Annotated in this window: 48 protein-coding genes (1 of these 48 running past the window's edge); 27 read left to right on the top strand and 21 right to left on the bottom strand. The window is 62.1% G+C overall.

The features are described from left to right. Nucleotides 1-1,241 carry the 5' portion of a sensor histidine kinase gene (locus VGL22_RS00730; protein ID WP_465264953.1) on the bottom strand. 1,057 nt of this gene lie to the left of the window's left edge, so the window shows 1,241 of its 2,298 coding nt (coding positions 1-1,241); its start codon is at nt 1,239-1,241; its stop codon lies off the left edge, out of view. An 84-nt stretch (nt 1,242-1,325) separates the two neighbouring features. Beyond that, nucleotides 1,326-2,441, bottom strand: a complete 1,116-nt coding sequence (gene ald / locus VGL22_RS00725) for an alanine dehydrogenase (protein ID WP_465264996.1) — start codon at nt 2,439-2,441, stop codon at nt 1,326-1,328. Nucleotides 2,442-2,589: 148 nt separating this feature from the next. On the opposite strand from ald, the gene VGL22_RS00720 reads away from it, so the two are divergent. Continuing rightward, complete coding sequence (locus tag VGL22_RS00720; protein WP_465264952.1) at nt 2,590-3,099, top strand: Lrp/AsnC family transcriptional regulator; 510 nt, start codon at nt 2,590-2,592, stop codon at nt 3,097-3,099. 195 nt (nt 3,100-3,294) lie between these two features. After that, on the top strand, nt 3,295-5,970 hold the full coding sequence (locus VGL22_RS00715) for a M14 family metallopeptidase (protein WP_465264951.1): 2,676 nt from the start codon (nt 3,295-3,297) through the stop codon (nt 5,968-5,970). Nucleotides 5,971-6,164: 194 nt separating this feature from the next. On the opposite strand, the gene mgrA is transcribed toward VGL22_RS00715, so the two are convergent. Both mgrA and VGL22_RS00705 read right to left on the bottom strand, forming a co-directional pair. Beyond that, the gene (mgrA, locus tag VGL22_RS00710) at nt 6,165-7,205 is read right to left on the bottom strand and encodes an L-glyceraldehyde 3-phosphate reductase (RefSeq protein ID WP_465264950.1); all 1,041 of its coding nucleotides are present in this window, start codon (nt 7,203-7,205) and stop codon (nt 6,165-6,167) included. A gap of 158 nt (nt 7,206-7,363) precedes the next feature. Beyond that, nucleotides 7,364-7,792: a response regulator gene (locus VGL22_RS00705; RefSeq protein WP_465264949.1), complete on the bottom strand. Its 429-nt coding sequence runs from the start codon at nt 7,790-7,792 to the stop codon at nt 7,364-7,366. A gap of 305 nt (nt 7,793-8,097) precedes the next feature. Between VGL22_RS00705 and VGL22_RS00700 the strand changes: the two genes are divergently transcribed. Continuing rightward, nucleotides 8,098-8,976, top strand: a complete 879-nt coding sequence (locus VGL22_RS00700; protein ID WP_465264948.1) for a hypothetical protein — start codon at nt 8,098-8,100, stop codon at nt 8,974-8,976. A 117-nt stretch (nt 8,977-9,093) separates the two neighbouring features. On the opposite strand, the gene VGL22_RS00695 is transcribed toward VGL22_RS00700, so the two are convergent. Further along, a complete protein-coding gene (locus tag VGL22_RS00695; protein ID WP_465264947.1) occupies nt 9,094-10,251 on the bottom strand; it encodes an ATP-dependent DNA ligase in 1,158 nt (385 codons plus the stop codon). 98 nt (nt 10,252-10,349) lie between these two features. Here VGL22_RS00695 and VGL22_RS00690 point away from each other — a divergent pair, with 98 nt between their 5' ends. The 4 genes from VGL22_RS00690 to VGL22_RS00675 all read left to right on the top strand — a co-directional run bounded on the left by VGL22_RS00690 (nt 10,350) and on the right by VGL22_RS00675 (nt 13,512). After that, nucleotides 10,350-11,333, top strand: coding sequence for a D-hexose-6-phosphate mutarotase (locus VGL22_RS00690; RefSeq protein WP_465264946.1), 984 nt, complete (start codon nt 10,350-10,352; stop codon nt 11,331-11,333). Between the two features lie 58 nt (nt 11,334-11,391). Next, a complete protein-coding gene (locus tag VGL22_RS00685) occupies nt 11,392-11,751 on the top strand; it encodes a response regulator (protein WP_465264945.1) in 360 nt (119 codons plus the stop codon). A gap of 23 nt (nt 11,752-11,774) precedes the next feature. Beyond that, complete coding sequence (gene xth / locus VGL22_RS00680) at nt 11,775-12,539, top strand: exodeoxyribonuclease III (protein ID WP_465264944.1); 765 nt, start codon at nt 11,775-11,777, stop codon at nt 12,537-12,539. A 133-nt stretch (nt 12,540-12,672) separates the two neighbouring features. Further along, complete coding sequence (locus VGL22_RS00675; RefSeq protein WP_465264943.1) at nt 12,673-13,512, top strand: sugar transferase; 840 nt, start codon at nt 12,673-12,675, stop codon at nt 13,510-13,512. 34 nt (nt 13,513-13,546) lie between these two features. Here the strand turns inward: VGL22_RS00675 and VGL22_RS00670 are convergent, their stop codons facing one another. Further along, nucleotides 13,547-13,924 carry a DUF7009 family protein gene (locus tag VGL22_RS00670; protein WP_465264942.1) on the bottom strand — a complete coding sequence of 126 codons (378 nt, stop codon included), beginning with the start codon at nt 13,922-13,924 and terminating at the stop codon, nt 13,547-13,549. Nucleotides 13,925-14,019: 95 nt separating this feature from the next. Here VGL22_RS00670 and fdhD point away from each other — a divergent pair, with 95 nt between their 5' ends. The 4 genes from fdhD (at nt 14,020) to VGL22_RS00650 (ending at nt 17,547) form a co-directional block, all read left to right on the top strand. Continuing rightward, entirely contained in the window at nt 14,020-14,928 is a 909-nt protein-coding gene (gene fdhD / locus VGL22_RS00665) for a formate dehydrogenase accessory sulfurtransferase FdhD (protein WP_465264941.1), read from the top strand. Nucleotides 14,929-15,034: 106 nt separating this feature from the next. Further along, nucleotides 15,035-16,252, top strand: a complete 1,218-nt coding sequence (locus tag VGL22_RS00660; RefSeq protein ID WP_465264940.1) for a serine hydrolase domain-containing protein — start codon at nt 15,035-15,037, stop codon at nt 16,250-16,252. A gap of 87 nt (nt 16,253-16,339) precedes the next feature. Beyond that, on the top strand, nt 16,340-17,176 hold the full coding sequence (locus VGL22_RS00655; RefSeq protein WP_465264939.1) for a sulfite exporter TauE/SafE family protein: 837 nt from the start codon (nt 16,340-16,342) through the stop codon (nt 17,174-17,176). A 5-nt stretch (nt 17,177-17,181) separates the two neighbouring features. After that, complete coding sequence (locus VGL22_RS00650) at nt 17,182-17,547, top strand: DUF1634 domain-containing protein (protein WP_465264938.1); 366 nt, start codon at nt 17,182-17,184, stop codon at nt 17,545-17,547. A gap of 3 nt (nt 17,548-17,550) precedes the next feature. Here VGL22_RS00650 and VGL22_RS00645 read toward each other — a convergent pair whose 3' ends face one another. Continuing rightward, nucleotides 17,551-18,213, bottom strand: a complete 663-nt coding sequence (locus tag VGL22_RS00645) for a KdsC family phosphatase (RefSeq protein WP_465264937.1) — start codon at nt 18,211-18,213, stop codon at nt 17,551-17,553. A 142-nt stretch (nt 18,214-18,355) separates the two neighbouring features. On the opposite strand from VGL22_RS00645, the gene VGL22_RS00640 reads away from it, so the two are divergent. Next, nucleotides 18,356-18,559 (top strand): DUF5522 domain-containing protein, encoded by a 204-nt coding sequence (locus tag VGL22_RS00640; protein WP_465264936.1) that lies wholly within the window; start codon nt 18,356-18,358, stop codon nt 18,557-18,559. Here the strand turns inward: VGL22_RS00640 and VGL22_RS00635 are convergent. Continuing rightward, on the bottom strand, nt 18,505-20,637 hold the full coding sequence (locus VGL22_RS00635) for a VWA domain-containing protein (RefSeq protein ID WP_465264935.1): 2,133 nt from the start codon (nt 20,635-20,637) through the stop codon (nt 18,505-18,507). The two genes, VGL22_RS00640 and VGL22_RS00635, sit on opposite strands and share 55 nt — an antisense overlap. Nucleotides 20,638-20,821: 184 nt before the next feature. Continuing rightward, nucleotides 20,822-24,151, bottom strand: a complete 3,330-nt coding sequence (locus tag VGL22_RS00630; RefSeq protein WP_465264934.1) for a TonB-dependent receptor domain-containing protein — start codon at nt 24,149-24,151, stop codon at nt 20,822-20,824. Between the two features lie 94 nt (nt 24,152-24,245). On the opposite strand from VGL22_RS00630, the gene VGL22_RS00625 reads away from it, so the two are divergent. From VGL22_RS00625 to VGL22_RS00615, 3 genes are all read left to right on the top strand, one after another. Beyond that, nucleotides 24,246-24,770: a GNAT family N-acetyltransferase gene (locus tag VGL22_RS00625; protein ID WP_465264933.1), complete on the top strand. Its 525-nt coding sequence runs from the start codon at nt 24,246-24,248 to the stop codon at nt 24,768-24,770. Nucleotides 24,771-24,940: 170 nt separating this feature from the next. Continuing rightward, nucleotides 24,941-25,300, top strand: a complete 360-nt coding sequence (locus tag VGL22_RS00620; RefSeq protein ID WP_465264995.1) for a helix-turn-helix domain-containing protein — start codon at nt 24,941-24,943, stop codon at nt 25,298-25,300. Nucleotides 25,301-25,321: 21 nt separating this feature from the next. Then, complete coding sequence (locus VGL22_RS00615) at nt 25,322-25,885, top strand: thioredoxin family protein (protein WP_465264932.1); 564 nt, start codon at nt 25,322-25,324, stop codon at nt 25,883-25,885. Between the two features lie 109 nt (nt 25,886-25,994). Here the strand turns inward: VGL22_RS00615 and VGL22_RS00610 are convergent, their stop codons facing one another. The 4 genes from VGL22_RS00610 to VGL22_RS00595 form a co-directional block, all read right to left on the bottom strand. Beyond that, the gene (locus VGL22_RS00610; RefSeq protein ID WP_465264931.1) at nt 25,995-27,746 is read right to left on the bottom strand and encodes a DUF885 domain-containing protein; all 1,752 of its coding nucleotides are present in this window, start codon (nt 27,744-27,746) and stop codon (nt 25,995-25,997) included. Between the two features lie 17 nt (nt 27,747-27,763). Beyond that, nucleotides 27,764-31,339 (bottom strand): transcription-repair coupling factor, encoded by a 3,576-nt coding sequence (gene mfd, locus VGL22_RS00605; protein WP_465264994.1) that lies wholly within the window; start codon nt 31,337-31,339, stop codon nt 27,764-27,766. Nucleotides 31,340-31,404: 65 nt separating this feature from the next. Next, entirely contained in the window at nt 31,405-32,658 is a 1,254-nt protein-coding gene (locus VGL22_RS00600; RefSeq protein WP_465264930.1) for an MFS transporter, read from the bottom strand. Further along, nucleotides 32,655-34,130: a M20/M25/M40 family metallo-hydrolase gene (locus VGL22_RS00595; protein ID WP_465264929.1), complete on the bottom strand. Its 1,476-nt coding sequence runs from the start codon at nt 34,128-34,130 to the stop codon at nt 32,655-32,657. The genes VGL22_RS00600 and VGL22_RS00595 overlap by 4 nt, the downstream gene beginning before the upstream one ends. 128 nt (nt 34,131-34,258) lie before the next feature. On the opposite strand from VGL22_RS00595, the gene VGL22_RS00590 reads away from it, so the two are divergent. From VGL22_RS00590 to gatB, 4 genes are all read left to right on the top strand, one after another. After that, nucleotides 34,259-35,200, top strand: a complete 942-nt coding sequence (locus VGL22_RS00590) for a VOC family protein (RefSeq protein ID WP_465264928.1) — start codon at nt 34,259-34,261, stop codon at nt 35,198-35,200. 163 nt (nt 35,201-35,363) lie between these two features. Further along, nucleotides 35,364-36,248 (top strand): creatininase family protein, encoded by an 885-nt coding sequence (locus VGL22_RS00585; protein ID WP_465264927.1) that lies wholly within the window; start codon nt 35,364-35,366, stop codon nt 36,246-36,248. 33 nt (nt 36,249-36,281) lie between these two features. Then, entirely contained in the window at nt 36,282-36,950 is a 669-nt protein-coding gene (locus VGL22_RS00580; RefSeq protein ID WP_465264926.1) for a hypothetical protein, read from the top strand. Between the two features lie 47 nt (nt 36,951-36,997). Then, on the top strand, nt 36,998-38,476 hold the full coding sequence (gene gatB, locus VGL22_RS00575) for an Asp-tRNA(Asn)/Glu-tRNA(Gln) amidotransferase subunit GatB (RefSeq protein ID WP_465264925.1): 1,479 nt from the start codon (nt 36,998-37,000) through the stop codon (nt 38,474-38,476). A gap of 57 nt (nt 38,477-38,533) precedes the next feature. On the opposite strand, the gene VGL22_RS00570 is transcribed toward gatB, so the two are convergent. Beyond that, the gene (locus tag VGL22_RS00570; RefSeq protein ID WP_465264924.1) at nt 38,534-38,905 is read right to left on the bottom strand and encodes a carboxypeptidase-like regulatory domain-containing protein; all 372 of its coding nucleotides are present in this window, start codon (nt 38,903-38,905) and stop codon (nt 38,534-38,536) included. Further along, nucleotides 38,902-39,102: a hypothetical protein gene (locus VGL22_RS00565; RefSeq protein ID WP_465264923.1), complete on the bottom strand. Its 201-nt coding sequence runs from the start codon at nt 39,100-39,102 to the stop codon at nt 38,902-38,904. The genes VGL22_RS00570 and VGL22_RS00565 overlap by 4 nt, the downstream gene beginning before the upstream one ends. Before the next feature lie 152 nt (nt 39,103-39,254). On the opposite strand from VGL22_RS00565, the gene VGL22_RS00560 reads away from it, so the two are divergent. Further along, nucleotides 39,255-40,700: a M28 family metallopeptidase gene (locus VGL22_RS00560; protein WP_465264922.1), complete on the top strand. Its 1,446-nt coding sequence runs from the start codon at nt 39,255-39,257 to the stop codon at nt 40,698-40,700. A gap of 57 nt (nt 40,701-40,757) precedes the next feature. Next, nucleotides 40,758-41,582, top strand: a complete 825-nt coding sequence (locus VGL22_RS00555; RefSeq protein WP_465264921.1) for a rhomboid family intramembrane serine protease — start codon at nt 40,758-40,760, stop codon at nt 41,580-41,582. Nucleotides 41,583-41,679: 97 nt separating this feature from the next. On the opposite strand, the gene VGL22_RS00550 is transcribed toward VGL22_RS00555, so the two are convergent. After that, nucleotides 41,680-41,934 (bottom strand): HNH endonuclease, encoded by a 255-nt coding sequence (locus VGL22_RS00550; protein ID WP_465264993.1) that lies wholly within the window; start codon nt 41,932-41,934, stop codon nt 41,680-41,682. 592 nt (nt 41,935-42,526) lie between these two features. On the opposite strand from VGL22_RS00550, the gene VGL22_RS00545 reads away from it, so the two are divergent. Next, a complete protein-coding gene (locus VGL22_RS00545) occupies nt 42,527-43,825 on the top strand; it encodes a glucoamylase family protein (protein WP_465264920.1) in 1,299 nt (432 codons plus the stop codon). Nucleotides 43,826-43,981: 156 nt separating this feature from the next. Here VGL22_RS00545 and VGL22_RS00540 read toward each other — a convergent pair whose 3' ends face one another. Next, a complete protein-coding gene (locus VGL22_RS00540; protein ID WP_465264919.1) occupies nt 43,982-44,518 on the bottom strand; it encodes a 5' nucleotidase, NT5C type in 537 nt (178 codons plus the stop codon). A 109-nt stretch (nt 44,519-44,627) separates the two neighbouring features. Then, complete coding sequence (locus VGL22_RS00535) at nt 44,628-45,605, bottom strand: zinc ribbon domain-containing protein (protein WP_465264918.1); 978 nt, start codon at nt 45,603-45,605, stop codon at nt 44,628-44,630. A 91-nt stretch (nt 45,606-45,696) separates the two neighbouring features. Between VGL22_RS00535 and VGL22_RS00530 the strand changes: the two genes are divergently transcribed. Together VGL22_RS00530 and VGL22_RS00525 are read left to right on the top strand one after the other, a co-directional pair. Continuing rightward, nucleotides 45,697-46,584, top strand: a complete 888-nt coding sequence (locus tag VGL22_RS00530; protein WP_465264917.1) for an OmpA family protein — start codon at nt 45,697-45,699, stop codon at nt 46,582-46,584. Between the two features lie 180 nt (nt 46,585-46,764). Further along, nucleotides 46,765-48,552, top strand: coding sequence for an erythromycin esterase family protein (locus tag VGL22_RS00525; protein ID WP_465264916.1), 1,788 nt, complete (start codon nt 46,765-46,767; stop codon nt 48,550-48,552). A gap of 37 nt (nt 48,553-48,589) precedes the next feature. On the opposite strand, the gene VGL22_RS00520 is transcribed toward VGL22_RS00525, so the two are convergent. Then, nucleotides 48,590-50,656 carry a M13 family metallopeptidase gene (locus tag VGL22_RS00520; RefSeq protein WP_465264915.1) on the bottom strand — a complete coding sequence of 689 codons (2,067 nt, stop codon included), beginning with the start codon at nt 50,654-50,656 and terminating at the stop codon, nt 48,590-48,592. A 233-nt stretch (nt 50,657-50,889) separates the two neighbouring features. On the opposite strand from VGL22_RS00520, the gene ndk reads away from it, so the two are divergent. Continuing rightward, nucleotides 50,890-51,306, top strand: coding sequence for a nucleoside-diphosphate kinase (gene ndk / locus VGL22_RS00515; protein WP_465264914.1), 417 nt, complete (start codon nt 50,890-50,892; stop codon nt 51,304-51,306). Between the two features lie 132 nt (nt 51,307-51,438). Here ndk and VGL22_RS00510 read toward each other — a convergent pair whose 3' ends face one another. Beyond that, entirely contained in the window at nt 51,439-52,125 is a 687-nt protein-coding gene (locus VGL22_RS00510) for a YceH family protein (protein ID WP_465264913.1), read from the bottom strand. A gap of 48 nt (nt 52,126-52,173) precedes the next feature. Then, on the bottom strand, nt 52,174-54,204 hold the full coding sequence (locus VGL22_RS00505) for a Kelch repeat-containing protein (RefSeq protein ID WP_465264912.1): 2,031 nt from the start codon (nt 54,202-54,204) through the stop codon (nt 52,174-52,176). A 655-nt stretch (nt 54,205-54,859) separates the two neighbouring features. On the opposite strand from VGL22_RS00505, the gene VGL22_RS00500 reads away from it, so the two are divergent. Then, nucleotides 54,860-57,001: a radical SAM protein gene (locus tag VGL22_RS00500; RefSeq protein WP_465264911.1), complete on the top strand. Its 2,142-nt coding sequence runs from the start codon at nt 54,860-54,862 to the stop codon at nt 56,999-57,001. A gap of 114 nt (nt 57,002-57,115) precedes the next feature. Next, on the top strand, nt 57,116-57,671 hold a 556-nt coding region (locus VGL22_RS00495; RefSeq protein WP_465264910.1), incomplete at its 3' end, for an REP-associated tyrosine transposase.

Genomic DNA, 57,671 nt, shown 5'->3' with positions numbered 1-57,671 from the left:
ATCGTCTCAAGAATGATTTCAAGCTCGCGCCGGCGTTGTTCCAAAGCCTGGTTGACGCGGGTCAGCTGGGCGGAAGAACTGGCGGCACGCTGGCGGCTGGTTTCGAGATCGGCGGCCATGTGATTGAACGATCGCACCAGTTCAGCCATTTCACCGGTGGTGAGCAGCTCCACGCGCTGTTCATAACTGCCCGCCGCGATGGCGTTCATAGCGTCAGCCAGCGCCGCAACGGGGCGCGTGATCTGCTTGGACAAAAACAGCGCCAGCCACACACCGGAGAAGAACACGAACACCGTGACCACGAGCAGCAGCAGAAAGAAATTGGAACGGATCTGGTTGCGCATGCGGAACAGCTGCCAGTAAGAGGTGGCTCCCGTGCGAATGCGGCCGGTGGTTTGGCTGAGGCCTTGCGGCATGGGCAGCGCAGCTACGGCCACGTTGCCGGCAGGACTGGTGCTCACGCCGAGCGCGTAGTCTTTCTGGCCGATGTGCAGGAGGGGCTTGCGGCTGCTCTGGGCGGCCGCCAGCAGATGCGCATAAAGCGAGCCCTGGAGCGCCACGGGGCTGGCTCTTTGGGTGCCGTCGTCATTCTGGTCAACCAGCCACGGCACGATGCTGGCGGGAGTGGTGTCAGACGGTGCGTCGAATGTGCGGAGGACGTTGTGGTTCTTCGCGTAGATGACGACGAATCCGCCCTGCAGGGTCATTCGATGCGCGTTCAGCAACGTCTGCAAACCGGCGGAGTCGTGATCAGGCGCGCCGCTTCCGGCGATGGATGCGGCTTCAGTTTCCGCGTTGCCACTGACGTATTCTGCCAGCTCCCGCACCACGCGAATGGAATCTTCGCGAAGCTCAGACGTGTTGGGAGAGAACCAGCGATCGATGGTCCGGTTCATCAGGAAAAAGCTGAACAGGAACATGAAGGTTGCGGGGGTGACTGCAATGAGCGCCGCCCCCAGCACCATGCGGGTGCGCAGCCGCGCACCCAGCGCATTGCTGCTGCCGTCAGCCGAGAGCTTCAGGAGGTTCCTGAGCAGCAGCATGAGCAGGGCGATAAGCAGGAGGAAGAGAACGACGGTGAGCCCGAAGAAGGCGAGGGTCTCGCCCGACGTGTCGGGATTGAGGAACGTGATGTGGGAGGTGTTGAATGCCTGCATTGCGCCGAAGGCGGCGGCCACCAGGATGGCGCCGATGGCGAACAGTACGATCAGTCGCAGCCGTGAATTCGGCTTCTCAGGCATGCCGCGATTATAGAAGGCAGGGAATAGGGAACGGGCAACAGCTGCGCCGCCCCGCCGTGGGGCGGGGCGTGTGAGAGCGTGGGGTTAGCCGAGGACGGAGGCGGGTGCAGTGTATTCGCGCTGCTGGCTTTCGGCGACGCCCTTGTAGGTGAGCTTGCCGCCCCAGGTATTCAGCCCTTCGGCGAGGCCCGCATCCCTGCGCAGCGCTTCCTTCGCGCCCAGGCTGGCAATGCGCATCAGGTAAGGGAAGGTCGCGTTGGTGAGCGCCAGCGTCGAAGTGTGCGGCACGGCGCCGGGCATATTGGTGACGCAGTAATGCACTACACCGTCGACGGTGTAGCTGGGATTGGAGTGCGACGTGGGCTTCGCGGTCTCCACGCAGCCGCCCTGGTCGATGGCCACATCGACGATCACGGCACCCTTCTTCATGTGCGAGACCATCTCACGGGTCACGATCTTGGGAGCGGTGGCGCCGGGAATGAGCACGCCGCCGATGACCAGGTCAGCCTCGCGGGTGGCGTGCGCGATGTTGTAGCTGTTTGAAGCAAGGGTGTACACGCGGCCGTTGAAGATGTCGTCGATTTCGCGCAGGCGGTTCAGGTTGAGGTCGATGAGTGTGACCTTGGCGCCGAAGCCAAGCGCGATGCGCGCTGCGTTGGTTCCCACCACGCCGCCGCCGATGACGGTGACATGCGCAGGAGGAACGCCGGGGACGCCGCCGAGAAGGATGCCGCGGCCGCCCTTTTCTTTTTCGAGATAGCTGGCGCCGACCTGGACGCTCATGCGGCCGGCGACTTCGCTCATGGGAGTGAGCAGGGGGAGGGTGTTCTGGCGGTCGCGCACGGTTTCATAGGCGATGCCGGTGACCTTTGCGTCGAGCAGTTTGTTGGTGAGATCGGGAATGGGCGCGAGGTGCAGGTAAGTGAAGAGCACCAGGCCGTCGCGGAAGTAGGGATACTCCTTTTCGACCGGCTCCTTGACCTTGACGACCATGTCGGATTTGCCCCAGCAGTAGCCGGCATCGCCGACGATTTCCGCTCCGGCGTTCTGATACTCGTCGTCCGGGAAGCTGGAGAGCGCGCCGGCATTGGTTTCGACGAGCACCTTGTGGCCGGCATCGGTGAGCGCTTTCACGCCCGCGGGGGTCACGCCAACGCGTGCTTCGTGGTCCTTGATCTCTCTGGGAACGCCAATGATCATGTTCTGCTCCTCAAACTGCGATTGGATGCCGCGGGAACGGATGGTGCCGGTGGGCGCGTATTTGCAGGCGCCGCATTTTCGCATGACCCCTGCATACTACTGCGCGAATGTAGTTTGATGTGTGCAAAGTTCGTAGTAGAACTGCAGTATGGGAACGAAACGTGACGAGACGCACCCGCCGGTGCACGAAATGGTTGCGGCGCCGCTCGCGACGGGTATGGACGACCTGGATGCCGCCATTTTGCACTACCTGGAGCGCAACGGCCGTGCCACCAATTATGAGGTAGGCGAGGCGGTGGGGCTCTCCGCGTCGGCTGCTTCGCGGCGCATTCAGGCGCTGGAGGCGGTGGGAGCCATCCGGGGGTATCGCGCGCTGATCAATGACCGGCTGCTGGGCAAGCACATGACGGTCTTTGTGCGGGTAACGCTGGAGCGCCAGTCGGCGCCAGTGCTGGCTGCGTTTGAAGGGGCGGTGCGGCACACGCGGGGGATTGTGAGCTGCCACCTGATGGCCGGGCAGTACGATTACATGCTCGTGGCGCGCGTGGCGGATATTGATGACTACGGGCGGCTCCACCAGAATGAGCTGTCGCGCCTGCCGGGCGTGGTGCGGCTGGAGACTAGCTTTGCGCTGCGGGATGTGATGGAGAAGCAGTGATTAGTGATTAGTGATTAGTGGTCAGTGATCAGTGCAAGAGCTGTAGGATCGGGTGCGATGACGTCCTTCGATGCAGATCCCCCCGTCCGCTGACGACCGCCCCACAGACGACGAACTATCCTGATACAAAGCTTATCCGCGGTGCGTTACCCTTGGACTCACCCGAAAGTTGCTCCCATTCCCTAAGGAGAATTCATGTTGTTGAAGCTTGCCGCTCGGCTGTGCTGTGTCGCTGCTTGTCTTTCCTTGTTCATGCCGCGCCCTGGTGCGGCGCAGGTGCCTACGCCGGCTTCGGTGCTGGGGCATACGCCGGGAGATGATTTCTACCTGGCTGACTACGAGGACACGGTCCGCTACTTTCATGCGCTGGCCGATGCCGCGCCCGATCGCATGAAGATGTTCACCGTGGGCAAGACCACGCAGGGCCGCAACGTTGAGATTGCGGTTATCTCCTCGCCTGCCAACATTGCGAAGCTGGACGAGACCAAGCAGGTGGCAGGGCGCCTGGCGCGGGGCACCGGTCTCAATGACGACAGCGCCCGCGAACTGGCCCGCTCCAATAAGGTGATCGTGCACATCGACGGGGGCTTGCATGCGAGCGAAGTTGCCGGGCCGCAGCACACGATGATGCTGGCGTACAAGCTGCTTTCGGCGAAGAACGATCCGGAGATTGACTCCATTCTCGACAACGTGGTGCTGGTGCTGTGGCCCACGCTCAATCCCGACGGACAGGACATTGTGGTGCACTGGTACCGGCAGAACGTGGGCTCGCAGTACGAAGTGAGCCCGGTGCCGCAGCTCTATCAGGAGTATGTGGGGCACGACAATAATCGCGACGGCTACATGCTCAATATGAAAGAAGAGCAGGTGGTCACGAAGACGCAGCTCGAGTACAACCCTGTCATCTTCTACTGCCAGCATCAGACTGCGCCGTTTCCCGCGCGCATCTGGATTCCGCCGTTCTCCGACCCCATCTCGTCGAACATCAGCCCGTATGTGCGGAGCTGGCTGAACGTGATTGGCACCAACATGGCGGCTTATCTTGATGCGCACAAGATGCCGGGCGCCATCTCCGAGTCGCGGTTCGACAACTGGTATGCGGGCTTCACGGACTGGGCGCACGTGTTCCGCAATGAAATTTCGTTCTTCACGGAGACGGCGCTTTACGAGTACGCCACACCGCACTTCTACACGGTGAGCGATTTCCCCAAGCAGTATCAGGATCTGCGCGCGTTGACGATGTACAGCACGCCGTGGCAGGGCGGCTGGTGGCATCTGCGCGACGCGGTGGACTACATGGTGGGCGGTTCGATGTCAGTGCTGGACCTGGCGGCGAAGAATCGCGAGACGCTGCTCTACAACCGCTACCAGGCTGCGCGCGACACCATCGAGCACTTCAAGAAAGAGCCGCCGTTTGCGTACGTGATCAGCGACAAGCAGACGGACACGCCGGAGGCCGCGCTGCTGGCGCAGAAGATGATCGACAACGGCCTGGATGTTTACGCGAGCAAAGAGGGGTTCAAGGCGAACGGGGTGAGTTATCCGGCGGGCTCGTGGGTGATTCCCATGGACCAGGCCTACTCGGAGATGGCCAAGGAGCTGTTCGAGCGGCAGAAGTATCCTGACGCGATCGAGGCGGGCACATCGAAGGCTGTCGATCTGCCTTATGACGTGACCGGCTGGACGCTGCCGCTGCAGATGGGCGTGCATGTGGATGCTGTGACCGATCCGCTGGGCGCCGATCAGCGCGGGCTGCTGACGAAGGTGGACAAGGCGGAGGCGCCGGTTGCGGCCATCCAGGGCGCGGGGGCGGTGCTGGCGCTGAGCCATCACACCAATGCGTCGTTCGAGGTGGTGAACGCGGCGCTGAAGGAAGGCGCGACGGTGTCACTCGCCGAGGACACGGTGAAGACGGCAAACGGCGCGGAGAGGGGCGCGTTCCTCATCAGCGGCATTGCACGCGACCGGCTCGACGGGATCGCGAAGAAGTATGCCTCGGCGGCTGTTGCTGTGGCGGCGCCTGCGCATACGGTGCCGATCAAGAAGGCCAAGATCGGGCTCTATCGGCCGTGGGCGCCATCAATCGACGAAGGCTGGACGCGCTGGATCCTGGAGAACTACGGGTTCGAGCCGGTGAGCCTCTACAACGCAGATGTGCGCTCAGCCGATCTGCGCAGCCGATATGACGTGATCGTGGTGCCGGATATGTCGTCTCGGCAGTTGATGGACGGGTACGGCGTGGGCGTGGTGCCGGGGCAGTATGCCGGCGGCATTGGGCAGGATGGGCTCAACAATCTGCGCGAGTTTGTGCGGGCAGGCGGGACGCTGGTGGCGCTGAACAAGGCGGCGGATGCGCTGATTCCGCTGCTGAGCCTGCCGGTGGAGAACGTGGTGAAGGGGGCGAAGAGCGAGAAGTTCTTCTGCTCCGGAGCGCTGCTGCGTGTGGAAACGGAGCATGCGGATCTGCCGACCAATTACGGTGCGTCCGATTCTGCTGTGGTGATGTTCCAGGCGGGGCCGGTGTTCCAGCCGCTGCCGGGGTTCCACGGCGCGGTGCTGGCGCGCTACTCGAAGCAGACCAATCCACTGGAGAGCGGGCTGCTGCTGCATCCTGAGGCGATCGAGGGCAAGGCGGCGGCGGTGGAGATGGCGTACGGGCGCGGCAGGATTGTGCTGTACGGATTCAAGCCGCAGTTCCGCGGGCAGTCGCATGCGACGTACAAGTACCTGTTCAATGAGCTGTATTCCTACGACCATCCCGATCTGCCGGTAGAGGCGGGTGCGCCGGCGAAGGAGAAAGAAGCTGCGCCTGGGACGAAGATGGCGAAGGCTCAGGCGGAGGAAGAGGACGACGATTATCCGTCGGAATAGGAGCGGGAGTGGGGCCGCGGCGCGGGTGGCGGCCCTGTGTTCCTATCGATTCGACCCGGAAGCGGGGTTCGTGGTTTCCCACCCTGTCGCTAGAAAGAAGGCGACAGGGTGGGACACGGGTGGCTGGTGGAGCTTCCATGAGATCCCGCCCAAGCAGAACTTGGACGGGGCACCCGGTATGCGGCAGGAAGCACCTACGACATGTTCATGCGGGCGGAGCGCCACAGGTCGATGCCTACGTCGACGGCGTGCTGTTCGATCTCGGTGAGCTCCTCGGGTGAGAACTCGAGTTTGTTGAGGGCGTCGAGGGAGTTGTCGAGCTGCTCCACGTTGCGCGCGCCGATCAGGGCCGAGGTCACGCGTTTGTCGCGCAGCACCCAGGCAATGGCCATCTGGGCCAGCGACTGGCCGCGCTTTTGCGCGATCTCATTGAGCTTGCGGACGTGGGCGATGTTTTTCTCGTTGAGGAACTCCTTGAGCAGCGATGAATTTCCCGTGGCGGCGCGCGACTCCGCAGGGACGCCGTTCAGATATTTGGTGGTGAGCATGCCCTGGGCGAGCGGAGAGAAGCCGATGCAGCCCGCGCCTAGTTCTTCGAGGGTATCGAGGAGGCCACGCTCAATCCAGCGGTTCAGCATGGAGTAGGAAGGCTGGTGGATGAGCAGGGGCACGCCCATGCTCCTGAGGAGGTCATGCGCCTGGCGGGTGCGTTCGGGGCTGTAAGAGGAGATGCCGACGTAGAGCGCCTTGCCCTGGTGAACGGCGGTGGCGAGGGCGCCCATGGTCTCTTCGAGGGGCGTGTCGGCCCAGGGGCGGTGGGCGTAGAAGATGTCGACGTAGTCGAGGCCCATGCGCTTGAGGCTGTCGTCGAGCGAGGCGAGCAGATGTTTGCGCGAGGCGCCGATGCCATAGGGGCCGGGCCACATGTCCCAGCCGGCCTTGGTGGAGATGATCAGCTCGTTGCGCAGATTGTGGAAGTCCTTGCGGAGAATCACGCCGAAGTTTTCTTCGGCGGAGCCGTAAGGAGGGCCGTAGTTGTTGGCGAGGTCGAAGTGGGTGACGCCGCGATCGAAGGCGCGGCGAACCATGGCGCGGCCGGTCTCGAACACGTCGGCGCCGCCGAAGTTTTGCCAGAGGCCCAGAGAGATGGGCGGCAGCACGATGCCGGAGCGGCCGCAGCGGCGGAAGGGGGCGTTGTCGTGGCGGGAGGGATTGGGTACGTAGGGCTTTTCCATGACGTAGTCATCGTAGCCGACGAGGATGGGGCAGGGTCAACGGCGCGCCCCGCGTTTCGACGCACACGATGGCGAGCGCAACAACAGCAGATTCCCCTGGGGAATGACAGAAAGAAAGGCAACGCCCGCCGTGGCGGAATCGATCAGCGCTGGAGCGTTTACGATCCGGCGGCGGGTTCCATGCCGGGCCGCGGGGTGCGGCAGGAGGCCACGAACTCAAGGATGCGGTGTGGCGCTACGGGCTTGGGAGCGAACTGCAGGCCGGAGGAGCGCGCCGCCAGTGTCTGACCGAAGTCGTTGGCCGAAGCGTGGCCGGAGATCAGCAGCACCTTGCAGTTGGGGAAATGCTCGCGCATGTGGTTGGCGAGTTCGATGCCGCTGACGGGCCCCATGACGACGTCGGAGATCACGGCGTGCGGAGTGATGCGGGCGGCCATCTTGATGGCGGCTTCAGCGCTGTAGGCCGGAGTGGCCTCGTGGCCGCCGGCGGAAAGAATGCTGGCCATGCTGTCGGCTACACGGATATCGTCGTCCACCACCAGAACGCGCAGGCTTTCGGCGCTTGGATCATTGGATTGCTCAGACACAGAGGCCCCCAATCCGGGCAAGGAAGAGCCCTTTGGGGAATGAGATGCGGGTTAACACCGGTTGCGATGGTTGAGGGACCAGGCGGCAGGTGGCGCGGGCGTGCCGTGATGCGGAACTTCAAGCGTGCTCTCACGATAAGAGCAGATTTTGGCGGCCAAACGGCACAACCCCAAGGGCGGAATCGTGTCTAAGGTGTTAGCGCGCGGGGGCGCCTGTTTCTGTCTCCGCCTGCTGGAAGGCTGTCGTTGAGCTCTTGTCAGGGACTCACGGGCAGCATGCGTACATTTACTTAAGAGGTCGAGTCATGTCATCTGTTTCGTGGTTGTCCTTTTCAAGCCGCGTGGCGCTGGCGGGAGCCGTTGCCCTGTTTTCAGCCGGAGTTGCCGGCGCGCAGGTTTCGGCATCCCCCGAGTCGTTCCACGCAGCCGCGGTTTCTTCGAACGAGTCGAGTTCCACCGATTACAACTTCACGGCCAGCGATGCGGAGGGCACCGCGTATGCCGGATCGCCGTCGGCAAGTCCTGCCGGGGGCGGCGGCCAATATGACAATAAAACGCGCAGTTCCGGCTGGAAGGGCAAGCTGGCGATGGAATTCGGCGGTGGATTCAACCTGCCCAGCAGCGAAACCAGCCCCTACATCAACACTGGCTACCAGGTGAACGCGGGCGGCGGCCTGCATCTGAACCAGATGCTGAGCCTGCTTGCCGAGTACCAGTTCATTGACGACGGGCTTCCCAGCAGCATCGCGTCGCAGGCTGGGGTGGACGGCGGAAACGTACACCTCTGGTCGCTGACGCTCAACCCGGTGGTAAACCTGCTGCCGCACCATAACACCAGTGTTTACGTGACGGGCGGAGGCGGCTTTTACCGCAAGGTCACGAATTTCCAGGTGCTGTATCCGCAGCAGTTTTGTGACTACTATTACGGCTACTGCGGGGTCGACTATGTGCCCTCGACGGTGGGCCATTTTTCATCGAATCAGGCTGGCTGGAGCGTGGGCGGCGGCGTTAGCCATCGCTTTGGAGGCGCATACGGGGACGGCAAGATGGCGTTATTCGCCGAAGCGCGTTATCTGGATGTGCTTTCTCCCGCGATCCTGAACCAGTCTGCGAACGGGCTGAATCCGTCAACGATTGGCGAAGGCACGAAGCTGATTCCGGTCACGTTCGGAGTGCGGTTCTGACCGAGCGATCAGGCAGAGTGGTCAGCAGCGAAAGGCTCCGGGGCGAGATGCTCCGGAGCCATTTCTGTTTCTGTGATGAGGGAACTCTGCGACGGACCGCGGGGGCTGTGAGGAGAGTCAGGCTGCGGTTTTGCGGCGGCGGGAACGGGCGGCCGGTTTAGGTGCCGGTATTTCGGCGGTCCGGCGGAGGTCCTCTGCGAACATCGCCGCCAATTCCTCCGGGGCCACCACTTCGAGTTGCGCATAGGTGCAAGTCTCGGGGCGGCGATCGGGGCGCCAACGCCGGAAGTGGGCCATGTGCCGGAAGCGTCCGGACTGCATGTGTTCGTAGCTGACCTCGACGACGAGGTCGGGGCGCAGCGGCTCCCAACTAAGGTCCTTGCCATGGCTCCAGCGGCTCTGGGCACCGGGCATGCGCTGTGCGGCGCCGGCGGAGGGGCCGCCCCAATGTTTCCAGGGATGGTCGGCCATGGCATTTTTGCGATAGGGATCGAGAAGCTTGACGAGTTCGCGGCGTTTCTCCGCGGTGAAGCTGGCGCAGACGCCGACGTGCTGCAGCACGCCCGCATTGTCATAGAGCCCGAGGAGCAGCGATCCGATGGCTTGTCCTTCCGCGTCCTTGTACCAGCGGAAACCCGCCACCACGCAGTCGCAGTCGCGCTCGTGCTTGACCTTCAGCATGACGCGTTTGTCCGGCTGATAGCCATCGCGGACGGATTTGGCAACGACGCCGTCGAATCCTGCGCCTTCAAAGCGCCGGAACCAATCCTCGGCCACATGGCGGTCGCGGGTGGCGGGGGTGAGGTGCAGCGGAGTTTTGACGGATTTCAGGAGCTTCTCCAACTCGGCGCGGCGGTCGGAAAAGGGAGTTTGGCGCAGGTCGCGCTTGCCCACGGCCAGCAAGTCGAAGAAGACGATGGAAGCCGGTGTCTCACGCGCCAGCAGCTTCACTCTTGAGGCGGCGGGATGAATGCGCAATTGCAGCGCGTCGAAATCCAGGCGGCCTTCGCGGGCAATCACGATTTCGCCATCGAGCACGCAGCCGGGGGGGAGTTGCTCGCGTACCGGCTCGATCAGTTCAGGGAAATAGCGATTGAGGGGCTTTTTGTCGCGGCTCTGGAGAAGCACTTCGCCAGGATGGCCGTCGGGGTCGCGAAACACCAGCGCGCGGAAGCCATCCCACTTGGGCTCGAAGACCCATTCGCCGGTGGCGGGAATGGCGTCGACGCGTTTGGCGAGCATGGGCAGAATGGGCGGTTTCACGAGCAGATTCACGGATACCTCGGGAGACGCAGTGACAGAGTTACAAAGTGACAAAGTGGGGAAGCAGATTCAGCGGACAGAAAAATGCTTCTCTGCCGCCAGGCAATGGGATGCCCGTTGTTAAGCGCATCGTTGTCCTGACGGTGCAGCGATGCGATCCAGTAGAATCCGCTTCAGATATGGAAACGGTGTCGCACATTGAGTCTCTTGACCGGCGGTTTGGAATTGCCGGCATAGCGCAAGTCGTGTCCGGCAGGGGCGGCTTCCCTACGGTTCGCATCACCTCGCCGGCCGCCGCTGCGGAAGTGTCGCTGTATGGCGCGCAGGTTCTCAGCTGGCGCCCTGCCGGCCGCGAAGAGGTTCTGTTTGTCAGCGAGCAGTCTCGCTGGAAAGTGGGCCACGCCATCCGCGGCGGTATTCCGGTGTGCTTTCCGTGGTTTCGTGAGAAGGCCGGCGATCCCAAGGCTCCCAAGCACGGGTTTGTCCGCACCCGCGAGTGGGGCCTGGACTCGCTGCATGTGGAAGAGGACGGGACGGTAACGCTGGTCTGCATCACGTCCAGCGATGACACGACACGAGCACTCTGGCGGCACGAATTTCTTGTGGCGCTCCGTCTGCGCATCGGCGCCTCGCTTTGCCTGGAGCTTACCGTCATAAACGGCGGAGCCACGCCGCTTCGCTTTGAAGAGGCGCTGCACACGTATTTCCGCGTGGGCGACGTTCGCCAGGCCAGCGTGCACGGACTAAACGATGTGACGTATCTCGACAACACCGACGGCAACAAAGCCCGTCGCCAGGAAGGGATTCTGAATGTCGGCGGCCCGACAGATAGCGCTTATATGGATACCCAGTCTCCGGCGGAGATTCTGGACCCTGTTCTGAAGCGGCGGCTGCGTACGGAGAAGCTCCACTCGTTGAACACGATCGTGTGGAACCCGTGGCAGAGCGGCGCGGCCGCGATGGCGGACCTCGGCGATGGAGAGTGGCAGCAGATGCTTTGCGTGGAGGCCAGCAATATACAGGGCGCCGCCGTGTCCCTTGCACCCGGCGAAGAACACATGCTGCGCGCCATTCTGTCGGTTTGTCCTGAATAAACGGGCAGGGGAAGAGGCATGGGGAAGTCTCCATGCATCTCTCATCCAGAGGCAAATCTTGAAATCTCTTGTGATCCTGATGATCGAAGAAGAACAGCCTGAGGGGATTTCTGCGCGCAAGCTCGTGGCTGAAACCGCAAAACACAACGTGATCACTGCCTACAATCCGACGGACGGGTTCAGCCTGCTGCGCCGGTTCCCCAAAGTCGACGTCATCCTGATTCACCAGTCCATCCTGACTGACCATCCCGAACTGATCGCGGAAACCAGGAAGATCGATCCCGGGCTGCCCATCATTGTTGCCACCCCGTATGGCTATTCTGGAACGGAGCCGGTGGACTGCTGTGTCGACAGCCATAATCCGCAGGAACTGCTGCGCATTCTGGGCGAGAAGATTCAGCGACGGTGGCCCGATTAAGCACAAGACAGGGATAAGGCGCATTGAAAATCGCAAGCTGGAACGTCAACTCCATCCGCGCCCGCATCGAGCACGTGAAGCGGTTCCTGGCGCGCCAGTCGCCTGACGTGCTGCTGATGCAGGAGCTCAAGGGCGAAGTGTTCCCGGCGGAGATTTTCGAACCGCTGGGGTATCACAGCGCCGCGGTGACGCAGAAGACTTACAACGGCGTCGCCATCCTGTCGCGCACGCCGATTGAAGTTGCCTGCACCACGCTCCCGGGGGACGCGGAAGACAGCCACGCGCGGTTTCTCGAGACGCGCATCGGCGGCCTGCGGATTGCGAACATCTACAGCCCCAACGGCAACCCGCCGGGCAGCGACAAGTTCCTCTACAAGCTGGCGTGGATGGACCGGTTCTTCATCGAGCTGCACCACTGGCTGGCGGACGGCATCCCAACGCTGATTGGCGGAGATTTCAACGTCATCCCGGAGGATATCGACTGCCACAAGCCATCCTCCTGGATGAAGGACGCACTGTTTCAGCCGGAGCCTCGCCAGCGCTACCGGGATTGGCTTGCGATGGGCTACACCGACGCGTTTCGCCACTTTCATCCCGAGGAGCGCGACCAGTTCACCTACTGGGATTACTTCCGCCGCGCGTTCGAGACGAACCGGGGCATCCGCATCGATCATTTTCTGCTATCGCCCTCGCTGGTGGCGCGGGCGCAATCGTGCGTCATTGACCGTGAACCCCGCACGGAAGAGAAGCCTTCGGATCACACACCCATCCTGCTCGACCTCAACTGAGCGGGGAGCTTGCAGGCTCTTTGCATGGCCGCGATACGGTGTCCCGCTCGGGCCATAAGGGCTGATTTTTCCTCGAAACGGGCCTTTAGTGTCCGATTTTTGAACACTGCCCTGTGCCTGCGGTCACATTCCCGTGGCCCGCTGCACTGTTAGAAAACGTTCACCTGGCGAACTTGTTCGTTGCATTCATCCTGCTCTAAAACGAGCAGGACTTGGGCCTTTCCAGGCTCTTACCTTGGGGGACACCTTGGGCTCTGGGTTTTCGATTTCTTTTCTTCATTCCTTTGGTAGCGCTGCAGGCAGAGAACGGCATCTCAGCCGGTGGGCACAGTCACCCGCCAAGCGATGTTTCGACGTGGCTTGCGTGTTCTTTTCTCTTCCGGTTTTGCTGGTCTTGTTCGCCATGGCAGCCGTGGCGGTACGTCTGACGTCCCGGGGCCCCGTCCTGTTTCGACAGCAGCGGGTCGGCCGCGGTTGCCGGCCGTTTACCATCTACAAGTTCCGCACCATGCCGGTTCAGGACGGGGCGGTTTGCCGACCCTCCCTCACCACGGCGGCCAACCAGACCTTCACGCCCGTTGGCCCCTTTCTTCGCCGGTCAAAGCTGGATGAACTGCCGCAGCTGATCAACGTGCTGCGCGGCGAGATGAGCCTGGTGGGCCCCCGCCCCAAGCTTCCGCGCCTGCACGCGGGACACCTGGCGTGCCGGCCCGGCCTCACCGGCCGCGCCACCGTCCTGTTTGCGTGCGAAGAAGTCGCTTTGTCCGCGATTCCGAACCGCGACGTTGACGGCTATTACCGCAGGGTTGTGCGCCCCCTCAAGCAGCGGCTGGATGATGAGTATATGGCTTGTGCCACCTTCGCCACGGATTTCAGGCTCATCCTCGCGAGCATCTTCCGTTGCTGGGATCGCTCGCAGATCGACGCCCTTTTGCTCCCTCCGGCAGCGGAGCCGAAGGTCGTAACGGTCTAAGAGCTGGAAGGCAGGAACCGACGCCTCGCCGCGCTCAGCAGGCAGCTCCCAGCCGCGGATTCGGGAAGGTGTCGGCGTTGTCTCCGTCGCTTTTGTCGAGGCAGGCCCAGTCCTTTTCAACGGCGATGTCCAGGCTCCCGCTCGAAACCGCGACGCTTCCGTAGATGCCCACATCCTCGCCCCCTGCCCAGGCCCGGGCCGTGCTGCTGGGAAGAATGACGGCGAGGGCAGTGCCCTCATGGCGCACGGTGATGGCCTCTGCATCGGCGTGCTCCAGGGAATATGTCAGGCGCGCGCTGTCTTCCAGGCCGAGATGAACCGTCTCCTCAATCCGGCCGCTCTCCACCAGTTGCTCCATCTCCGAGGGGCCAATGCGGAGCCGCAGCGAATCACGTTTAATGCGAAGTTTCATCCCGATCCCTCTTACGATGCTTACTTCCGTTACCTGTTGTTGAGTTCGATGCTAATCAACCGCCGCGAATCGCATCAAACAGGGTGAGGTGCTCCTTGCCCCAGGAACCGTCGCTTTCTGCCGGCCCAACCAACCCGAGCGGCAATCTCCGTACCGTTACTCCACGAACTCCGGAGCACAGCGTTGAGTTTACGCAGGTTCAGGAGTGGAACGCAGGCCGGACGCAGCGCCTTCAGGACTCGCTTGCCGCCGAGGAACCGCTGGAGATCCGCGTCAACGGAATGCCGCTGACGGTGACCATGCGCACGCCGGGCCACGACCTGGAACTGGCTGCGGGATTTTTGCTTACCGAGGGCCTGGTGGACGAGCTCGACCACATCGGCGCTCTGCGTTCGCCTGCCACGCTTCCCGGGGCCCGCAGCAATCTGGTAGAAGCCGAGCTGGACGAGAACTCCTTCGATCCTCGCGACTTGCGTCGCAACTTCTTTGCTTCCTCCAGTTGCGGAGTTTGCGGCAAGGCATCAATCGATTCGATCCGGCACCGGGGCCTGCGTCGTCCGGACCGCAGCATGCGCGTGGACCCCGAGCTTCTATGCACCCTGCCGGACATTGTCCGCGACCAGCAGGCGGTATTTGAGCGTACCGGCGGCCTGCACGCGGCGGCTCTGTTCGATGAGTTTGGCGAACTGCTTGCTTTGCGGGAAGATATAGGCCGACACAACGCGGTGGACAAGATTGTGGGCTGGGCTCTGCTGAACCACCAGGTCCCGCTTTCCCGACACATTCTGGTGGTGAGCGGGCGGGGCGGGTTTGAGATCGTGCAGAAGTCGCTGGCTGCGGGGATCCCGGTTCTGGCGTCGGTGTCGGCGCCCTCGAGCCTCGCGGTGAAACTGGCGCGCGAAATGGGCATGACCCTGGCGGGCTTCCTGCGCGGGCGGCGGTTCGTGCTTTATTCCGGCGATTTCCGCATTCTCGCCGGGCAGCAGCACAGGGCGGCGTCGTGAGGCTGGCCGGGCGGAGCTGAACGCGGCGCGTGAGCCGTGAGGATGCCTTTACAATCCGCCTAGTATCATCAGCACCATGCTCCGGCTGCGCACGTTCTTGATGCTGATGCTCACTGTTCTTGTCGCCTTGTCGATCCAGGCCCAGCCCGACGCACTCGGCCGGAAATTTGATGCGACGCTCACGCAGCACGGGATCGTGGGCGGCGCGTTGGCGCTCATTCATGCTAGCGGCAAGCCCACCGAGTACTTTCAGGGAGAGGCGCGCGGCGAGACGCATCAAGCGATTAACGCAGCCACGGCTTACAACTGGGCCTCGATCACCAAGACGCTCACCGCCATCGCGATTCTTCAGCTTCGCGATCGGGGGCGGCTTTCGCTGGACGATCCGGCGGTCCGGTACGTTCCCGAATTGCGAGAGGTGCACGACGCTTTCGGTTCTGTTGACGACATCACCATCCGCCACCTGCTGACCCACACCGCCGGATTTCGCAACCCCACGTGGCCCTGGGACTGCGACGAGGCGAGCGACTGCGGCTGGCAGCCGTTCGAGCCGACGAAGTGGTCACAGGTTGCTGCCATGATGCCCTACACGCATGTGGCGTTCAAGCCGGGCACGCGCTGGAGCTATTCCAATCCGGGCTACGTGTTTCTTGGGCAGATTATTGAGCGCCTGAGCGGCGACGACTTCGAGGTTTATGTCACCAAAAATATCCTCATGCCGCTGGGCATGACGCAGAGCTACTTCGACCGCGCGCCGTATTTTCTGGAAGCTGATGTTTCTGCGAGTTATCTGCGTGCCGGATCAAGACTCGAACCTCAGCCGTTTAACTTCGACACCGGTATCACGACTTCGAACAGCGGCCTCAAAGCTCCTATGACCGACATGGAGAGGTACGCGCGCTTCCTGCTCGGCGAACCGGGGAACAAGGTCTACGATGTTGTGCTGAAGCGAAGCTCTCTGGAAGAGGCGTGGACCGGTGTGATCCCGGCGATGCAGGCCGGCGAAGCTCCTACGGCCTACACGTCCGGTCCGAACGGAGCGCGGCCCCAGATGGGGTTGGGCTTCTTCACGCTGATGGTGGCGGGGCGGCGCCTGGTGTACCACGATGGCGACCAGGGCGGCTTCTCGTCTGAACTTCTGCTGGATTCCACGGCCCACTGTGCCAGCATCCTTGTGGTGAATACGACAGACACGGGCACACCGGCGGATAGCACTCATGCCATCTCCAACACCGAACCGGACCCGCACACTGACCTGCGCATCACACTGCGCGAGGAGCTTGTCAATCACGTATTCCCCGCGTGCGCCGCTCCTGCACCATAAAATGAAGTGAGAGCGCGCTAACTCGCTGTTTTCGCTCTTTTACTTTTTCGCCAGCTCCTCTGATTTCGCTCACTCCGCTGCTCTTTCATGACCGTTCTCATCTTTACCGTTGCAGTCTGGGCAATCTCCTTAATCGCCGGCTTTCTGGGCTCGCTGACGGGGCTGGGCGGCGGTGTGGTGGTGGTTCCCGCGCTCACACTTATGCTCGGGGTGGACATCAAGTACGCGATCGGCGCGTCGCTGGTTTCCGTGATTGCGACGTCTTCGGGAGCAGCCGCGGCCTATGTGCGCGAGGGTTTCTCCAATGTGCGGATCGGGATGTTTCTTGAGGTCGCCACAACCATCGGCGCCATTGCCGGAGCGTGGCTTGCGGCCTTCACCAGTACGCACGTGATCGCCATCATTTTTGGATTGGTGTTGATCCAGTCGGCGTGGCAGTCGCTGTTCGGGGCCCATCATGCGGGGCCGCCCACTCAATCCGACGCGCTGGGCGCGCGGCTACGCTTGGGCGGCGACTATCCTGACAAGGGGAAGCTCTGCCATTACGGCGTGCGCAACGTGCCCGCCGGCTTCAGCCTGATGTTTGGCGCGGGCGTGCTCTCCGGGCTGCTCGGCATTGGCTCAGGCGCGGTGAAGGTGATTGCGATGGATCGGGCCATGCGCATTCCTTTCAAGGTTTCCACGACCACCAGCAACTTCATGATCGGCGTGACCGCGGCGGCCAGTGCCGGCGTTTACCTCAGCCGCGGGTACATTGATCCGCGAGTGGCCATGCCGGTGATGCTGGGTGTGCTGGCCGGCGCCTTCCTGGGCAGCAGAGTGCTGGTGCACGCGCCCGTGCGCACGCTGCGGCTGGTGTTTGGCATCGTGGTGTTTGCCATGGCGGTGGAGATGATCCTCAATGGCCTGGCGGGGAAGGTATAGCGCGGATGGACGATCGCCGCCTTGAAATCACGATGGGCAATCTGCTCCGCATCGGGGTGCTGGTGGCTGCGGGACTGGTGACCATTGGCGCGTTGATTTACCTGGCGCAGCACTTCAACGATCACACCAGCTTCCGCAGCTTTACTGAGGAGTCAGCCGATCTGCGCACTGTGGGCGGAATTGTGAAACTGGCCGCGCGGATGGACAGCCGCGGACTGATTCAGCTGGGGCTGCTGCTTCTGATCGCAACGCCGGTGGCGCGCGTGGTGTTCGCGGTGGTGGGGTTCGCGCTGGAACGCGACAAGCTCTACGTGTTGGTGAGCTGCATTGTGCTGGCGGTGCTGATTGTCAGCCTGCTGCATGCCACCTGAAGTTCAGGCGCGCTCCACGCCAGTGCCGATGTCCATGGATGGCGAGATGGGATTCGACTCATCGATCATGCTTTCAATGCAGTCATTCAGGACGCCCTTGGCGTCGAGGATGAAGTCGATGACGTCGCGTCCCGCACCGTAGCCGCCGGCGTGCTCGGTGACGTAATGCGCTTCCGCCTTGACCTGCTGGCGGGCGTTCGCCACGGCGACGGCAAAGCCCACCTGGCGCATCACGGGAAGATCGATCACGTCGTCCCCCACGTAGGCGATCTCTTCGAGGATGAGGCCTTCTTTTTCCATGATTTCGCGGATGGGCTTCATCTTGAACGGCTGGCCCATGTAGACGTAATCCAGCTTGAGATCGCGCATGCGCGTGGCAACGGTCTCCGAGATGCGCTTGGTGATCACGCCGCACTTGAGGCCGGCGATGCGCGCAAGGGAGATGCCGGCGCCATCGTGCGCCGCGTAGCCTTTGGCTTCCATCATGGTGGCCGAGGTTACGCCGAATCCAATGTCGCCGCTCTTCCGTGTGAGATGGTCCTGAAAGGTCGCACCCGCGCCGCCGGGCCCCGGCACCAGCCATATGGTGCCGTCGGTGAGGACGCCGTCCACGTCAAAGATGATGATTTTGATACGCCGCGCGCGCTCGGTTGCCGTTAAGGTCATACGGCTATTCTATGGGCTGGCTTCGCGCGGGCCTGCGGGGAATGCCGGGCAGCCGCCGGCTGGCTCACATCGGGCCGGTTCGAGCCTGGTTGGTTCGATCTGACTGGCTCAAATCCGGCGAGTCCGCGACAATAGAAGCATTGTGCCCGATTCGCAACCGCTAAGCCCCGAAGACTACTACATCGAAGACGGCTTGCTTGTGTTCACCCCGGCGTGGCACCTGAAGCGGGGTTCGTGCTGCGGGAATAGTTGCCGGCACTGCCCGTACAACTTCGTCAACGTCCCACGCGATCAGCGGCTGGAACCAGAACCGGAGCCGGAGGCCGGACCGGACGCGGAGGCCTGAACGGGCTCCTTGACCAGTACAGCAAAACGCGGGAAGGCAAAGCTTCCGCCGGCATCATCAATGACGTTGAGCTGGCAGATATACTGGCCGGGCCTCAATCCATTCAGCGGGACATCGAGTTCGAGAGCCACGGCGTCGCGGCCGGGCACATTCACGGCCGTGGCCTTTACCACGGGCGTCTCATAGACCTTAGCTGCGCCCTGCAGGAGTTCCAGGCTGCTGAGCACGCTCACTCCGGCTTTGGTTCCTTTGGGCGCATTGTCGGCGAGCTTTTCCTTGGCGGGCCCGTACACCTCGTAGAGCAGATACAAGTGCTGATCCTGGCGGAAGACGTGGCTGATGTTGGGAACGTATTCCTGGCCGTTGCGCACGAGGGGGCTGTCCTGCTTGGAGGGTTGGCGGGCGCTGGCCAGCAAGATGGAACTGAGCCAGATTGGTCTTTTGGCGGAAGGCTGCTTCTTCATCTCCGGCAGGGTGATGTCCGCTTCGAATGAGCCCATGCGGCCGGTCTGGTTCTCGCGCACGACGAACTTGAGGTGGTACTTGCCGGGGGGCAGATTGAAGCTGGTGGTGTACTGAATGTTTTTCTGGCGCGCTCCGAGGGCCTGATCGAGATTGAGCTTCACAGTTTCGCGGGCGCGGCCGATGGGGCGCTTCACTTCGTCGATGACGGTGCCGACTATGTCGAGCGTTGCCTTATCCTTGTCGCCGCCTTTGACAAACGGAATCTGCGACCCCGGCACTACCAGAGACACCGGCACATAGAAGCGGTTCTCCTCGAGGCGGAAGTACATGGCGTCGAGATAGACGGCCATATCGGTCGCGGGTAAGTCGCTGGCTAACTGCTCTTCTAACTGCTGCTCGCGATCCTGCTTGCCGGAGTGCGCGAAGTCCGCGGGCGCGTAATAGCCCTGGCGGTATTCGAGCTTGACGCCGGGCCGGTTGAACTTGATGGTGAGCTTGCGATATTTTCCATCGCGCGCCGGATTGGACGAGTGGAAGCCGATGGCGTAGTAGGCCGATGTGTCTTTCTGCACCTGCGCGAAAGCGGGCGCGAAGTCATTGGAGTCAAAGAAGGCCTTGCCGCCGGTATCCGCGCTGAGGGTCGCCATCACTTCCTGCGAGGCGAAGTTGGAGTTCATGTTGTTGGAGAGGGCGCCGCCGTTGTATGCGCCTTGCCCGCGCAGGCTGCCGGTGGAGGCGTCGCCCGCGGGCGAGATGGCTTGCAGGCCGCGCGTGTCCACGCTGTAGACGGCGAGGTTGGCGCGGACGGCGGCATTCACGGCGGAGCGCAGGGATGCTTGGTTCTCGATGCCGTCGCGCGAGATGCCGCCGGAGAAATACAGCAGCGACTTTTTCTCCTGGATCTTCTCGAGCGACTTCGCGATGGCTCGCAGGGCAAACAACTCGCGATCTGTATTGATGTCGTTGTATTCGCTCTCATCCGGCGTGTAGCCGGTTGTATCTTCCGCCTGGTTGGAGTTGGCGGTTGCGCCCTGCGCGAACCCCTGTCCTTCCGTGCCGTTGTAAATGCCGACTTCCGCGGCCAGCGCGTCTTTGTCGGCGGTGAAGTCCTGATCCACCTTGAGCGTGTCTCCAAGCGAGACCAGCGCCACGAGATCGGCAGGCGACATTTTCTTTTTCAGGAAATCGCGTGCGGCATCCACGCTGCGGTCCAGGTCCTCGGGCTGCATGCTGGTCAGGTCGAAGAAGAAGACAATCAGACGGTGATTGCGCAGCTCTTCCGGCTTTGCAACGGCCACGGCTTTGTTGCCGACGCCGCCCGCGGCCAGGCCGGTTACGGTGGCCTCCTTCAGCGGAGCGGCCATGTCGACGCTCTGGAAATCAAAGGATGCAATTACCTGCTTCTTACCATTCTCGAAGACGGTGAAGTCGCTCTGCTTGAGATCGCGCAGCAGTTCGCCGGTTTTGGCGTCGCGCGCCACCACGTTGGTCAGCACCAGTTCGGCATTGGCGCGGATCACGAAGCCGCCGGGCGGATTGTTCTGATCCTGCTGTTGCGCAAAAGGCCGGGCCGCAGACGACACAAGGAAAGTGGTCGCCGCTAGCGCTGCCATAGTTTTGCGAACTAACTCATTCATCTGTTTGCCCGCTACTTGGGTTGCAGGGGCTAAAGCCCTCAACCATCAAATGAACCGTTTCGGCACGACTGAAGTCGTGACCTGTTACAAAGCCTTTTGCATTTGAGCTTCTCCGCAACCGGAGAAGCCGTGATGGCTGATTACTCCATTCTGCTGGATGTTAGAACCGATATCTCGCTACAAACTGGAACGAACGCATCGAGCCGGTGGACGTTACCTGGCCGAAGCCGTTGGCGACGTTGGCATCATGGCTGGTGGCGTAGGTGGTGTCGACGCCTGTGTACTGCACGGTGTTGAAGACATTGTTGGCGGTAGCGCGAATCTCCATGCTGCGCGTCTCGCCCAGTTGCATGGTTTTGGAGAGAGACATGTTGTTCTGCACCGTGCCGGGGCCGGGAATGAGATTGCGGGACGCGGTGCCGAAGGAGTTGCCATAGGCATCGGGCACGGGGGGCGTGAAGGCGCTGGTGTTGAACCATTGCTTGAGGGAGCCTCCCCCTTGCGTGAGCGAAGCGCCGGGCACGCGGTCAAGGCGGCCGGTCCCGGTGACGGCGCGGCCCACGTCCGACTGGCTGGCCTGCAGTGTGGGCGTCAATGGCGTACCGGTGGCGAAGGTGAAGGCGCCGGCGATGGAAAAGCCCTCCAGCGCGTGCGACATCCTGCCTGTGGTGAAGTAAAACTTGTCTTTGCCGAAGGGGAGTTCGTAGAGATAATTGCCGCTGACTTTGTGCCGCACATCGAAGGCGGAGTTGCCCATGTCGGCCTCGATGTCCTGCCAGTTCTGGGCCACCACGCTGCCCGTGCCGCCCACCGAGCCGGCATCGTCAATGGAGTGCGAATACTGATAGTTCGCACCAACGGCGATCCCGCTCGAGAGCCGCTTGTTGACGCGCAGCGTGCCGGCGTTGAAGCGAGAAGAGGCGCCATACTTTTCGAAATAAAACGGCACGTGGTCAGGATTGGTAAGCGAACTCGACGGCGTTGCCCAGGGCGCGATCTTCACATCGAGGTTCGAGCCCTTCGAGCCGTTGTAGCCGGCGTTCAGCACCACTCCCCACGGCAGTGTTTTCTGCACGTCCACGTTCCACACTTGCACGTAAGGCAGCCGGTAATGCGGGTCGACCGCATAATTGCCGATCGCATCGGGCGCCGGGAATCCGTTCGCCAGCGTGTAGCACGCCACTGCCGGATCGGGACATGATTGTGTCGCACTATTCGTCTGCTCATTCGCAAACGGCGGTTGATAGGCCATGGACTGCGCAAAAGTCGCATATTCATTCACCGTGTAATTCATGCCGTATCCGGCGCGTACTACGGTCTGCTTCATTTTGGGTACGCGCCATGCTATGCCCAGGCGTGGCGCGAGGGCCAGCCCGTAAGGATGCACAAGGGAATCCGGCAGCGCGCCGTAGTTGGCACTGACTTCGCCGGCGTTCACCTGCGCTACATCTGTGAACCCAAAGTCCGGATTCGTGTCCACCATGGACAGGCGGTTGTACTTTTCCGTGTAAGGCGAGAAGTGTTCGTAGCGGACGCCGAGCAGCAGGGTGACGCCGGGTTTGACGCGCCAGTCATCCTGCGCATAGAGGTCGAATACGTTGTCGCGCAGATAGCTTTTGCTCTCGGCGGCAGCGATGGAGGTCTGCTGCGCCTGGCCGAGCAGGAAATCTCCCAGCGCCGAGCCGGTGTAATAGCCCGTGAAGTAAAACGTGCCGGTGGCATTGCTTCCGCCCAGGATGTCGCGATGGACGCGCCGGTAGTCGCCACCGAAGCGGAAGTTATGCTTCCCGTGAATCCAGGCCAGTGTCTCCGAGAGGGAGATGGTTTGCTGCACGGAGAGGCTGGGCTGCACCTGCGAGATCCCGGAATAGCTGGACAGGGTGACCGACGGAAGGCCCCAGTTCAGCGGGCTGGCATTGAGCGCTGTCCCATCCGGGCCGAGGATTCCCAACTGGGTGGCGATGTCGGTGGTACTGGTGAAGTAGTTGCGAATCCTGGCATCATTACGGTTCCAACTGGCGTTGAAGATGCTGGTCAGCTTGCCTTTTCCCAGGGTGTAGCCGGCCTGCACGGAGTTGGAATCCGTAGCGTTTTTGCCGCCGAGGATGGGCTCGATGTTGACGTTGTCGCTGGCCAGGTGCGCCCAGTTGTAATTGAAATTAACGCTTTGCCGCAGTCCCTGGGTCTGGGTGCGGTTGCCGCGCCCGCCCATGCCGAAGGGCGTTGCGTTGGCGCCGATGCCGCGCATGTAGCGCACGCCGGCGCGCGTCGAGTTGGATTGCTGGGTGGTGAGCAGATGGTAGTTCTGTGTCTCGCCGGGCAGATTCGGCAGCGGGATGTAATTCAGCAGAGCCTGGGCTTCAGGCACAGGCGTAACGGGGCTGCTCAATCCCGGTATGTCGCCGGCGCGTTCGGCTGCAGTGGGAACGGTGGCGTACTGATCCACAGGATTCGAATTGCGCGAGCCCGTCACGTTGAGGAAGATGTTGTCCTTTCCGCTGGGCTTGGTCAGGCCGGGAATATACGGCGATCCCATGAACGAGATCCCGAAATTATTGGTGCCTGACGCCGGCTGCTGCTGCTGCTGACCGCGCAGGCTGAACGGCTGGGCATTGAGCGCGGAGTTCGATCCGGTCCAGTAAACGGAGCCGTGCGGCTGGCCAGGCTTGAAGTTTATGAAGTTCATACGGCCGCCGCCAGAGCCGCCAAATCCTCCAGGGCCGCCGCCGAAGCCACCGGCACCACCACCCGAACCGCCGCCACCGGCCCCGCCGCCGAACAGTCCGCCTCCCCCTTCGCCGCCGAATTGCGACCTCATGGTTTCCATCGAGTCGCGCAGCCGGTCCATATCCACGCCGGCCAGGGGGCTCACCTGTCCTGCCTGCCCGCTCACCGTGACGGACTCGCCGGCGAAGTCAGCATTGCCTGCGATGGACGGCAGGGCCGCGCCCGCAGCCGTTCCGTTGCCAGTTACGTCGCCAGCCTGGGATGCGCCGGTCATGGCGTTCATCAGGCTGAGCGCCTGCGGCCCGTTGGCAGCCATCTGGCGAACGGCCTGCGCGGCCGGGTCGCTTTGGGCACCCTCCTGCTGTTGCTGCTGGGCAGCGCGTGAAGCGAGCATGAGGTCCAGATTTACGGCCTGGTCGTGATTCTGCGCATTCAGCAGCGCTTCTCCCGCGCCCTGCGCGAAGCCTGCGAATTGCGTGCGGACGACGTAGCGCCCGTTTTGCGGAAGATTCATGGACCAGGCGCCGGTTACGTCTGTCACGGTCGAGAAGCGCTTGCCGCTGAGCGTGTTCTGCGCCGTGACGGTGACGCCGGGCAAGGGAACACTGCCGCTCTTGACCACGCCGTGCAGTTTGCCGCCGGAGACCGCAGCGGCGGATTCGGTTGTGTGCACGGCAGCGGGAGGGAGAGGTGGATTTTGCGCGAAGGCCGCCGCTGCGACACACAACCACGCCGCCATTGCCCCATGTGCCGCCCGCCCCATGAATTCCTCCGGTTTGCTGACCCTGTACTCACACAGACGGACTGGCCGCGCTCAAGGTTTACGCATTCGCCTCCGCGCGCCGTACACTTTTGCTATGGCAGAGACTCAGAGCCCCTCCACGCATATTCTGGAGCTCACGTCCGGCTCTTCGCCGGACCAGATTGCTGCCGCGCGCAGACTTTTGCTTGATTATGGGCGGTTTGTCGTCAGCCATCCGGCGGCGGCACGGTTCTGTTTTGGATCACTCGAAGAGGAAGCTGCGGGCCTGCCGCACATTTATACGGACCTGGCGGGTGGATGCTTGCTTGCTCTGCTCGGCAATGAGCCGGCAGGCTTTGTAGCATGGCGTCCCGCGCCCGGACCACTGGCGGAGGAAGCCTGGGAGCTCAAGCGCCTGTGGGTTGCTCCCGTGGGCCGCGGATCCGGCCTGGGCCGCAGGCTGACCGGGGCAGTGATCGACCGGGCGCGCGTCGCAGGACGCGGAGCCGTGTATCTCGATACGATTCCGGAGGCGATGGGGGCCGCGCACCGGCTCTATCTGGATATGGGATTCGTGCCGTGTTCCGCGTACAACGACAATCCCGTTGAGCATCTGGCGTGGCTGGTTAAGAAACTCTAGCCGGCGCGGGGTCAGGCGCAGGAGCGCCCGGCGGCCGCCCGCCCCGTTACTACCTCTGTAAGGTACAAACATTTCCCTTGCATTCGGCGGTACCCCATGTTAACTCTTGTGTCAACACCTCACAGTCCGGCTGCCCGGTTCCGGAGCCGTCAACAGGAAGAATCTCCGTGATCAAGATCGGCACTACGATTCGCGCGCACCGCCTGCAGCGTGGTTTGTCCCAGGGCGACATTGAGAAGAAGACCGGACTCCTGAGATGCTATCTGTCGCGCGTGGAGAACGGTCACACTGTGCCCTCTTTGGATACGCTCTCGAAGATTGCGCTCGCGCTCGATCTGCCGATCTCGCAGTTTTTCGCGGAGGACGGGATGGGCCGCCATCTCAATCCGCAAAAGCTGTCGGATGACGAGCTCAAATTCCTGTCCCAGATCCGGCGCTACTCCGCGAACCTCAACGACAGCGATCGCAAGCTTTTGCTGGCCATGGTGCGTAAGTTCGCGACTGCGACTGCAACTGCGACCGCGCGGTAGTTCATCTTATGGTGCGGGTCGATGGCTCTTACTGAATCCACGATGATGCTGGAGCTGGGGAGCGCAGCGCCGGACTTTTCTTTGCCCGATGTGGTGAGCGAAGAAACGGTGCGGCCGGAGAGTTTCCGCGGACAGGCGGGCCTGCTGGTCATGTTCCTCTGCGCGCACTGCCCGTATGTCAAGCATGTGGAGAAGGGGCTGGCGGTGCTGGGCGAAAATTATGCCGGCAGAATCGGCATGGTTGCGATTAGCAGCAACGATGTCGATATGTACCCCGACGATGGCCCCGAAGGGCTGAAGCGCCAGGCCGAGCGGCTGGGGTTCCGCTTTCCTTATCTCTACGATGAGACGCAAGCGGTGGCGCGGGCTTACAAGGCGGCATGCACGCCGGATTTTTTCCTGTTCGATGGCGAGTTAAAGCTGGCGTATCGCGGGCAGTTCGACCGCAGCAGGCCCGGCAACGGCGTCGCCGTCAGCGGCGAAGATCTGCGTGCGGCGATGGATGCGGTGATCGCCGGCCGCGCCATTTCAGCGGATCAGCGGCCGTCCATTGGCTGCAATATCAAGTGGAAAAAGCGCACCTGACGGCCCCTGCGCAGCGGGTAGATGAGGGGCCGGGGACCCGCAGGGGGGGCGCGGATCCCCGGGGCTGCAGAGCAGCACAGTTTCTTAGATGCACACTTTTGCCTGGCGTTCAGAGCGTCGGCGATTGGTCTCCAAGCAGCGCTTCACGAACAATCTTGATGGGCGGAAATCCCTGCTTCAGGAATTCATTGTGAAATTGCTCAAGTGAAAATGCGGCACCCTGCTTTGCTTTCAGGTCTTCGCGCAGCTTCATGATCTGGAGCTTGCCCAGCGTGTAATAAAGATACGTAGGATCCGCGGTCCCGCGCTTCGCCTCGACGATGCCGGTCTCCTTTGACTGGTAGCCTTCCTTCTGGAAGAACTCGACGGCCTGATCGTAGGTCATCTTCCCTGTGTGCATCTCAATGCCGACGATGAAGCGCGCGTTGCGCAGAAGAGCATCCTGCAACTGGCCGAGGCGGAGGAGCCTGGCCTCCCGATCATCCTTCGCGCCGGTGCCGGGTTGGCCATAGCCCGCGTCCAGCATCATCTGCTCACAGTAGTGAGCCCAACCTTCCACATTGGTGTTGGCGCCCAGCAGCTTGCGCACGCGGCTGGGCGCCTGCGGAACCCACAGGAACTGAACGTAGTGGCCGGGGTAAGCCTCATGTACGGCGGTGGAGATGATGGTGCCCACGTTGAACGAGTGCATGTAGCCTTCGACCTCGGCGGGGCTCATCTTCGCGTCGGGCAGCGTGACGTTGAAGTAGGCCTCCGTGGCGTGGTTCTCGTAGGGGCCGGGTGTGTCCATGCTGGCGAAGGTGGTGGCGCGCATGAAGGGCGGCGTCTCTTCGAGAATGGGGCGCACATTGGAGGGAATGGTCACGATGTGGTGATCGCGGATGAAGCCGATGAGGCTGTTGAAGGTCGCGCGAAAGCTGTTGAGAAGCTGATCGGGCGCAGGATGATCGGCGCCGAGCATTTCCAGAACCTGGCGCGGATCCTTGCCGGGATCCAGTTCTTTCGCCACGGCGTTGAAGCGCTGCTGATTTTTGCGCAGGTCGGCCCAGCCAATCTCCAGCAGCTTGTCGAGCGGCAGGTCGACCATGTCGTCATACGCAAGCTTCTTTGAGAAGGTGTCAGCGCCGATGCGGAAATCGCCGTTCGACTTTGGCAGCAGGTCAGATTTGAGCCACGCGAGATAGCTGTTGAGCGCGGCGATCACAGCCGCGTTGGTCTGCTTGAACTCCGACTGAAGGGCTGGATCTTTGGCGTCAACGAAGGCCAGCGGCACGTCATGCTCAAAGAAGCTCACCATGCCGGGAAGCTGCTCGATGGCGATCTCGGTGTAAATGCGCGGCGGGTTTTTGAGATTGGCGCGCGCCTCCTCGAAACGCGATGGCATCTGCTTTTCGCGCGCGATGAGCGAGCGGAGGCGGTCGTCAGGTGAGGCGAATTTGCGCTCCATCAGAGAGAATGCGGCGTTGCTTATGCCGCCCGAATAGATATCGGGATTCTTCTCCCACATGCGGACAGTCTCGAGCGAGAGCAGCGTGGAGCGGATGTTACCGAGGACGATCTCGCGGTCGCCGCGGGTGGTCTCGTCGAGCCCGGCGCCGGGGATCTCCTGAACGCGCTTCTCGAATGCCTGGAGCGCCGCGATCTCGGCCTCAATGCTCTTGCGCGAGAGGTCTTCGAGTTGGGTGTCGTACTGGTGGTAGCCGCTGAGCGTGCCCACTGTAGGGGCGTAGGGGAAGTAGACCTGATCGAAGTATTCGTCAGAAACCTTCTGAAAATTCTGCTGCTCGGAAGAGGCAGCGGCAAGGCCGGCGTTCGAGGACATACACGCTCCAATGACAAGTACGGCAAGGGTGGTCTTCATCGTCATCTCTCAGGTTGTCAGGCGTTGACCGGGGCAGGCGCCAGGTTGGTGATCAGTTCGCGAATCTCAAGAAGAATGTCGTCGGGGCGCAGGGCCGCGAGGGGGAACTTCAACACGCCCTGTGGCGTGAACTGCGCGCCGCGCTTGGCGTTCTTCGCAACGAGACGCATGAGGTTCTGCGGGTCGATGGTGGCGTTCTCCGCGAAGCGAAGCTGCAGTTCGGCGCGCTTGCGATCGATCTGCGCGATGCCGATTCTCTCGCACTCAAGGCGCAGCGACGCGGCCTCCAGCAGGTACACTGTCGCGTCCGGCAGCGGGCCGTAGCGATCTTCCATCTCCGCGCGGAGTTCCATGATGCCCTTCTCACTCTGCGAACCTGCCACTTTCTTGTAGAGGCGCAGGCGCTGGTTTTCTTCCGCGATGTAGCTCTCGTCAATGCGCAGCGGAATACCCAGGTTGAGCTGCGTCGCGGGCTTCTCTTCAGCGCCCTCGCCCTTCATTTCCTTCACCGCCTGTTCAAGCATGGAGGTGTAGAGCTCGAAGCCGATGGCTTCAATGTGACCGCTCTGCTCGCCTCCCAGCATGTTGCCGGCCCCGCGAAGCTCGAGATCGAGCGCGGCGATTTTGAAGCCCGCGCCCAGATCGCTGAACTCTTTGAGAGCCGCGAGGCGGCGGCGCGCAATCTCGTTCAGCTCGCCCTCCTGCGGGATCAGCAGATAGGAGTAAGCGCGGCGATTGGAGCGGCCCACGCGGCCGCGAAGCTGGTAGAGCTCGCTCAGGCCGTGGCGGTCAGCGCGGTTGATGACGATGGTGTTGGCGTTGGGTATGTCGATGCCGTTCTCGATGATGGTGGTGGCCACCAGCACATCGAATTCATGATGCATGAAGGCGAGGATGGCCTTCTCCAGCTCGCCTTCGCTCATCTGCCCGTGGCCCACGGCAACGCGGGCGGAAGGCACCAGTTCCTGAATGCGCGAGGCGATCTCGTAGATGGATTCCACGCGGTTGTGGACGAAGTAGACCTGGCCGCCGCGCTCCAGCTCCATCTCAATGGCGGAGCGGATGATCTTCTCGTCGAACTTGGCGACAACGGTTTGAATCGCCATGCGGTCCTTGGGTGGCGTTTCAATTACGCTCATGTCGCGCAAACCGACGAGCGACATGTGCAGCGTGCGCGGGATGGGCGTGGCGCTCATGGCGAGCACGTCTATCTCCTTGCGCAACTGCTTGAGGCGCTCCTTGTGGCGCACGCCGAAGCGCTGTTCTTCGTCGACGATCAGCAGGCCGAGATCCTGAAACTTGATGTCTTTGGAAAGCAGGCGATGCGTCCCGATGAGAATGTCGACCTTGCCATGCTCCACATTCTCGACAATCTGCTTCTGCTCCTTGACGGTGCGGAAGCGCGAAATCATCTCGATGTTGATGGGGAATTGCGAAAAGCGCTTTTTGAACGTCTCAAAGTGCTGGAAGCTGAGTACCGTGGTGGGAGTGAGCACCGCCACCTGCTTGGAATCCTGCACGGCTTTGAAGGCTGCGCGCATGGCTACTTCGGTCTTGCCGTAACCCACGTCGCCGCACAGCAGGCGATCCATGGGCGTGGTCTGTTCCATGTCGTACTTGATGGCGCGGATGGCGGAGATCTGGTCGTCGGTCTCGTTGTAGTCGAACGAATCTTCGAATTCCTTCTGGAACTCGTTGTCCTTGGAGAAGGCCGTACCCTCGGCGGTGTGGCGCTCGGCATAGAGCTTGAGCAGTTCGGCGGCCATATCCTGCATGGCCTTGCGCACGCGCGCCTTGGTCTTGACCCACTGCTGCGATCCGAGTTTGTTCAACACCGGCGCGGGCCCGGTATCGGTGGAGCGATACTTCTGGATCAGGTCGAGGCGCGTGAGGGGGACGTAAAGCTTGGCCTGCTCCGCGAATTCGAGAATCATGAATTCGACGGCGAGGCCGTCCTGCACGATTTCTCTCAGGCCCTGGTATTGCGCGATGCCGTGCTCGACGTGGACGACGTAATCGCCGATGGACAGGTCGCGGAAATCGGAGACAAAGGCCGCGGTCTTCGATCGTTTTGGCTCGGGGCGCGCGGCAATGTCGGCGTCATCGTTCAGATCGTTGGCGCCGAAGATGATGAGGTTCGCATCGGGGAAGCTGACGCCCGCTGCGATGGGCGTGCGCACAATGACCGGCACGCGCAGGTCGCCGGCCATGTAGCTCGCCTCTTCGAGCATGGTTTCGCCGCTGTGCGTGGTGGCGCGGCTGCCGAAGCGGTAGGGGATCTGGTACTCGCGGAAGACGGTCGCCATGCGCTCCACGTCGCCCTGGTTGGCGGCGGCAACGACGATGTGGGTCTCGGCTTCCATGAGCCTGCGCAGTTGTTCCGTGAGAGCGGGGATGGAGCCGTGGAAGCGCAGGGTGGGCCGGGTGTTCAGGCTGATCTCGCCGAGTGTGGAATCCTCGTCGATAACATCCACGGCGCCCAGCTGATCGATGTCGATGCCGAAATGCGCCTGCAGCTGGCCGTTGAGAATTTCAGGGCGGATGTAGATGTCTTCCGGCCGGATGAGGTTTCCGATGCCGCTGCGGTCGTGGCGCTGCTCCACCTTGTTCCACCAGCGATCGATCTGGTTGCGCACCATGCCGGGCTCATCGACAAAGAGGACGGCCTTGGGCAGCAGCTTCAGCAGATGCGTCTCCGCGCCGGCGACCGCGGCAAAGAACTCCCACCCAGGGAAGACGCTGACGCCGCCCGCAGCCGCGGCTTCGACAGCCATCTCATCCGCGTCAATGTCGCCTTCAATGTCGCTCTCCATATTGACCCGCTGCCTGCTGAGGCGCGCGTGCACGGCGGCCAACAGGCGTTCGGTGACAGGTGTCTCGGTGAGCGGCAGGAGTTGCGTTTCGTCGAGGCCCGATTGCGAACGCTGCGTTTCGGGATCGAACTTGCGGATGGTGTCGATTTCGTCGCCGAAGAACTCAATGCGCACCGGACGATCGGATTCAGGCGAGTAGACGTCGAGGATGCCGCCGCGGCGCGTGAACTGGCCCGGCATTTCGACCAGGTCCATCTGCGTGTAGCCCACGCTGGCCAGGTGCGCCGTCAGCACTTCAACGTCAATCTCTTCACCGCGCTTGAGGCTTACGGCCAGGCTGGCGTAGTAGTCGCGATCGAACAGCCGCATGGCTACGGATTCCACCGGGGTGATGACGATGGATGCAGCGCCCGTGGCCAGCTTCCACAACGCGGCCGCGCGCTGCTCCTGCACATCGGGGTGCGGGGAGAGATTTTCGAACGGCAGCACGTCATGCGCGGGCAGGCGGACGATGCGGGAGGGATCGAGCGCGCAGGTGAGCTCGCAGGCTGCGCGGATCAGGGGCTCCAGGGCTTCCGCCGCCTTGTTATCAGAGACGACGATGAGCACCGGGCGATCGACCGCGCGGGCCATCAAGGGGATGTAGAGGCAGCGCGCCGTTGCGGTGAGTCCGGACACGATACGGCGCCCCGAACCCAGGCTGAGGTGCCTGCGAACGCGCTCAAATGCCGGCGTGTGCTCCAGGTCCGCAAAGATTTCGCGGACGAACGGGAGAATCATCAAGAGCTAGTTTATCAAGTCGCGGAGATGGCCGATCGGCATGAGCGCAAGAAAACTCGCCATCCTCAGGCACTGATTGCGGGCGATTTTGCGGGAAGCGCCGCGCCGATCGTCAGCAGCCCACCCAGGACCAGGCAGCCGGCGATCGCCCACAACCCCGCCACGTAGCTGTGGGTAGCGTCGCGGAGCCAGCCCATCGCGTATGGCCCTGCGAAGGCCCCCACCGCGCCGACGGAGTTGACCAGCGCAATTGCGGCGCCGGCCGCCTTGCCGCTGAGCCGCCCGGTGGCCACGCTCCAGAAAATGGGCAGCGCGGAGAGCAGCCCCATGGCGGCCAGGCAGAAGCTGGCAACTGCTCCAGGCACCGAGTGGAAGTATCCCGCGGCGCCAAACCCCAGGCCGGCGGCGAGGAACAGCGCGGGCAGCACCCGGTAGCTGCGCCTATGGCTGGCCCAGTACATGGCCAGGGCGCCCGCGGCGAACGTGAGCGTGGCCCACCATCCGGTGGAGAGTGGCGAAGCGCCCCGTGCCACCAGGATCTTGGGGAGGAAGAAGCTGAGACCGTAGATGCCGGTGCTCCACATGAAGTAAGCCGCGGCGTCTCCCGCCACCTTGAGCCATGCGCGATCGGAACTCACGCTGTGAACAACTTCGTCCTGGGCGAGATCGCGCGCGACGGTTTCTCTTTCAGCAGGGGATAACCACGGGGCCGACAACGGTCCATCCGCAAGCACCCACCACGTGAGGATGCCCAGCAGTATGGCCGGCGCACCTTCCAGCAGAAACACCCACTGCCAGCCGCGCAGGCCGCCCGTAGCATCCATCAACAGAATGTGTGCGGAGATGGGCGAGCCGATCATATTGCACAGTGGGAACGCGAGCAGAAACAACGCCAGCACCCGCGTGCGCAGCCGACGCGGCAGCCAGAAGGTGAAGTAGTAGATCACGCCGGGGTAGAAGCCCGATTCGGCAATACCGAGCGCCGCGCGCAACGCGATGTACGCTGCCGTGTTGGGCACGAAGGCCGTGGCCATCGACACCACGCCCCATACGGCCATCAGAACCGCCAGCCAGCGCCGAGCGCCCACACGCGTGAGCACCATGTTGGCCGGCACCTGGAAGAGACAATAGCTGAGAAAGAAGACGCCCGCAGCAAACCCATACATGCGGTCGGAGACGCCGAGGTCGCGATTCATGGTGAGCGCCGCAAAGCTGATGTTCACCCGATCCAGAACCGCGACCGTGTAAAGCAGGATCAGGAACGGCACAAGCCGTGCCGCAATCTTGCGATAGACCGGCTGCATGGGCGCCGCGCTCATTTGTCGCCCAGCGCTTTGGCAAACGCGTAGAGGAACTGGAGCGACTTCCAGTAGGAGTCGACCGGCAGCCGCTCGTCCTGGCCGTGGGCGCGATCGTCGTCGCGCTCCAGCGCGATGGCCGAGTAGCCATACGTGGCGTAGCCGTCCTGCGCAAAATAGATGGAATCGCTGGCGCCGTTTTCCATCACCGGGGTCACGGGTACCCCCGGCCAGAGCTCCTGGGTGATGCGCGTCAGAGGCTCCATCACTTCAGGAATGGGCGCGATGGGGACGATGGCCTTGCGTTCCGGTGCGACATCAGACACCACGCCGCCGTCGGAAACGTACTTGACGCTGAGCTTGGAGTCGGCGAAGAGCTGCATGAGCTGCTGCCGAATCTCCTCCGGCGAGTGGCCGGGGAAGATGCGGCAGTTCACATTGGCCTGCGCGGTTTGCGGCAGGGCATTGTTGGCATGGCCGCCGGAGAGGCGCGTGGCCACGCAGGTGGTGCGGAAGTTGGAATTGAAGCTCGGCTCCGCGCTCAGGCGCGCGGCCGCCTGCACGTCAGGCGTCGCGGCAAGAATGGAGCGAATGTCGGCGGCGTTCTGGCCGGTCTCCTGCTTTTCAAGATTTTGGAAGTAGGTGCGGGTCACGTCGTTCAGCTCGAACGGGAAGGTGTAGTGGGCCAGCTTTTCGAGCGCAGCGGTCAACTCGTAAATGGCGTTGTCCGGCCGCGGGCGCGAGCTGTGGCCGCCGGGATTGGTGGCCGTGACCTGGTAGTCGGCGTAGACCTTCTCGGTGGCTTCCACGTCCGCAACGACCGCGCGGCCGTGATCGAGCTCGACGCCGCCGGAGTCGGGATTGATTACGTAGGCCGCGTCAACCAGGTCGCGATGTTCCTTGAGGAGCCACTGCGGGCCGTTGAACTTGCCGCCCTCTTCGTCAGCCGTGAGGGCCAGGATCAGGTCGCGCCTGGGCTTGTAGCCCTCCCGTCGGAGGCGTAGAAACGTTGCCACCAGACCCGCGTCGGAGTCTTTCATGTCCTGCGTGCCACGGCCGTAAAAGTAGCCGTCCTTCTCCACAAATTCAAACGGATCGGTGTGCCAGTCCGAGCGCAGCGCCTGCACCACGTCCATATGGCACAGGAACAGCGCCGGCTTGGCGCTCGGCGTGCCCCCGGCGCGATAACGGACGATGAGGTTCAGCTTGTTCTTGTCGGGCCCCAGCAGGCGCACGTCTTCGCGTGGGAATCCGGCATCGAGGAAGCGTTTCTCCATGGCGGCGTCGCCGGCCGTTACGCTGCCCTGGGGCGTGTCCGTGGTGTTGATCTCGATAAGCTGCTTGAAAATATCGCGCGCCTCGGCCTTGTCTGCAGGGGAAAGCGGCGCGATCTGCTGAGCCGGCGTAAGCGCGCCGGTAGCGAGAAAACCAAGGCACACGAGAGAGGCAAGACGGAGAGTGATGCTGGGGAAGTTCAAACGCAAAGAAAGCATGGCGGCATTGTACCGGGCGTGAAGGCTGGCTGGCGCTCAGGTTCGGGAGCAAGGCTTCGAGCAGGCTCGCGGATTGCGCAGCCAGCCAAACCGATTTATTGTGGTGCGGTCAGCCTTCGAGGTGCTTCATGCGTTTCCGATTTCAGCTTCCTGCCCTGCTTGCAGCCTTGCTGTGCGCCACCGCGATCTGCGGTGTGAGCCAAAATCTCGCCGCGAAGCCCAGGATCACGGGCGTCTCGCACCTGGCGATCTACACGTCCAACCCTGCGGCCACCGAGCACTATTACACCGTGAGCCTGGGGGCGGTTAAGATGGCCGACCCCGAAGATCCAAAAGGGGTGAAATACGCGTTCAGCAGAACGCAATATGTTGAAGTGCTTCCCCTGCCCGCCAATGCCGGCATCAACCGCATGGATCACGCGGCCTTCAACACAGACAGCGCCGAGCGCATGCGCAGATATCTCGCCGCCAAGGGCTGGGCCGTGCCCGACCACGTGAGCAAGGGCAGCGACAACAGCCTTTACTTCGAGGTGAAAGATCCCGAAGGGAACCGCATTCAGTTTGTGCAGGTCTCGCCGCTGGCGCATATCGATGCGCCCAAGGCCATCGGCACCCACATCATTCATTTTGGGTTCCTGGTGCACAGCCGGGAGAAGGAAGACACCTTTTATCGAGCGCTGCTGGGATTCAAGCCGTACTGGTATGGCGGCATGAAAGACAACAAGGTCGACTGGGTCAGCGAGCAGGTTCCTGACGGTCATGACTGGGTCGAGTACATGGTCCAGGGCGACAACGGCACGGGTATTCCGCCGAACATGTCGCAGCAAACCCTCGGCGTTCTGAATCACATTGCCATCGGCGAGCAATCAGTCGAGCAGGCATTCAAGACACTGAAGGACGGCGGCCGCCTGGAAGGTGTGAAGAATGACAATGCGACCAAGGTGGGCCGTGACGGCAAGGTGCAGTTGAACATGTACGATCCGGACGGCACGCGCGCTGAGCTGATGTCGCTGCACGCCGTGGAGAAGCCGTGCTGCTCGCCGTTCACCGCTCCCGATCCATCGGAATAGCACAAAGACGAGATAGTCTTTCATCGCTCTTAGTCGCGCCGCAGGCGCAATCGTCGTTAGCCCCGCGTTTCAATGCGGGGATGCCAACCAAATGATTGCCTGGTCCCGTAGGGGCGCTGGAACGCGCGTCACCCTGCGAAAACTCAATTCGATCGAGGCCCCGATGTTCAAAAAGACCGTTCCAGCTTTGCTTCTCTTTGTCCTTGGCTTCAGTGCCGCGCAGGCGCAGAATCACAAGCTCTCCCCCAAGTGGGAGGAGCTCACCGCGCCCGATTTTGTTCAGGCTATTCATCAGTCGCAGGGAGTGTGCGTGCTGCCCTTCGGCATCATTGAGAAGCACGGGCCGCACCTGCCGCTGGGGACGGACCTGCTGGACGTGCGTTATGCGGTGATGAACGCGGTCGAGCAGGAGTACGCGGTCGTCTTTCCGGAATACTACTTCGGGCAGATCTTCGAGGCGCAGCAGCAGCCGGGCACCGTGGCCTACAGCCTCAGCACCCAGCTCACGCTGCTGCAGGAGACGGTGAAGGAGATGGCGCGCAACGGCTGCAAGAAGGTCGTCATTGTGAACGGCCACGGCGGCAATAATTCACTGCTGCCCCTGTTCGCGCAGGCGCAGCTCGCCACCCCGCGGGACTACGTGGTGTATGTGTTTGGCCTGCCCAATGACCACGTACCGGGCCGCCCGGCGATGAAGTCGGACCCGAAGAATGATATGCACGCCGGTGAGACCGAAACCGCCAACATGCTCATCGCCCGGCCTGACCTGGTGCAGATGGATAAAGCGGATTCGCAATCCGGCGCCGACCAGCACCGGCAGAACCTGCCTGACAACGTCTACACCGGCATCTGGTGGTACGCAAAATTTCCCAATCACTACTCCGGCGTGGGCTCGGCCGCTACAAAAGAGTTAGGCGAGTTCGACCAGAAGGCCTGGGCGAGCCAGATCGCCGATGCGCTCCAAGCGATCAAGGCGGATGGGGATAGCCTGCGAATCCAGAACGAGTATTTTGAGAAGATTTCCCACCCGCTGGATACGAAACAGTGACAGGATTGGCCTTGGATTGAGAACGACAAGCCCATGAAATACATCGTGCATGCTTCTCATTTCGCGGTGCTCTTCACTCTCGCGATCTTGTCTGGCATTGCACAGACACCTTCGCGTGGTCACGGCAGCAAGGGGGTGCTTTGGGTTCCGCCGGTTATTAATCTGCCGGACGAACATCCGGGCCCCGGCGTCCGACGGGAGATGATTGGAAGGCTCAGGGTAGGATCGGTACCGATCATCCTCAACGAAACTTCGCGGGCCGCGGCTCAGAAGGCTCTGGGAGGAACGGTCGGTATCCAGGGGGATGCAGGAGACTGGGAAGCGTGGCTCTGTTATCAGGGTCACAATGCAAAAGGCCGATGGATGTTGTGGCTATTAAGCAGCGAAGTCGATAACGAAAACGTAAGCGGCTTACAATGGACCCAACTGTCCCCGGCCGAGGCTGCTGATCACCGCTGCAAGCTGATTTCCGGAAACAACACCGTCAGACTGCCCGACACGCTCAAGCTTGGTATGAGCGCGGCAGCAGTTCGCCAAGTGCTCGGCGAACCCACTCTCGTCTCCGGCAACTTGCTCGAATACTCACACGAGCACCACCAGACCATCGATCAACTCGACTACACCGTCGCAAATGACGTCAACTTAGTTCTTGAAAGCGGCAAAGTGCGGTCCATTCAAGTTTGGAGGTCAGTCATCAACTGAGTGCAGCAATCCCTTCGGCGGCCCACTCCCCGCGCTAAAATTTCTACATGCCTGCCGCAGCCGCTCTCTCGCCTGAGATCCTCGCCAAATACGAGCCCGTCATCGGCCTTGAAGTCCATGTGCAGCTTCTCACCGCCACCAAAATCTTCTGCGGCTGCGCCAACAAGTTCGGCTCTGAGCCCAACTCGAATGTCTGTCCCGTTTGTCTCGGGCTGCCCGGGTCCCTGCCCGTGCTCAATCAAAAAGCCGTTGAGTTTGCGACGACGGCGTCGCTGGCAATCAACTGCACCGTAAATCCGCGGTCCATCTTCGCGCGCAAAAACTACTTCTATCCCGACCTGCCCAAGGGTTACCAGATCTCGCAGTACGACAAGCCCATCGCGGAGCATGGCTGGATCGATGTGCCGACCGCCGACGGCTCGATAAAGAAGATCGGCATCACGCGCCTGCACATGGAAGAAGACGCTGGCAAAAGCCTGCATGACGGCTTCCCGGACTCTGCCAAACGCACCTACCTTGACCTGAACCGCTGCGGGACGCCGCTGTGCGAGATCGTCAGCGATCCCGACATCCGCACCCCCGACGAAGCCTTCGAATACCTGACGCGGCTCAAGGAGATCCTGCTCTACACCGGCGTCTCCGACTGCAACATGGAAGAGGGCTCGCTTCGATGTGATGCAAATGTAAGCGTCCGTCTCAAAGGCGCGGAGCGCTTCGGCACCAAGGCCGAAGTAAAAAACGTGAACAGTTTCAGATTCGTTCGCGAAGCGCTTGAATATGAAATCGAGCGGCAAATCGAGGTTATCGAGTCCGGCGGTCGCGTGCTGCAGGAGAGCCGCCTCTGGAATGCCAACGAGGGCCGAACTTACTCCATGCGCTCCAAGGAGCAGGCCCACGATTATCGCTACTTCCCTGAGCCGGACCTGCCGCCGCTGATCCTGTCACCGGAATTCCTGGAACATAGAAGAGCGGAGCTCCCTGAACTGCCCGAAGCGCGCCGGGCGCGGATGATCGCCGAGTACGACCTGAACGAAAAGGATGCGCGCACGCTTACGGCCTCGCGCGCATTTGCAGACCGGTTTGAATCGGCGGCGAAAACCGCGAAGAATCCACGCCGCGTGGCCAATCTCCTGCTCAGCGAAATCGGCGGACGCCTCAACGCGCTGGGTCTCGAACAGGAGAACTCGCCCGTCTCCATGGCCGGCATCGTGTTCGCGGCGGACCTGCTTGATGAGGGCAAGATCAGTTCCAAACAGATCAAAGGCCTCCTCGACGTCGCATTCGAAAAGGGCGAGGACTTCTCAGCCGTCTATGAGCGCGAGAAGCCCCAGCAGATCTCTGACAGCGGGGCCATTGAAGCCATGATCGACAAGGTGATTGCGGAAAGTCCCAAGCAGGTGGAGCAGTATCGCGCCGGCAAAAAAACCATGGCGGCGTTCTTTGTCGGCCAGGTCATGAAGGCGTCCAAAGGGCAGGCCAACCCCGCGCTCGTGAACGAACTGCTGACGAAGAAGCTGGAAGGCTGACGCAAAAACGGGGCTCCCCGCGAGAGCCCCGTTCTGCGCGAAAGAAATTTCTGCTGCCTACTTGAACTTCAGCTCCGCTTCCACATCCTTGCGCGTGTCCCAGGAGCTGATGGTCTTGGTGGCGCTCTTCTTGCCATTCTTCTCCGCCCACAAGTCGAAATCGTCAGACATGTTCACCTGAGCAAAACGAAAGCGCCCCTCCTTCGTGGATGTGTAACTGCGGATCGACTTGGTTTTGGTATTGCGCAGGAAGACCGTTGCGCCTGCCACCGCCGCGGATGCATCGTCCAGAACAGCGCCGTTGACAACCCGCTGTCCCAGGTTCTGCGCCTGGGCAACAGGAACGGCAACGCGGCTGGCCGCCGGCACAAAGCCAAGAGCCAGCGCCGCAAATGCAATGCCGGCGGCCAGGCGTGCTTGAATTCTCATTCGTCCTCTTCCTCTTCTTCTTCAAATAAGTCGTCGTCATCATCTTCCGCGTCGTCGCCCACCCGGGTCAACTCCAGCGGCTCGACGCCGACCACTTCATACTCGCTGCCACATTCTTCACAGGACACCACGTCCCCTTCCTCGACCTCGTCGAGTTCAATATCCAGGGCGTTCTCGCATTCAGGGCACGTTGCCATCACCCAACCTCTCTTCCTCAAGACCTTAAAGGGCCATACTGTAGGATTGCGTTACTTGGAGTTCGACTCCGCTAGTTTTAGATGGATGCCCTCCTCAGGTCAAGAGGGCGGGCACCGCAAAAATTCCCCTTTCGTACTGTGGAGAAGCTTTGATGCGCCTTCCTTTGCTGTTTCTGCTCTGCGGCATGGCCGCGGGAGCGCCTTCTTGCCTCGCACAGACCGACTACGCGCGCCCCGGCCGGCCGCTTGCTCCTGCGCCCGCCGATCCTGCGATTGCCCGCGCCATCGCCCGCATTGACCCTGCCCGAATCCACCAGATCATCGAAAAGCTGGTGACTTTCCAGACGCGCAACTCGCTCTCCAGCATGGAAACCGATCTGCCCTCCGGCACCGGCGTGCAGGCCGCCGCGGACTGGATCTTCGACCAGTTTCAGCAGATCTCTATTGAGTGTGGCGGCTGCCTCGAAGTTCGCCGCGACACGTTCACGGCCGACCCCAACAGTGCTGAAGGCACTGCCTGGGCAAAGCGCATCCCCAAGCCCACGCGCATGACGAACGTGTATGCCATCCTGCGCGGCACGGATCCCGCCCAGGCCAACACCATGTACCTGGTGACCGGCCACTATGACTCGCGCAACACCAATGTTCTCGACGATCACGGCTTTGCTCCCGGCGCCAACGACGACGCGTCGGGTGTGGCTGTGTCGCTGGAATCGGCGCGTGTGCTGAGCCAGCTCAAGTTCCCCGCCAGCCTTGTGTTTGTCGCCGTCGCCGGGGAAGAACAGGGGCTGGTAGGCTCGGCGCACCTCGCCAGGCTGGCCAAAGAGCAGGGCTGGAACCTGCTGGGCGTGCTGAATGACGACATTGTGGGCGGCAACACCACGCCCGGCGAAACCCTGCAGCTCAAGGACCGCATTCGCGTGTTCTCTGAGGGGGTTCCGGTCTCGGCCACCGCGGAGCAGCAGCGCCGTATCCGTGCGCTGGGCGCCGAGAACGACTCCCCCAGCCGCGAACTGGCGCGCGCCGTGGAGGACGCCGGAAAGACCTATTTCCCCGCAGCCGGCGCAGGCGGAAAGCCCTCCTTCCGTGCGTTTCTGGTATCGCGGCCTGACCGGTATTTGCGCGGTGGTGATCATAGCTCGTTCAATCGCGAAGGGTTTGCCGCCGTTCGTCTCACGGAATGGCGTGAAGACTACAACCATCAGCACCAGAACGTGCAGCGTGACGCCAGGCCCGTTCTCGGCGACCTGTTGGAGTTCGTAGATTTCACTTATGTCGCCAGGGTTGCCCGGATCAACGCCGCCACACTGGCCACACTTGCCTCCAGTCCCGGTGAACCCCAAAAGGTTCAAATCGATGCGGAGAGGCTGGAGAACGGCACCACCCTGAACTGGCAGCCTCCGGCGGGAAAGGTGGCGCACTACGATTTGCTGTGGCGGGAGACCACGGCGCCGGACTGGCAGTACACAATCCAGGTTCCCCCGGCCGCGGAGAATGGCCCTGTTTCCATCACCGTTCCCGTTTCCAAAGACAACGTAATCTTCGGCGTGCGGGCGGTGGACGCCGCCGGCCACCGCGGCCTGGTGGTGGCGCCTTAGCCCTGTTACAACCACCAGAATGACAGTGCCGCGCCGCTCGCGTTAACCTGATCAACGATGGCCAGAATGGGCTCCATGCCGTTTGGGTTCCCCGACTTCCGCGGGGCCACGCGCCAGCTTGTGCTGGCCAACCTCGTTGCTTACTTCCTGCTCGCAGTCGCCGGCCTGGCGCTGTCCCCTGCGGCCATGAGCTACATCGGCGCGCACTTCTCCTTCGTTCCCGAGTACTTTCTGCACGGATGGCTGTGGCAGCCGCTCACTTACAGCTTCATCCACCCCGCGGGCGCGGTCCTCGGCACGCTCTTTGAGCTGCTCTCGCTCTGGTTCCTGCTGGGATTTCTGGAGCCTTACCGCGGCGCCAACTGGGTGATGGGACTGTACGCGTCTGCCGTGATCGCCACCGCGATTGTGGGAGCCGCCATTTACCAGGCTGCCGACAAGGTCGGCCACCCCATGGACCAGGCGCCCATTTACGGCTGCATGGGCGGCATCTTCGGCCTGCTCGTCGCCATCGGCGTCCTGTTTGGCGAAACCGAGTTCATGATGATGTTCATCATCAACATCAAGGCCAAGTACCTGGCCATCATTTACGCGCTCATCGCCTTCGCCATGATCTTCGGCCAGAACAAGCTCTATGCCTTTGCGCAGCTCGGCGGAGGGTTGGGCGCTCTGCTCTTCATTCGCTTCGCTCCCAGGCGCGGAGTCGGGTTTGCAGCCAGCGAATGGGTCTACGGGCTCCGCAACCGCTATTACCGCTGGAAGCGGCGCCGCGCCGGCCGCAAGTTCGAGGTCTATATGAAGAAGCAGGGCCGCACCGTGCGCCTTGACAGCCGCGGACGCCAGATTGAAGACGACCCCAACGATCGCTCGCGCTGGAACTAAAGAACAGGGGAGTAGGGAATAGGGAGTAGCAGGCACTAGGTACCAGGGACCAGGACCAGAAGAGCAGGGGTTAGGCGATAGGCTCCGTTTGCCGCACTCATTCCCTAGTCCCTGCCTCCCTACTCCCTGCCTTCCGCATCCGTGCCCGCAATGCGACGGTTGCCGCGCGGTGGCACCGCAGGCACAGCGTGCGGATGTTGTCGAGGTCGCATTCGCCTCCGCCTTCGGCCACCGGCAAAATGTGATCCGCATCCCACAGGCTCCTGCGCGTGCGCGTTCTGAGACCCCAGTGCTTAAGCAGCTCCGCCCGCCGCGCGCTCCGGGAGTGCCGCAATTGCCGCCCCGCCGTCATCGTGTCCACCCCGCAGCCGGAACAGATGCCGCGATCGCGCTCAAACACCTTGTCGCGCACATAGCCCGGCTGAGTGCGCAGCTTCCACTCGTGTACGCAGTATTGCGAGCAAAACGTGTACCGCCGTGGCGGGACCTCAAGAGCACACCAGCGGCAGATTCCTCTCCCATTCGGGCCGCGAGGACCGGCCGTGCGATTGACCCATCCGCCCCTCATGACCCGCCGCAGGCTCATACTCCTGTTCTAAATCTCGAGGGACGCCCCAATGCTGTGCTGTGTTCACGACGCACCTGATCCGTTATCCCTCTGCGGGCTCGATAGCGCGGCGCACAATCGCGGTCAGCATCCCGCCGGCTGCCTTCCCGGCTGCTGCCTGCTCCTCGAAATTCCGGAAAGCATTCTGAAGTTCCACTTGCGGTCCGGCTTCGCTCCTGTCATCCTTGGTTCATCATCAAGGTCTGTGATCCGCGCCTGAAAGGCGCGCCGGGGTTCCGGGGGGGCTGGTTTCAGCCTGGCCCGGAGAATGGGGACCCTCGGCTGAGTTCTTTGTACGTCAGGACCGGCCCTTGATCACTGGGGATTAAGAAACAACATGCCGACTCTTGATCGGCGCCAGGCCTTGCGGCTTATGGCGCTGACTGCTGGCTGCGCCGCTGCGCCGTCCAGTTTTGCCTTGGCGGGACAGATTCCCCGGCTCGACCGGGACGAAGAGTCGTTCCTGGACGATTTCATCCGGCAGGGCTGCCTCTACTTCTATGAGCAAGCCAGTCCGCTCACCGGACAGGTGCTCGACCGCGCCCGCAACGACGGGGACGGCGCCCGCGATCCCCGCCGCATGGCGTCGATCGCCGCCACCGGCTTCGGACTCACCGCTCTGTGCATCGCCGACAGCCGCGGCTATCTTCGCCACGATCAGGTCATCGCCCGCGTCCGCGCCACCCTGGAGTGGCACCTCAACCAGATGCCCGAGGTGCACGGCTTCTTCTACCACTTCACAGACGTTGAGACCGGCCGCCGCTGGAACCGCGGCGTCGAAGTCTCCTCCATCGATACGGCCCTGCTGCTGTGTGGCGTCCAGACCGTCCGCGCGTACTTCTCAGACCAGACCATCCGTTCTCTTGCCCAGCAGATCTACGAGCGCGTCGATTGGCCCTGGATGCTGAATGGCGGCTCCGCCTTCTCCATGGGCTGGAAGCCCGAAACCGGCTTCCTGGCCGCCCGCTGGAGCCACTACTGCGAGCTGATGATGATTTACCTGCTCGCCCTCGGGTCGCCCACCCATCCTGTCTCGCCTGACACCTGGAAGGCCTTCTCCCGGCCGCGGGTGCAGTATGCCGGGCTCGATTTCATCAGCGGCAACGACCCCCTCTTCACCCATCAGTACTCCCAGGCCTGGTTCGACTTCCGCCACAAGCGCGACGCCTATGCGAACTACTTCGATAACTCCATCAGCGCCACACGCGCGCACCGGGCTTTTTGCCTCTCCATGCCCAGGTGGTACCGGAGCGACTACTGGGGCGTAACGGCCTCTGACTCCATGCGCGGTTACACCGCATGGGGAGCCCTCGGCTCCAGCTCCCGGCTGGACGGCTCCGTGGTCCCATCGGCCGCCGCCGGCTCACTGCCTTACCTGCCCTCCGAGTGCCTCAGCGTGCTGCGTGCCATGCACGCCCGCTATGGCGAACGCGCCTGGGGTCGCTATGGCTTCGTGGACGCCTTCAACCCCGCCGCCCGCTGGTACAACCCCGACGTCCTCGGCATCGATCTCGGCATCGGCGTGCTCATGGCGGAAAACCTGCGCTCCGGCATGGTGTGGCAAACCTTCATGCGCAATGCCGACGCGGATCGCGCTATGGAACTCGCGGGCTTCCACCCCGACGGACTGGCCTGATCGCGACCTGCCCGCTCACTTAAGTTCAAGGCTTTTAGACTCCGTCCTGAACCACCGCCGATTGAGAGCATCCGAGCACCGCCCCGCTTCCGCCACGCCAAACAAAACCGCAAGCAGGGCAGAGACACCTTCCCCAATGATGCTTCCGACGCGTCCTCAGTCCACCATTGACGCGAAATACGCCGCCACCTCATTCCAGTCATTCACCCTGGCGTACTCCGTGGTGTTCAGATTGTGGGGCGCCGTGTACAGAAGCCCCGTCCCCTGAAAGCGCTGCAGGTTGCGCGGCAGGTCGTCGATCAGGTAGTCAGCCAGCAGAATCGACTTGTTCCCGCAGAACACGTAGTTGGCGGGCGGAATGAAGGGGAAGTGGCGCTGCAGCCAGCGGTACTTCGGCCCCAGCGAGTTAGGCACCGTCATGGCTTGCGTGGCGATATAGATCTCGAATCGCTCGCTCAGTTGCCGCAGCACATCCTGCGCCCCGGGCATCAGGGGCAGGTCCTCGAAGAAATCCTCTGCATCCAGAAAGTCCCGCAACTGCTGCCGGCGATCCTCCGGCGCACACTCCCACAGCGACTTGCCAAACAAGTCGTCCGGCGTAATGGCCTCGTCGAACGCCTCGTTATAGCGGCGCAGATGTTCTGACAGGGTGTCGGCCATCACCTCGTCCATGTCCACGCAGATCCTGCGCATGCCCTGGCTCCTGATTCGCTTTCCTCAAGCCTAGCAGCACATTTGTCGTCAGGAGAGTTGATTGGTCAGGCGGAGCTCAGGTGGATCTTACCTGGAGGTGAGCTGGACCTCAGCTTAACCGCCGCGGCTTGGCCATCGCCGGCGGATCGGGATTTACCGGGGCCTGTTTGCCTGCCGGCTGTTCCGCGGGCGTCATCGACGGATCCCAGTACAGCATCCGGCCGCAACTGTCGCACGCCAGCAGCTCGCCATCCCGCAGCTGGTTCCAGACCTGCGGCCTGACCCCTATCCGGCAACCCGTGCATTGCTGATTCTGCGCCTTGGTAATGGCGGTCCCGCGATGCGCCGCAATCCGATCGAATCGGGCCAGCATGTCCGCATCGATCTCGGTTCGAAGGCTTTCGCGTTCTTCATTCAGCTCGGCCTGCCGCGCTGCGTTTTCCTTCTGCCGCTCGCCAACCCGCTCCCGTGTCTTATCCAGCGCATTGCCGGCAACCTCCACCTGGGCGCGGGCGGCAGCCAGGGCGGTTTCGTGCTGGTCAGTCCGCTCCAGGCTTTCGAACTCCTCGTTCTCCAGGCGCTCCACCTCGGCTACCGCGAACGCGATCTCCTTCTCCATGGCCGTAGCCTGCGCCGGAGTGGTGACGGTATCCAGTTGCGTTCGATAGCGGGTGGCCTTGTCGCGGTGGGTCTTGATCTCGCGCTCAAGCCGCGTGCGCAGAGTTTCTTCACGGGTCATCGCGTCTGACAGCGAGGCCGATTCGCGCTGTGCCTTCTCCAGCGTCGCCTGCGCCTGAGCCGTCTCCGCCGGAAGCGCACGGGCAGCCTGCGCGAGCTGAGCTCGCTCCACTTCGACAGTTTGCAGTTTAACGAGCTTTTCTATAACCGGCAGCACGGTTGGAATGAAGAATAACATCCCACTCCGGATCACGGCATCCGCGCCTTCCGGCCCGGCTTGCCGCGTCCCCGCTCCCGGCGTCCTGCGCAGTTCCAGACGCCCCGCCCCATCTGATCCGCCCGCCACCGTCTGGCAATAGTGCCAGTAGCCTTCGGCGGCCTTCCCCCTGACTCTTCTTTCAATAACCAAACCTGCCCGGGCGCTTTGCTGCTGCGCGGAGCTTGGGCGGCGAATGGCTGACTTTCGGCAATCGCAAAATACCAGAAGGGTGGAAAGAAATATGAAATACCGGCGCGTATCCGCGGCTGTGGCTCTGTTCTTTAGTGTTGTCGCTTTGGCTGCCACTGCAGCCGCACAGTCAACCGAGCTCGAGGGCCTGATCAAGACCCGCAATGGCGAAATGCTGGGCGTACAGACAAGCGATGGCATCGTCAACGTAATGCTCACGGACGCTACCGATGTGGCCCAGGTGCAGGGAATGCTCAAGGCCCGCCATAAGGAGATGTCAATGGCCGCCCTGATTCCCGGGCTGCCCGTCAAAGTCAACGGGGTCTATAACGACGAGCATCAGCTCGTAGCCCAGACCATCCGCTTCAAGGGCAATGACCTGCAGCAGGCTAAGGCTATTGATGCTGGAATGCATGAGACCAAAGCCAAGGTCGCTGCCAATGAAGCCGAGCTCGCCAAGCACAAAGAGGAGCTGGCAAGACAGGATGCGGAGCTGCAAAAGCAGAATGCTGCCATCCAGGAAGCAGTCGCTCGCTTCGGGCAGTTGGATGACTATTACATCTTCGATGAAGTCACCGTGAACTTCGCCAACGGCAAGACCAGCATCGATCCGAAATATATCCCGCAGCTGCAGGCATTAGCTCAGAAAGCTCAAGGCATCCAGGGCTACATGATCGAGGTGAAAGGCTACGCCTCGGCCACCGGGAACGCGGCCAAAAACCAGGCCCTCAGCGAAGATCGCGCTGACAATGTCACAAATGTCCTGCTTCAGCAAGGCAAAGTCCCGCTCACGCGCATGCTGGCGCCCGGCGCCATGGGTGAGAGCGAGCAGGTGGCCGATAACAAAACCGAGGGAGGCCAGGCCGAGAACCGGCGCGTCGTGGTTCGCGTTCTGCAAAACAAAGCCATTGCGGGAACCGCCACCAAGGCGGCCAACTAACCCCTCCCTGCCGAAATCCCACCCAGCCCCAGGCCCTCAACGCCTGGGGCTTTCTGCCCGCGATCGCCACACGGCAGCCATTCTGGTTGCGCTCCCTTCTGCCATTCCCCACGCAAATTCACCGCCCGCCGGGATACTTCTGCGCTCCAAGCTGGTCTAAACTGCCAGCGAGCCAAATCCATGCTGAATACTCGATCCCTGTTGCGGTGCGCTGCTGCCCTTGCCGTCTTCTGCCCTGTTTCAATCCTCCATTCCCAGCTGCAATCCCCCGCCCCCACCCCCGGACAGCAGGCCGCGGTGGACTGGGTGCATGCCAATTCCATCCCGCTCAAAACCGTGGAGGCGCGCAACGGCTTTGCCGATATGGAACCCCTGGGCAAAGTCGTCGGCGACGCTCGTATCGTTTCCCTGGGCGAAGCCACCCACGGCACGCGCGAATTCTTCCAGTTCAAACACAGGATGGTCGAATACCTCGCGACCCAAAGAGGCTTCACGATCTTCTCCATTGAAGCCAACATGCCTGAGGCCTACCGGCTGAACAAATACGTTCTCAACGGCGAAGGCGACCCAAAGCAGCTGCTCAAAGGCATGTACTTCTGGACGTGGAACACCGAGGAAGTCCTCGACATGATCCTGTGGATGCGTGAGTTCAACCAATCCGGCAAGGGGCGCATCGAGTTCACCGGTTTCGACATGCAAACGCCCACCGTCTCCATTGAGACCGTGCGCGACTTCCTGCTGGCGCACGACGAGGCGTTCTTCCACGGCACGGTGGAGGCGCTCTACAAAGAGGTTCCCCAACTCGATCAGGAGCCGCCGCAGAACAGCTTCGCCGTGGCCACCTCGAAACTGCCAGGCGACGTGGTCGCCGGCAAGCACGTCACCATCGCAGGCTTTCTCCGCAGCGAGGACATTGCCGACGGCTACGCCAGTCTGTGGATGCGCGCAGACGGCCCCAACCGCCAGCCGCTCGGCTTCAAGAACCAGGAAGACAAAACCATCCGCGGAACCACTCCGTGGAAGCGCTACGAAATCTCTCTCGACGTGCCCGCGGATGCGGTCACGGTCTTCTTCGGCGCTCTGCAGTCAGGCAGCGGCTCGGCCTGGCTCGACGCGATGGAGATCACCATCAACGGCAAGCCTTACCAGGATGGCGCGATCGATCTCGGCTTTGAGTCGGATACGCCCAAGGGCTTTTTCACGGGGGGCGCCGGATATGAAGTAGCTCTGGACAAGAGCCTTGCGCAGAGCGGCGCACAGAGCCTGCGCCTCAAACGCGTGTCTTCGCCGCCGGTTGCCGCAGCGCGCGTGCCGGATGCGGCTCTGCAACTCCGGTGCAGCGACGTCCTCAGGCACCTGGAGCAGAACCGCACCCGCTATGTACAGTCAGGCTCATCGGAGACCGAGGTCGACTGGGCCATTCAGAACGCCCGCCTCGTGCAGCAGTTCGTCGCGATGAAATCCGGGAAGCAGACCCGGGATGAGAGCATGGCCGAGAACATCGACTGGATCGCGAAACACAACCCCGGCGCAAAGATCGTGCTGTGGGCCCACAACGGCCACGTCTCCAACACCGGCTTTTCCGGCACGCTCTCAATGGGCAACTATCTGCGCAAAAAATACGGCAAGCAGCTAGTCAACTTCGGCTTCGCATTCAACCAGGGCTCGTTCCGCGCCTGGGAGCCGGGGAAATCGCTGCACGAATTCACCGTCCCGCCCGCTCCTGAAGGCACGCTCGATCATGCGCTGTCTGAAGCAGGCATCCCGCTGTTCGCCCTCGACCTGCGCGCCTTGCCTGAAAACAGCGCTGCCGCAAAGTGGTTCGCGGAGCCGCACAAATCGCGCAGCATCGGCGCCGCGTTCAGTGACTCGCTCGAACCCAACCTGTGGAGCCCGGGGCCGGCCAAAGCCGATTTCGATGTGCTGCTGTTTGTGGAGAAGACTGCGGCGGCCCGCGGAAACCCTTAGAACAAATCCATAGCTCCCGGATTCCGCCGCGCACGTCTCACCAGATCCGGCAGGGCTTCTCGGCCACCATCTTGCTGCCCTTCTTGCAACTGAAGCTCTTGGCAAACTCCGGCAGATCGCTGAGAACCACGTTGCTCCGGTACTCGTCCGGCGCGTGCGGATCCGTCTGCGCCTGCGTACGCAACTGCTCCGGCCGCGTCTGCGTGCACCACTGCTGCGCATACGCAATCCAGAAGCGCTGCTCCGGCGTATAGCCGTCCTTCGCTTCGTCCATATCCGCGTGCGCGGCGTTGGCCTTGTCCTGCCACGCAATCCATGCCAGCCATAGGCCGCCCAGATCCGCCAGGTTCTCGCCCAGCGTCAGCTTGCCGTTCAGGTGCACGCCCGGAACCGCCTCGATGGCGTCGTACTGCTTCACCATGCACTCGGCTCTCTGGTTGAAGTTGTGCTCGTCGTCCTTCGTCCACCAGTCCTTGAGATTGCCGTCCTTGTCGTACTGCCGCCCCTCATCGTCAAAACCATGTGTAAGCTCGTGTCCAACCGTCGAACCCATGTCTCCATAGTTGGCGGCGTCATCTTCCTTGTCGCTGAAGAACGGCGGCTGAAAATATCCCGCCGGAAAATTCACATTGTTCTGCTGCGGATCGTAGTATGCATTCACCGTGGGCGGCGACATATACCACTCAGCCTTATCGACCGGCTTGCCGATCTTGGCAATCTGCCGGTCGAAATTGAATACCCGTACCCGCTGCTGGTTGCCAAACGGGTCGCCGCGCGTAATCTCCAGCTTCGAGTAGTCGCGCCACTTGTCCGGATAGCCAACCTTGTTCATCACCGTGTGCAGCTTCTCTTTGGCTTTTGCCTTGGTCTCCGCGCTCATCCAGTCCAATGCATCGATGTCCTTGGCCATCGCATCTTCAATCGCCACCGTCATCGTCACCGCGCGCTGCTTGGCATCCGGCGGAAAATACCGGGCCACAAACACCTGTCCCAGCGCTTCGCCCATCTCCCGATCCACCCGGCTGGTGCACCGCTTCCAGCGCTCCTGCTGCTTCTCCGCGCCGTTCAGAATGTGCGAGTAGAAGTTCCAGCTCTCGGTCTCGAACGCCTCCGGCATCGACGTTCCCGCATAAGCGTGGACCAGGTGCCAGCGTAGATAGGCCTTCATCTGGTCCACGGGCGTATCGGCCAGAATCCGGTTGAACTCCGCGAAAAACTTCGGCTCGTTATCGTTCGCCTTGCCGGTGATCGGCGCGTGCGCCGCGCGATTGTATTCGGCCAGCGAGAAGTTCGTCAGGTTGTTGTCCAGCGCGGCCACGGTAGTTGGATGGTCCAGGTTATGCGGGTCGCGCTGCTCTGTAATCGTCAGCGATGCCTTCGCCATCCGCGTCTCGATCTCCATGACCGTCTTTGCGTCGCGAGCCGCCTGCTCCTCCGCCTCGCCCGCCAGCGTCAACATCTTCGTTACGTGCGCCACGTACTGCTCGCGCTGCTCCACGGATTTTGCATCGCTGCGCGTGTAATAGTCGCGCTCCGGCAGGCCCAGGCCCGAGGCATAGTAGAAGCTGATCACCTGGCTGGCATCCGCAAAATCCTGGTTCGAGCTCATGGCGAAGAACGCGCTCACGCCGGTGCGGTGCAGATGCCCCAGCAACTCCGGCAGTTCCTTCGCTGACTTCAGCGCCGCAATGCGGTCCAGCTCCGGCTTCAGCGGCGTGATCCCCGCCTTGTTGATCGCTTCGGTATCCATGCAGCTCGCATACTCGTCGCCGATCTTCTGCTCGTTCGCGCTGCGCGATTCCGGGCTCGCCGACGCCGCCGTCTCCAGAATCTGCTTCAGGTGCAGCCGGTTCAATTCGTACAGTTCCGTGAACCGCCCGTACGACGTTTGATCCGGCGGTAGCGGATTCTTTTTGAACCAGCCGTTGCAACTGTATTGATAGAAGTTTTCGCAGGGGTCAATGGACTTGTCGATCAGCGACGAATCAAAAACCTTCAGCTCCGACGGCGAAGCACTGGCCTGCGCCCCTCCGGCCGCCCCCGAAACCTCCTGCGCAACCAGAGCCCCGGCCGGGAAAATCATGAGAGCGGAAATTAAGGTCAAACGGCAAATCAAACCTGCGCCATAGCTTTGCATGCCGACACTCTAGCAGATGCCGCTCCTCCATAGCGCCCGTCTCCAGACCGGCTGGCGCGGCGATCTCCAGAACCCTCTCCTCATCCCCCGCATGCCTCTGTTTCTCCCACGGTCGGACGGTCATTCTGGCTGCGATCCCCTTCTGAATCCGCCCCCGTAGAATGGAAGAGCCGGGATCTTTCCCCCTAGGAGCAAGTCAGGTGGCGCAACGTACCTTCAGCATCGTCAAGCCCGACGCCGTTCGCAACGGCCACACCGGAGCCATTCTCGCCGAGATCGAGAAGGCCGGTTTCAAAATCGTATCGATCAAAAAGCAGTCCATCTCCCAGGACCAGGCCAGGGGCTTCTATGCCGTGCACAAGGAGCGCCCCTTCTTTGAAGGCCTCACCAAATTCATGTCCTCCGGCCCCATCGTCCTCATGGTCGTCGAGAAGGACAACGCCATCGCCGATCTCCGCAAGCTGATGGGCGCCACCAACCCCGTCAACGCCGAAGAAGGCACCATCCGCAAAAAGTTCGCCACCGATATCGAGCAGAACGCCATCCACGGCTCCGACGCCGAGGACACCGCCGCCTTCGAAATCGGCTACTGGTTCGCCGGCTACGAACTCGTCTAGGCGTCCCACAACCTGGGTGCCCAGGTCTCGATTTTGAGACCTGGGATCTGGAAACCTGCCGCCCTTATCGTTCCACCACCAGCCTATCCGAGCTTGTGGCGGCGAAGCCGCAGTGAGCCCCACCGCAGGTGGCTAGGCAAACAGATCCTCAATCTTCTTCCTCAGCTCCGCGACCTCGTTCCTCAACTCCGCTACCGTCGCTTCCAGCCGTCCCACCCTGTCCTCCTGGTCGACACTCAACGGCTGCTGCGTGCCCCAGGTCTCTCGATTTTGGAATCGGTCTGCACTCGCCGCGCTCCCCGCCTCGGCCTGATTCGCGACCGGCCCCGAAAGCAGATGCGCATACCGAGCCTCCCGCGACCCCGGCTGCCGGGCCAGCACCGCCACCAGGTCGCGTTCCATCAGCTTCTGCAGGCCGCCCAGCACGTCGCTGATCTCCGTAAAGCCGTGCATCCGCTCCGTGCGCCCGCGCAGCTCGCCCGGCGTCTGTGGACCGCGCAGCAACAGCACGCACAGCAGCGCCGTTTCCGCTCGTGAAAAGTTGAACTTCTCCCCCAGCCAGTGCTCGTACTTGGTCACCCGGCTATCCGCCCCATGCGCCGGGCCGGCCAGACGCAGATCCTGCAGAGCGTGCAGCGCCTGCCGCACAGTCTCCTCATCCAGATCCGTCACCGGCTCCCGGTTCGAGCGCTGATTGCACGCGTTCATCAGCGCGTTGAGGCTCAGCGGATAGTAATCCGGCGTCGTCACTTCCTTCTCCACGAGCGCTCCCAGCACCCGCGCCTGCGCGGCGGTCAGAACCATCGGCTCAATAGGCATAGCCCTATTGTGCTTGCACGCGCCGCTCCCTGGGAAGCCGGAATCGCATCAATGATTCACTGTCAGGGTCAACGTCGCGGTCCGCGTGATGGCGCCGGAAACCGCCGTAATGGTGACCGTGGCCACCGTGGGTTGCGGAGTCGGCGGCGGCTGCGTACCCAGCCCGCTCACGCTGCTGCACGCCGAGAGCCCCGCAACCCCTGCCAGCACCAGCAGCGCTCCCAGCCACAAGCCCCTGCGCCGTGTCCATCCCAGCAACAAACATCCCCCCAGAACCAGCGCCGCCGCCGGCGCCACCTCGCTGCTACCCGGCCGCAGGATCGACGCCGACGTGCTCGCCGCAATCGTCAACTGCGTCGTCACCGCGCCGCCTGCAGGTGTAACGCTCGAAGGGCTGAAACTGCAACTGGTCCCCGCCGGCAGCCCCGCGCAGGAGAAGCTCACAGCGGAATCGAACCCGTTCTGCGGCGAGATCGTCAGCATCACCGAGCCCGAGCCGCCGGCCTTGATCGTCAACGCATCCGCACTGGCCGCAAGGGCAAAGTCAGGCGCCGGCGCTGGCCGCTGATACGCCCAGAGATCGTTCAGCGCGCCCAGAATCCCGTTCTTATCGAACCCCTCGCCGCCAAACAGCCACAAGTTCCCCTCAGCATCGCTCCAGCTTACGGCCGAGTTGCGGCTGCCCGGCGTGTTGCCCGCGGCCGGTACGCCGAGCGATCCGTACAGGCCCCATTGGCCGTCAATATTGCAGTTGCCGTTCTTGTCCTTGCCTCCGCATAGAATCTGATTGCTGCCCGCGATCCACGCCCATTCGCCGCTGGCGATGTGAAACGCCCAGAGGTCATTGAACTCATTGATCACCCCATTGGCATTATTGGCGCCCCCAAACAGCAGCAGGTCTCCGCCTTCATCGATTCCTCCACTGGAGCCGTTTCTGCCGCTCGGGACATTCCCCGCTGCGAACTGGCCCAACGTCCCATAGGTCGCGGGTCGCGCGCACTCGTCATTCGTCTGAAAGCAGTTCTGGTTGCCCGTTGAACTGCTTCCGCTCCTCCACATCCACTCCGTCGTGGCTGGGTCAAACTCCCACAGATCGTTGAGATAGCCCCGCGCCCCGTCGGACCCCAGCCGATTGCCGCCAAACAGCCACAGATGGCCCTGACTGTCCGTCCAGGTGGTCGCATTCCAGCGCGAACCTGGAACATTGTTGGCTGCCGCCGATCCCAGCGTGCCGTACACCCCGGAGTTGTAGCCCGCATCGCTGCCGCTGATCCAGGTCCACTCATCCGCAGCCGGATCGTACTTCCACAGATCGTTGAGGAGAGTGTTGCTGCTGGCCCCGCAGCCACTGCCGCCAAACAGCCAGAACGTCCCGTCTGCTCCGGTCCACCCAGAGCCAAGAATGCGCCCTCCCGGCTGGTTCGTCCCCGACGTAACCCCGACCGTCCCATACACAGCGGGCGCGCACGTGTCGCTGTTGTCTGCGAGCGTGCTGGCTCCGCCCACCCACGTCCACATGCCCGCGGCCATGTCGAACTTCCACAGGTCGTTCAGGCTGCCGAAATTCCCCACAGCGTCGTAGCCCCAGCCCCCAAACAGCCACAGATTTCCATCGCGGTCCGTCCAGCTCACGCCGGATTCGCGGCTCCCGGGCGTGTTTGCCGCGGCAGCCGTGCCCATCGTGCCGTAGACGCCATACGCCTGGTTGTCGCTCCCGCTCATCCACGTCCACTCGTTCGTGGATGGGGCATACTTCCAGAGATCGTTGTTGTGGATGTTGGAAATGCCTACTGTGGCAAAATTCTCTCCGCCAAACAGCCAGAAATTCCCGTTGTGATCCGTCCAGGAGATCGCGCCGGCCCGGATCTCAGGCAGATTCGAGGCCGAAGCCACACCCTTTGTCCCAAAGACGCCGCTCCTCGTGTCATACGTGGAACTGCCGCTCACCCAGATCCACTGGCGGGCCTGCGCCCAAGCGGAACACGCGCTGGTTGCCATCCCTGCCAGTGCGGCGGCAAAGAGCCAGAGGCGCACATGCACGCGCGCTCGGCGAGGCGAGAATAGGGCAGTCGAAACCATTGCCTGGATCACTCTGCTTGCTCAGGATCCCTGTGCTGTTCCCTGAAGGTGAAATCGAGAGTAGACGAATTGTAATCCCGCCGCGCCCGTCCCATCTGCCCAATTCATCAATCGCCGCACCAGGTCGCGGTTCGAGCGCTGATTGAACGCGTTCACCCGCGCGCTCAGGCTCACCGGGTAGTCATCCGGCCCTCACACGCGACAAGAACCCCCGTACAGAGGCCACACAACTGCTTTCGAAAAGGGATGAAACGACTGTACGCGCAGCCCGGCAGAAATCGACGAGACGCCGCCCGGAAAGACGGCTTCACAGCTTTGAAAACCGTGCAAATCCGCCGCCGGCCCAGACGACGCGCAGAGCGCCGTCTTTCCGCGTAAGTTTCACCCCAGCAACCACTTGAATTGCCCGCCGGCCCCTCCGCCGCCCTTCCCGTTCCCTGCACCAAATCCCCATTCAGCCCTCGAAATCCCCATTCGCTGCACCTCGGTTGGGTTGATCTGGGTCAAAGACCTAGCCTGAGCATGAACCTCTGCCTTCAGCTTCCCCATCACGGGGGAACGGGGGCGGGCCGGGCGCTTTAAATCCAGTGCGGCCAGCATGGCCGACACAGCAGCCTGAAGCCGGTAACCAATTTCTTGAAGGAGATCGCAACAAATGGCCAAAGCGACAAAGTACGCCGAGAAAGCCGTGGTGATTGCGGCCAAGGGCGCGTGGAGCGTGTTCGAAAAGCTCAACCGCATCAGCCCCAACCCGTCCTTCACTCCCAAGTGGAGCGACAAGCCGCTGCTCAAGTCCTACCAGAAGGAGAAGCCGCCTCTCGGCTGGCCGCGTACCACTGACTCGCTCTGCCCCAAGTGCGTCCCCGAGATCCGCAAGCAGATCCTCGACGGCAAGCTGCCGCACGAAGTCCTTCTGAATGAGAAGATAGGCGAAATCAAGGCCCAGATCATCGAGCGCGACGGCCAGATCCTCATGGTCAAGGATTGCCCCAAGCACGGCCACTTTGAAGACGTCATGTCCATTGACCCGGCCTTCTTCAAGCACCTCGAGCAGTCGTTCCCCGGCCGCGACATCCGCGCCCATGGCGACGCCTCTGACAAGCTCCACAATCACGGCACCTCTACCGTCACCCACGGCCGCGGTTCGGTCCTCACCATCGACCTCACCAACCGCTGCAACATGATGTGCGACCCCTGCTTCATGGACGCCAACCAGGTCGGCTTCGTCCACGAGCTCACCTGGGACGAAATCAAGACCATGCTCGACAACGCCGCGCAGATGAAGCCGCGCCGCCAGATGAGCGTGCAGTTCTCGGGGGGCGAGCCCACCCTGTCGCCTTACTTCCTTGACGCCGTCGCCTACTCCCGCAAGGTTGGCTACAACTCCGTGCAGGCCGCCTCCAACGGCATCGAGTTCGCCAAGTCCAAGGAACTCTGCCGCGCCGCTGCTGAAGCAGGCCTCCGCTACGTCTACCTCCAGTTCGACGGCATCGGCAACGCTGCCAACTCGCACCGCAAGGTCGGCAACCTGTTCGACGTGAAGCTCCAGGCCATCAATAACCTGCATGAAGCCGGCGTTGAAATCGTCCCCGTGACGACCATCATCAACGGCATCAATAATGAGCAGGTCGGCCGCATCATCTCCTTCGCGCTCGACAACCCCAAGAAGATTTCCTTCCTCTCCTTCCAGCCCGTCAGCTTCACCGGCCGCGACGAAGAGATCTCCGATGAGCGCCGCACCGCGCAGCGCTACACCCTCTCGCACATGGCGCACGACATCAAGAACCAGTGCGGCTTCGGCGTCCCCGAGCGCGACTGGTTCCCCATCTCGTTCATGAGCACCTTCTCTGACTGGGCCGACCTGGTGCACGGGCCCACCGCCGAGTGGGGACAGCTCTCCTGCGGGTGCCACCCCAACTGCGGCATCGGCATGGCCCTCATGATCGATAAGGAAACCAAGGAAGCGGTTCCCGTCACGGCCTTCCTGCACATGGATCAGGTCGCCAAGGACCTCGCCAAGGTCAATGACGCGGCCCGCGGCAAGTGGCTCTCCGTCATCGGCTTCGGCCTCGCGCTCCTGCGCAACTACGATCCGTTCCAGGCGCCCACCCACTTCAAGATCACTGACATGCTCAAGAAGATGGACAAGACCTTCAACGCCACCGGCCGCAACTACGGCTCGGTCAAGGGCGACCGCACCCTCGAGGACATTCAGAAGCGCCGTCAGGATCGCTGGAACTTCCTCTTCATCGCCGGCATGTGGTTCCAGGACCTGTTCAACTACGACTTCCGCCGTACCGAGCAGTGCATCATCCCCTATGCCACGCAGGAAGGCGAAATCAGCTTCTGCGCGTATAACACCGGCATCGGCTGGCGCAACATCATTGAGAAGATGCACATGACCGCCACCCTCACCAAGTGGTATGAGGAGCACGGCCGTCATGAAATCTTCGCCGGCGGCAAGAAGGTAGCCATGAGCGAGGTCGGCCACACCCTCAACCTCAACATGGAGCACGTCAACTCCGAGGCCAACCACACCCTCGACAACCTCGGCATCGCCAAGAACGCCCGCGAAGAGAAGATCCGCGCCCGCGCCGCCAAGACGAGCCTGGATCAGGTGAAGGCGGAAGCCGAAAATGCCAAGATGGCCAAGCTCTACAACGAGCACGTCCTCGGCATCAAGGCACCGGAAAGCGGTCTGGTCTCACTCGACGCCATCCGCCCCGCGAGCAACAACGCCGCCAGCCCCATCAACCGCCAGTCCCAGAAAGACGCCGACCTCGTCGCCGGCGACTAGTCCAACCTATCCATCAGGGGAGTAACAACAAAGGCCGTCCGCATCAGCGGGCGGCCTTCGTGTTGCGTGGCAGGGTGGCCCACGCACCCCGTATCGGAGGCTGTATCGGAGGCTGTGCCCCGTTCATCGCAGCCTTATCGCGATGAGCGGGCCTTCACCAAAGTCCAGCGGAGTTACGATAGCACCATGCCATCCGGCCTGAAGCGGTTCCAGAAAGCCGAAGCCCTTCACTTCATCACCTTCAGTTGTTTCCAGCGTCTTCCATTCCTTGAAGAGTCAGAACCCAAGGACCTGTTCGAGTTAGTTCTGGAACAGACCCGCGCACGTCATCAGGCCAGGGTCTTCGCCTACGTGCTGATGCCGGAACATATCCACCTTCTCATCAACGAGCCGCCGCTGATCCTGCTGGCGCAGTTTCTGAAGGCGCTCAAGCAGATCACTTCACGCAAACTGCGAGGCGACCGGCCGCAGTTCTGGCAGGAACGTTATTTCGACGCGAACATCTATAGCGAATCAGGCCGGTCCCAGGTGATCCGATACATCCACCGGAATCCCGTAAAACGGGGGCTGGTCGCATTCCCCCAGCAGTACCGATGGAGCAGCTTCAACCACTACGCGACCGGAATCCGAGGAGTCGTTGAAATCGAGTCGGAATGGACGGCAAGAACGC

The organism is Occallatibacter sp., assembly GCF_036502485.1.
Lineage (GTDB): Bacteria > Acidobacteriota > Terriglobia > Terriglobales > Acidobacteriaceae > Telmatobacter.
This window is presented reverse-complemented; position numbering and strand designations above follow the sequence as displayed.

Coding starts and splice junctions, on each gene's coding strand:
- VGL22_RS00550 (WP_465264993.1), bottom strand. CDS start 41,934: ATGACGGCGGGGCGGCAATTGCGGCACTCCCGGAGCGCGCGGCGGGCG.
- mfd (WP_465264994.1), bottom strand. CDS start 31,339: ATGATTCTCCCGTTCGTCCGCGAAATCTTTGCGGACCTGGAGCACACG.
- VGL22_RS00670 (WP_465264942.1), bottom strand. CDS start 13,924: ATGAAACTTCGCATTAAACGTGATTCGCTGCGGCTCCGCATTGGCCCC.
- VGL22_RS00655 (WP_465264939.1), top strand. CDS start 16,340: ATGACCGTTCTCATCTTTACCGTTGCAGTCTGGGCAATCTCCTTAATC.
- VGL22_RS00650 (WP_465264938.1), top strand. CDS start 17,182: ATGGACGATCGCCGCCTTGAAATCACGATGGGCAATCTGCTCCGCATC.
- VGL22_RS00630 (WP_465264934.1), bottom strand. CDS start 24,151: ATGGGGCGGGCGGCACATGGGGCAATGGCGGCGTGGTTGTGTGTCGCA.
- VGL22_RS00505 (WP_465264912.1), bottom strand. CDS start 54,204: ATGGTTTCGACTGCCCTATTCTCGCCTCGCCGAGCGCGCGTGCATGTG.
- VGL22_RS00625 (WP_465264933.1), top strand. CDS start 24,246: ATGGCAGAGACTCAGAGCCCCTCCACGCATATTCTGGAGCTCACGTCC.
- VGL22_RS00720 (WP_465264952.1), top strand. CDS start 2,590: ATGGGAACGAAACGTGACGAGACGCACCCGCCGGTGCACGAAATGGTT.
- VGL22_RS00565 (WP_465264923.1), bottom strand. CDS start 39,102: ATGGCAACGTGCCCTGAATGCGAGAACGCCCTGGATATTGAACTCGAC.
- VGL22_RS00510 (WP_465264913.1), bottom strand. CDS start 52,125: ATGCCTATTGAGCCGATGGTTCTGACCGCCGCGCAGGCGCGGGTGCTG.
- VGL22_RS00615 (WP_465264932.1), top strand. CDS start 25,322: ATGGCTCTTACTGAATCCACGATGATGCTGGAGCTGGGGAGCGCAGCG.
- VGL22_RS00570 (WP_465264924.1), bottom strand. CDS start 38,905: ATGAGAATTCAAGCACGCCTGGCCGCCGGCATTGCATTTGCGGCGCTG.
- ald (WP_465264996.1), bottom strand. CDS start 2,441: ATGATCATTGGCGTTCCCAGAGAGATCAAGGACCACGAAGCACGCGTT.
- VGL22_RS00700 (WP_465264948.1), top strand. CDS start 8,098: ATGTCATCTGTTTCGTGGTTGTCCTTTTCAAGCCGCGTGGCGCTGGCG.
- mgrA (WP_465264950.1), bottom strand. CDS start 7,205: ATGGAAAAGCCCTACGTACCCAATCCCTCCCGCCACGACAACGCCCCC.
- VGL22_RS00660 (WP_465264940.1), top strand. CDS start 15,035: ATGCTCACTGTTCTTGTCGCCTTGTCGATCCAGGCCCAGCCCGACGCA.
- VGL22_RS00580 (WP_465264926.1), top strand. CDS start 36,282: ATGAAATACATCGTGCATGCTTCTCATTTCGCGGTGCTCTTCACTCTC.
- VGL22_RS00525 (WP_465264916.1), top strand. CDS start 46,765: ATGCTGAATACTCGATCCCTGTTGCGGTGCGCTGCTGCCCTTGCCGTC.
- VGL22_RS00715 (WP_465264951.1), top strand. CDS start 3,295: ATGTTGTTGAAGCTTGCCGCTCGGCTGTGCTGTGTCGCTGCTTGTCTT.
- VGL22_RS00595 (WP_465264929.1), bottom strand. CDS start 34,130: ATGCTTTCTTTGCGTTTGAACTTCCCCAGCATCACTCTCCGTCTTGCC.
- VGL22_RS00555 (WP_465264921.1), top strand. CDS start 40,758: ATGGCCAGAATGGGCTCCATGCCGTTTGGGTTCCCCGACTTCCGCGGG.
- VGL22_RS00600 (WP_465264930.1), bottom strand. CDS start 32,658: ATGAGCGCGGCGCCCATGCAGCCGGTCTATCGCAAGATTGCGGCACGG.
- VGL22_RS00610 (WP_465264931.1), bottom strand. CDS start 27,746: ATGAAGACCACCCTTGCCGTACTTGTCATTGGAGCGTGTATGTCCTCG.
- VGL22_RS00540 (WP_465264919.1), bottom strand. CDS start 44,518: ATGCGCAGGATCTGCGTGGACATGGACGAGGTGATGGCCGACACCCTG.
- VGL22_RS00500 (WP_465264911.1), top strand. CDS start 54,860: ATGGCCAAAGCGACAAAGTACGCCGAGAAAGCCGTGGTGATTGCGGCC.
- VGL22_RS00590 (WP_465264928.1), top strand. CDS start 34,259: ATGCGTTTCCGATTTCAGCTTCCTGCCCTGCTTGCAGCCTTGCTGTGC.
- VGL22_RS00545 (WP_465264920.1), top strand. CDS start 42,527: ATGCCGACTCTTGATCGGCGCCAGGCCTTGCGGCTTATGGCGCTGACT.
- gatB (WP_465264925.1), top strand. CDS start 36,998: ATGCCTGCCGCAGCCGCTCTCTCGCCTGAGATCCTCGCCAAATACGAG.
- VGL22_RS00635 (WP_465264935.1), bottom strand. CDS start 20,637: ATGGCAGCGCTAGCGGCGACCACTTTCCTTGTGTCGTCTGCGGCCCGG.
- VGL22_RS00690 (WP_465264946.1), top strand. CDS start 10,350: ATGCCCGTTGTTAAGCGCATCGTTGTCCTGACGGTGCAGCGATGCGAT.
- VGL22_RS00645 (WP_465264937.1), bottom strand. CDS start 18,213: ATGACCTTAACGGCAACCGAGCGCGCGCGGCGTATCAAAATCATCATC.
- VGL22_RS00560 (WP_465264922.1), top strand. CDS start 39,255: ATGCGCCTTCCTTTGCTGTTTCTGCTCTGCGGCATGGCCGCGGGAGCG.
- VGL22_RS00585 (WP_465264927.1), top strand. CDS start 35,364: ATGTTCAAAAAGACCGTTCCAGCTTTGCTTCTCTTTGTCCTTGGCTTC.
- VGL22_RS00530 (WP_465264917.1), top strand. CDS start 45,697: ATGAAATACCGGCGCGTATCCGCGGCTGTGGCTCTGTTCTTTAGTGTT.